50 protein-coding genes and 2 pseudogenes (2 of these 52 only partly in view) are annotated in these 57,671 nt (G+C 53.6%); 14 read left to right on the forward strand and 38 right to left on the reverse strand.

Going from position 1 to position 57,671, the window contains the following annotated elements; translation table 11 throughout:
• The 3 genes in view from putA to P0D43_RS01135 are tightly spaced (each overlapping or abutting the next) and all read right to left on the reverse strand, a layout consistent with a single transcriptional unit that may run on beyond the window.
• A protein-coding gene (gene putA, locus P0D43_RS01125) for a bifunctional proline dehydrogenase/L-glutamate gamma-semialdehyde dehydrogenase PutA (protein ID WP_394673036.1) crosses the window boundary here: on the reverse strand, positions 1 to 540 show its 5' end (the start). Its footprint begins 2,847 nt before the window's first position; only the first 540 of its 3,387 coding nucleotides appear in the window; it begins with the start codon at positions 538 to 540; its stop codon lies off the left edge, out of view.
• On the reverse strand, positions 500 to 1,438 hold the full coding sequence (gene rocF, locus P0D43_RS01130; RefSeq protein WP_394673037.1) for an arginase: 939 nt from the start codon (positions 1,436 to 1,438) through the stop codon (positions 500 to 502). Before rocF ends, putA begins: the two co-directional genes overlap by 41 nt.
• The gene (locus P0D43_RS01135; RefSeq protein WP_394673038.1) at positions 1,435 to 2,466 is read right to left on the reverse strand and encodes an ornithine cyclodeaminase; all 1,032 of its coding nucleotides are present in this window, start codon (positions 2,464 to 2,466) and stop codon (positions 1,435 to 1,437) included. The genes rocF and P0D43_RS01135 overlap by 4 nt, the downstream gene beginning before the upstream one ends.
• A 132-nt stretch (positions 2,467 to 2,598) precedes the next feature.
• On the opposite strand from P0D43_RS01135, the gene P0D43_RS01140 reads away from it, so the two are divergent.
• The 4 genes from P0D43_RS01140 (at position 2,599) to P0D43_RS01155 (ending at position 6,990) form a co-directional block, all read left to right on the forward strand.
• Positions 2,599 to 3,021 carry an Lrp/AsnC family transcriptional regulator gene (locus P0D43_RS01140; protein WP_159569690.1) on the forward strand — a complete coding sequence of 141 codons (423 nt, stop codon included), beginning with the start codon at positions 2,599 to 2,601 and terminating at the stop codon, positions 3,019 to 3,021.
• A 75-nt stretch (positions 3,022 to 3,096) separates the two neighbouring features.
• Entirely contained in the window at positions 3,097 to 4,233 is a 1,137-nt protein-coding gene (locus P0D43_RS01145) for a Fic family protein (protein ID WP_394673039.1), read from the forward strand.
• Positions 4,234 to 4,305: 72 nt separating this feature from the next.
• A complete protein-coding gene (locus tag P0D43_RS01150; RefSeq protein WP_394673040.1) occupies positions 4,306 to 6,087 on the forward strand; it encodes an acyclic terpene utilization AtuA family protein in 1,782 nt (593 codons plus the stop codon).
• A 141-nt stretch (positions 6,088 to 6,228) separates the two neighbouring features.
• On the forward strand, positions 6,229 to 6,990 hold the full coding sequence (locus P0D43_RS01155; protein WP_159568976.1) for a hypothetical protein: 762 nt from the start codon (positions 6,229 to 6,231) through the stop codon (positions 6,988 to 6,990).
• A 70-nt stretch (positions 6,991 to 7,060) separates the two neighbouring features.
• Here the strand turns inward: P0D43_RS01155 and P0D43_RS01160 are convergent, their stop codons facing one another.
• From P0D43_RS01160 to P0D43_RS01185, 6 genes are all read right to left on the reverse strand, one after another.
• Positions 7,061 to 7,654, reverse strand: a complete 594-nt coding sequence (locus P0D43_RS01160; protein ID WP_341236897.1) for a TetR/AcrR family transcriptional regulator — start codon at positions 7,652 to 7,654, stop codon at positions 7,061 to 7,063.
• A 14-nt stretch (positions 7,655 to 7,668) separates the two neighbouring features.
• Entirely contained in the window at positions 7,669 to 8,091 is a 423-nt protein-coding gene (locus tag P0D43_RS01165; protein ID WP_159568978.1) for a GNAT family N-acetyltransferase, read from the reverse strand.
• An 8-nt stretch (positions 8,092 to 8,099) separates the two neighbouring features.
• A complete protein-coding gene (locus tag P0D43_RS01170; protein WP_159568979.1) occupies positions 8,100 to 8,312 on the reverse strand; it encodes a hypothetical protein in 213 nt (70 codons plus the stop codon).
• A gap of 83 nt (positions 8,313 to 8,395) precedes the next feature.
• The gene (locus tag P0D43_RS01175; RefSeq protein ID WP_159568980.1) at positions 8,396 to 9,055 is read right to left on the reverse strand and encodes a carbonic anhydrase; all 660 of its coding nucleotides are present in this window, start codon (positions 9,053 to 9,055) and stop codon (positions 8,396 to 8,398) included.
• Positions 9,056 to 9,177: 122 nt separating this feature from the next.
• Positions 9,178 to 9,954, reverse strand: a complete 777-nt coding sequence (locus tag P0D43_RS01180; RefSeq protein ID WP_341236898.1) for a hypothetical protein — start codon at positions 9,952 to 9,954, stop codon at positions 9,178 to 9,180.
• A gap of 96 nt (positions 9,955 to 10,050) precedes the next feature.
• On the reverse strand, positions 10,051 to 10,554 hold the full coding sequence (locus P0D43_RS01185; protein ID WP_341236899.1) for a Spy/CpxP family protein refolding chaperone: 504 nt from the start codon (positions 10,552 to 10,554) through the stop codon (positions 10,051 to 10,053).
• A 135-nt stretch (positions 10,555 to 10,689) separates the two neighbouring features.
• Between P0D43_RS01185 and P0D43_RS01190 the strand changes: the two genes are divergently transcribed.
• Positions 10,690 to 11,376: a response regulator transcription factor gene (locus tag P0D43_RS01190; RefSeq protein ID WP_341236900.1), complete on the forward strand. Its 687-nt coding sequence runs from the start codon at positions 10,690 to 10,692 to the stop codon at positions 11,374 to 11,376.
• Between the two features lie 14 nt (positions 11,377 to 11,390).
• On the forward strand, positions 11,391 to 12,794 hold the full coding sequence (locus tag P0D43_RS01195; protein WP_394673041.1) for an ATP-binding protein: 1,404 nt from the start codon (positions 11,391 to 11,393) through the stop codon (positions 12,792 to 12,794).
• Positions 12,795 to 12,802: 8 nt separating this feature from the next.
• Here P0D43_RS01195 and P0D43_RS01200 read toward each other — a convergent pair whose 3' ends face one another.
• From P0D43_RS01200 to P0D43_RS01245, 10 genes are all read right to left on the reverse strand, one after another.
• Complete coding sequence (locus P0D43_RS01200; RefSeq protein WP_159568985.1) at positions 12,803 to 13,705, reverse strand: DUF429 domain-containing protein; 903 nt, start codon at positions 13,703 to 13,705, stop codon at positions 12,803 to 12,805.
• Positions 13,702 to 15,450 (reverse strand): cisplatin damage response ATP-dependent DNA ligase, encoded by a 1,749-nt coding sequence (locus P0D43_RS01205; protein ID WP_394673042.1) that lies wholly within the window; start codon positions 15,448 to 15,450, stop codon positions 13,702 to 13,704. Before P0D43_RS01205 ends, P0D43_RS01200 begins: the two co-directional genes overlap by 4 nt.
• A complete protein-coding gene (locus P0D43_RS01210; protein WP_394673043.1) occupies positions 15,447 to 16,454 on the reverse strand; it encodes a ligase-associated DNA damage response exonuclease in 1,008 nt (335 codons plus the stop codon). The genes P0D43_RS01205 and P0D43_RS01210 overlap by 4 nt, the downstream gene beginning before the upstream one ends.
• Before the next feature lie 25 nt (positions 16,455 to 16,479).
• Complete coding sequence (locus P0D43_RS01215; RefSeq protein WP_394673044.1) at positions 16,480 to 17,832, reverse strand: phosphatidylserine/phosphatidylglycerophosphate/cardiolipin synthase family protein; 1,353 nt, start codon at positions 17,830 to 17,832, stop codon at positions 16,480 to 16,482.
• Positions 17,823 to 18,617, reverse strand: a complete 795-nt coding sequence (locus P0D43_RS01220; protein ID WP_159568989.1) for an endonuclease/exonuclease/phosphatase family protein — start codon at positions 18,615 to 18,617, stop codon at positions 17,823 to 17,825. Before P0D43_RS01220 ends, P0D43_RS01215 begins: the two co-directional genes overlap by 10 nt.
• A gap of 204 nt (positions 18,618 to 18,821) precedes the next feature.
• Positions 18,822 to 19,331: a dihydroneopterin triphosphate diphosphatase gene (gene nudB / locus P0D43_RS01225; RefSeq protein ID WP_201301419.1), complete on the reverse strand. Its 510-nt coding sequence runs from the start codon at positions 19,329 to 19,331 to the stop codon at positions 18,822 to 18,824.
• Between the two features lie 19 nt (positions 19,332 to 19,350).
• A complete protein-coding gene (gene aspS / locus P0D43_RS01230; protein ID WP_394673045.1) occupies positions 19,351 to 21,156 on the reverse strand; it encodes an aspartate--tRNA ligase in 1,806 nt (601 codons plus the stop codon).
• Positions 21,157 to 21,161: 5 nt separating this feature from the next.
• Positions 21,162 to 21,854, reverse strand: coding sequence for a DUF502 domain-containing protein (locus tag P0D43_RS01235; RefSeq protein WP_394673046.1), 693 nt, complete (start codon positions 21,852 to 21,854; stop codon positions 21,162 to 21,164).
• Entirely contained in the window at positions 21,844 to 22,131 is a 288-nt protein-coding gene (locus tag P0D43_RS01240) for an FmdB family zinc ribbon protein (RefSeq protein WP_394673047.1), read from the reverse strand. Before P0D43_RS01240 ends, P0D43_RS01235 begins: the two co-directional genes overlap by 11 nt.
• 220 nt (positions 22,132 to 22,351) lie before the next feature.
• Positions 22,352 to 23,473 (reverse strand): fatty acid desaturase, encoded by a 1,122-nt coding sequence (locus P0D43_RS01245; RefSeq protein WP_394673048.1) that lies wholly within the window; start codon positions 23,471 to 23,473, stop codon positions 22,352 to 22,354.
• A gap of 114 nt (positions 23,474 to 23,587) precedes the next feature.
• Between P0D43_RS01245 and P0D43_RS01250 the strand changes: the two genes are divergently transcribed.
• Together P0D43_RS01250 and P0D43_RS01255 are read left to right on the forward strand one after the other, a co-directional pair.
• Positions 23,588 to 24,631, forward strand: a complete 1,044-nt coding sequence (locus P0D43_RS01250) for an AraC family transcriptional regulator (RefSeq protein ID WP_341236910.1) — start codon at positions 23,588 to 23,590, stop codon at positions 24,629 to 24,631.
• 124 nt (positions 24,632 to 24,755) lie between these two features.
• The gene (locus tag P0D43_RS01255; RefSeq protein WP_394673049.1) at positions 24,756 to 26,798 is read left to right on the forward strand and encodes a hypothetical protein; all 2,043 of its coding nucleotides are present in this window, start codon (positions 24,756 to 24,758) and stop codon (positions 26,796 to 26,798) included.
• On the opposite strand, the gene P0D43_RS01260 is transcribed toward P0D43_RS01255, so the two are convergent.
• The 4 genes from P0D43_RS01260 to P0D43_RS01275 all read right to left on the reverse strand — a co-directional run bounded on the left by P0D43_RS01260 (position 26,773) and on the right by P0D43_RS01275 (position 29,949).
• Positions 26,773 to 27,273 (reverse strand): DUF411 domain-containing protein, encoded by a 501-nt coding sequence (locus tag P0D43_RS01260; protein WP_341236912.1) that lies wholly within the window; start codon positions 27,271 to 27,273, stop codon positions 26,773 to 26,775. The genes P0D43_RS01255 and P0D43_RS01260 overlap by 26 nt on opposite strands.
• A 4-nt stretch (positions 27,274 to 27,277) precedes the next feature.
• Complete coding sequence (locus P0D43_RS01265) at positions 27,278 to 27,937, reverse strand: fumarylacetoacetate hydrolase family protein (RefSeq protein WP_394673050.1); 660 nt, start codon at positions 27,935 to 27,937, stop codon at positions 27,278 to 27,280.
• A gap of 157 nt (positions 27,938 to 28,094) precedes the next feature.
• On the reverse strand, positions 28,095 to 28,601 hold the full coding sequence (ssb, locus tag P0D43_RS01270; protein ID WP_341236914.1) for a single-stranded DNA-binding protein: 507 nt from the start codon (positions 28,599 to 28,601) through the stop codon (positions 28,095 to 28,097).
• 73 nt (positions 28,602 to 28,674) lie between these two features.
• Entirely contained in the window at positions 28,675 to 29,949 is a 1,275-nt protein-coding gene (locus P0D43_RS01275; RefSeq protein WP_159568996.1) for an MFS transporter, read from the reverse strand.
• A gap of 102 nt (positions 29,950 to 30,051) precedes the next feature.
• Here P0D43_RS01275 and uvrA point away from each other — a divergent pair, with 102 nt between their 5' ends.
• Both uvrA and P0D43_RS01285 read left to right on the forward strand, forming a co-directional pair.
• Positions 30,052 to 32,946, forward strand: coding sequence for an excinuclease ABC subunit UvrA (uvrA, locus tag P0D43_RS01280; RefSeq protein WP_394673051.1), 2,895 nt, complete (start codon positions 30,052 to 30,054; stop codon positions 32,944 to 32,946).
• A gap of 59 nt (positions 32,947 to 33,005) precedes the next feature.
• Entirely contained in the window at positions 33,006 to 33,908 is a 903-nt protein-coding gene (locus P0D43_RS01285) for a mechanosensitive ion channel family protein (protein ID WP_341236916.1), read from the forward strand.
• 90 nt (positions 33,909 to 33,998) lie between these two features.
• Here P0D43_RS01285 and P0D43_RS01290 read toward each other — a convergent pair whose 3' ends face one another.
• The 11 genes and pseudogenes from P0D43_RS01290 to P0D43_RS01340 all read right to left on the reverse strand — a co-directional run bounded on the left by P0D43_RS01290 (position 33,999) and on the right by P0D43_RS01340 (position 48,229).
• Positions 33,999 to 35,486, reverse strand: a complete 1,488-nt coding sequence (locus P0D43_RS01290; protein WP_394673052.1) for a glutamate synthase subunit beta — start codon at positions 35,484 to 35,486, stop codon at positions 33,999 to 34,001.
• Between the two features lie 30 nt (positions 35,487 to 35,516).
• Positions 35,517 to 39,760: pseudogene (locus P0D43_RS01295) on the reverse strand (glutamate synthase-related protein).
• Positions 39,761 to 39,916: 156 nt separating this feature from the next.
• On the reverse strand, positions 39,917 to 40,621 hold the full coding sequence (locus tag P0D43_RS01300; protein WP_394673053.1) for a hypothetical protein: 705 nt from the start codon (positions 40,619 to 40,621) through the stop codon (positions 39,917 to 39,919).
• Between the two features lie 9 nt (positions 40,622 to 40,630).
• Positions 40,631 to 41,764: a deoxyguanosinetriphosphate triphosphohydrolase gene (locus P0D43_RS01305; RefSeq protein ID WP_394673054.1), complete on the reverse strand. Its 1,134-nt coding sequence runs from the start codon at positions 41,762 to 41,764 to the stop codon at positions 40,631 to 40,633.
• Positions 41,765 to 41,766: 2 nt separating this feature from the next.
• Positions 41,767 to 42,861 (reverse strand): 3-dehydroquinate synthase, encoded by a 1,095-nt coding sequence (aroB, locus tag P0D43_RS01310; protein ID WP_394673055.1) that lies wholly within the window; start codon positions 42,859 to 42,861, stop codon positions 41,767 to 41,769.
• On the reverse strand, positions 42,858 to 43,418 hold the full coding sequence (locus P0D43_RS01315; RefSeq protein ID WP_236550812.1) for a shikimate kinase: 561 nt from the start codon (positions 43,416 to 43,418) through the stop codon (positions 42,858 to 42,860). The genes aroB and P0D43_RS01315 overlap by 4 nt, the downstream gene beginning before the upstream one ends.
• 49 nt (positions 43,419 to 43,467) lie before the next feature.
• Complete coding sequence (gene pilQ / locus P0D43_RS01320; RefSeq protein ID WP_394673056.1) at positions 43,468 to 45,549, reverse strand: type IV pilus secretin PilQ; 2,082 nt, start codon at positions 45,547 to 45,549, stop codon at positions 43,468 to 43,470.
• Complete coding sequence (locus P0D43_RS01325) at positions 45,546 to 46,064, reverse strand: hypothetical protein (RefSeq protein ID WP_394673057.1); 519 nt, start codon at positions 46,062 to 46,064, stop codon at positions 45,546 to 45,548. The genes pilQ and P0D43_RS01325 overlap by 4 nt, the downstream gene beginning before the upstream one ends.
• Positions 46,061 to 46,567, reverse strand: a complete 507-nt coding sequence (gene pilO, locus P0D43_RS01330; protein ID WP_394673058.1) for a type 4a pilus biogenesis protein PilO — start codon at positions 46,565 to 46,567, stop codon at positions 46,061 to 46,063. The genes P0D43_RS01325 and pilO overlap by 4 nt, the downstream gene beginning before the upstream one ends.
• 124 nt (positions 46,568 to 46,691) lie before the next feature.
• Complete coding sequence (locus P0D43_RS01335) at positions 46,692 to 47,270, reverse strand: PilN domain-containing protein (RefSeq protein WP_159569007.1); 579 nt, start codon at positions 47,268 to 47,270, stop codon at positions 46,692 to 46,694.
• Positions 47,261 to 48,229, reverse strand: a complete 969-nt coding sequence (locus P0D43_RS01340; protein ID WP_159569008.1) for a hypothetical protein — start codon at positions 48,227 to 48,229, stop codon at positions 47,261 to 47,263. The genes P0D43_RS01335 and P0D43_RS01340 overlap by 10 nt, the downstream gene beginning before the upstream one ends.
• 180 nt (positions 48,230 to 48,409) lie before the next feature.
• Here P0D43_RS01340 and P0D43_RS01345 point away from each other — a divergent pair, with 180 nt between their 5' ends.
• Complete coding sequence (locus P0D43_RS01345) at positions 48,410 to 50,890, forward strand: penicillin-binding protein 1A (RefSeq protein ID WP_394673059.1); 2,481 nt, start codon at positions 48,410 to 48,412, stop codon at positions 50,888 to 50,890.
• A 5-nt stretch (positions 50,891 to 50,895) separates the two neighbouring features.
• Here the strand turns inward: P0D43_RS01345 and cyaY are convergent, their stop codons facing one another.
• On the reverse strand, positions 50,896 to 51,222 hold the full coding sequence (gene cyaY / locus P0D43_RS01350) for an iron donor protein CyaY (RefSeq protein WP_394673060.1): 327 nt from the start codon (positions 51,220 to 51,222) through the stop codon (positions 50,896 to 50,898).
• On the opposite strand from cyaY, the pseudogene P0D43_RS01355 reads away from it, so the two are divergent.
• Together P0D43_RS01355 and lysA are read left to right on the forward strand one after the other, a co-directional pair.
• Positions 51,221 to 51,328 (forward strand): annotated as a pseudogene (locus P0D43_RS01355) (lipoprotein); the annotation flags it as partial. The gene cyaY and the pseudogene P0D43_RS01355 sit on opposite strands and share 2 nt — an antisense overlap.
• A 78-nt stretch (positions 51,329 to 51,406) precedes the next feature.
• Complete coding sequence (gene lysA / locus P0D43_RS01360; protein WP_159569012.1) at positions 51,407 to 52,714, forward strand: diaminopimelate decarboxylase; 1,308 nt, start codon at positions 51,407 to 51,409, stop codon at positions 52,712 to 52,714.
• Positions 52,715 to 52,798: 84 nt separating this feature from the next.
• Here lysA and ccsB read toward each other — a convergent pair whose 3' ends face one another.
• The 3 genes from ccsB to P0D43_RS01375 form a co-directional block, all read right to left on the reverse strand.
• Positions 52,799 to 54,139 carry a c-type cytochrome biogenesis protein CcsB gene (gene ccsB / locus P0D43_RS01365; RefSeq protein WP_394673061.1) on the reverse strand — a complete coding sequence of 447 codons (1,341 nt, stop codon included), beginning with the start codon at positions 54,137 to 54,139 and terminating at the stop codon, positions 52,799 to 52,801.
• Positions 54,136 to 56,313, reverse strand: coding sequence for a cytochrome c biogenesis protein ResB (locus P0D43_RS01370; protein ID WP_394673062.1), 2,178 nt, complete (start codon positions 56,311 to 56,313; stop codon positions 54,136 to 54,138). Before P0D43_RS01370 ends, ccsB begins: the two co-directional genes overlap by 4 nt.
• 105 nt (positions 56,314 to 56,418) lie before the next feature.
• Positions 56,419 to 57,096 (reverse strand): c-type cytochrome, encoded by a 678-nt coding sequence (locus P0D43_RS01375; protein ID WP_394673063.1) that lies wholly within the window; start codon positions 57,094 to 57,096, stop codon positions 56,419 to 56,421.
• A 151-nt stretch (positions 57,097 to 57,247) separates the two neighbouring features.
• On the opposite strand from P0D43_RS01375, the gene yihA reads away from it, so the two are divergent.
• Positions 57,248 to 57,671, forward strand: the 5' portion of a protein-coding gene (gene yihA / locus P0D43_RS01380; protein WP_394673064.1) for a ribosome biogenesis GTP-binding protein YihA/YsxC. 230 nt of this gene lie beyond the right edge of the window; the window shows 424 of its 654 coding nt (coding positions 1-424); its start codon is at positions 57,248 to 57,250; the stop codon falls past the right edge of the window.

Here is a 57,671-nt window from a genome sequence, read left to right on the forward strand (position 1 = left end):
CCCCATGAACCGCACAGCCAGCTCAACCGCCGTGCGAACAAGGCCCTCGCTGCTGCGCGCAATCAAACGCTGCAGGCTGGAATACAAGCTGTCATCGCCTGGCATTTGAACCCAGTGCCCAGCGATGAACAAACCCCAGGTGCTGGCATTCACAAACAGGGAAGAACTGTGCCCCAGGTGCGCCGCCCAATTGGCATGGCTTAATTTGTCACGGATCAGTTCATCGCGTGTTTGAGCGTCAGGAATTCGCAGCAAAGCTTCTGCCAGGCACATTAATGCCACGCCTTCCTGGGTAGACAAGCGATATTCAGACATCAACTGTTGAATGCCTGCGCTGTGCTTTTGCACCTTGCGCAAACGCGTGACGTGTTCGAGTGCCGTTTGTTCTACCGCCTCAAAATCGGCCTCCAGCCAAGTGCTTTGTTCAAGTAAAACACGCACCCTTTGCGCTTCATCCACCCGGGTCAGCGAATTAATTTCCGCGCGCAAACGGTCAAGTTCAACCGGCATGTTCAACCCAATCAAACGGGCGTTGCACATGCCTTTCCCAATCCGGATTCAACAGCACAGACAACAATTCCACAGCACGCTCAGCACTTTCGCCCGAGGGGTCGGCCAAAGGATTTAATTCAACCAGGTCCACTGAAGCCACACAACCCGTTTGCGCAATCCGCGCCAAGCAGTAATGCAAGGCATCCAGCTGCAGGCCACCTTCTTCCGGCGTGCTTACACCGGGCAACACAGATGGATCGATACAATCCACATCGAAACTGACATGCAAATGCGTACCCGGATCAATGTCGGCCAACGCTGCGTTCATGGCCTGAACAATTCCGCGGCCGTGAATGTTCCGCATGGTCACCATGGGCAGCGCGGCGCGGCGCACTGCACGATGTTCCTCGGGATCGATTGAGCGCACGCCCAACAAGCGAATTTGAGATGCTTGCAACGCCGGGCAGAACCCACCCAGTTGTGTCAGTTCTGGCGGCCCCTGCCCGCACAGCGCGGTCAAGGGCATGCCATGCATATTGCCTGTGGTTGACGTGCTGGCCGTGTTGAAATCGGCATGCGCGTCCAGCCACACCACACGCAACGCTTTGTGTACCCGGCGGCAGTGCGCCGAAACCGCACTGATTGAACCCATGGCCAGAGAGTGGTCTCCCCCCAGCAACACGGGAACATTTCCGTCTTTCAAGGCGCTCGCCACCGCCAAATGCACTGCACGATTCCAGGCCACCACTTCATGAAAATTCCGGTACCCCTGCACCACTGTGTCTTTTTCAGGCAGCTCAACTTGAAGGTCGCCCAAATCCTCAACCTTACAACCCGTTTTCTGCAAACTGTACTGAATACCCGCACGCCTTAATGCATCAGGACCCAGTGCAGATCCTGCCGTGTTTGCCCCGGCGTCGCAGGGCGCGCCGATCAGCGCAATCATGCGCACTCTGCCTTCGATATCAAACCATAAAGATTTTTCGGATTGCTCATGTGTGGAATCAATGACATGTACTCAAGCTCCCCTTTTTCCTCGGCCAGTTCATGCATGTAGCGCAAAGCAGAAAAATCTTCCAGCGCGAAACCCACAGAATCAAACACTGTGATTTGGTCTGCGTGGGTACGCCCCAGTGCAAAACCCGTGAGCACCTCCCACAACTGGATCACCGGGAAATCGGATGGCATTTGCTGAATGTCGCCTTCGATTCGGGTTTGCGGCTCATACTCAACAAACACACGGGCATTGCCAAGTACATCCGGGTGAAGTTCAGTTTTCCCGGGGCAATCACCCCCGATCGCATTGATGTGAACACCAGGCCTCAGCATGTCCCGGGTCAATACATGGGCCCGGGTTTTTGCCGCCGTGGCTGTGGTAATGACATCTGCCCGCGCAACAGCCTGAGCCACACTTTTGCACCGTGTGACATGAAACCCGAGTTCATTCAAATGGTGAGTCAATCTCTCGGTCGCAAAAAGATCTGTGTCGTAAAGGTAAAACCTGTCGATGCCCAAAGCCTCGTGAAAAGCAACGGCCTGAAATTCACTTTGCGCACCGTTGCCAATCAAGGCCATGCTGCGCGCCCCCGGCTTGGCGAGGTGACTGGCCGCCAACACGGAAGTGGCGGCAGTACGCAAAGCCGTGATCAAGGTTAGTTCGCTGATGAATTGAGGCAGACCGGTTTGTACGCTGGCCAATACACCAAACGCCATCACGGTTGGCAATTCATGCCGGTGGTTGTTCGGATGGCCGTTGACATACTTGAAACCGTAGGTTTGTCCATCGCTGATCGGCATGATTTCAATGACGCCCTCGGCAGAGTGGGTCGCAAGGCGCGCTGACTTCTCAAACTGTTCCCAACGTTTGAAGTCATGAGCAATTGCATCGTGCATGCCTCTAATACATCGAGAAAGGCCATGACGCGAAACAAGAATTGCAGCGCCCTGTGCGCTCAGGAATGGCGTGTTCATCATCACCCCCCCACCTGCTTAACTCAGTTAGACACACCATTTTGCTATGAAACACTGTCAAGCATAAGCACATAAAGTGCTTGCAAAATGCAATATTCCTAGCATATTGTCAGAAATAAACTTCAAAACGTCATGATGGATACACTAGATCGCCAACTCTTGGGTTTGTTGCGCACCAATGCGAGATTAAGCATTGCAACATTGGCTCACCACTTGAAAGTGTCCCGCGGCACAGTGAGCAATCGAATCAACAAACTTGAAAACTCAGGTGTTATCGTGGGTTACAGCGTGAAGTTGAGACCCGATGCCACGGCCAATCTGATTGTCGCCTGGATGAGTATTTTGATTGAAGGCAATGACAGCCGCACCGTGCTGGCAAATTTGCTGGGTGAACCTGGTGTTACGGCTATTCACAGCACAAATGGGCGCTGGGATTTGTTGGTCGAACTGCAGGCGGAAAACCTGAACGGACTTTCTGGAATACTTGAACGCATACGATTGATCAAGGGAATCAGCAACACGGAAACAAGCATCCATCTCTCAAGCTACAAAAACTAGGCTCTGATGAAGTAACAATGGAACCATGCCTGGATGTGGCTCACTCATAAAAATATCGTCTCCACCCTATGAGTCATGTTACGAAGAAGCGACGTTGCAAATCACCGCGCGGAATCACTTAACGATCCAAACCTGCCAGAAAAAGCAGTCGCGCGGCCCGACCCTGCCCTGCCCAATGCGGCGACCACAATTGCAAAGTTATCCCTTTCTGGATTACTGGCCCATCGGTTTGGATCAGCAATCATTCAAGAACTACCTGCATCACTTGCGGTGAAAACTGCCGAGGGAAAATGGTCCAAGGTAGAAACAGAAGAAAAACAGGGAGATCCGTTTACCCCATCAAGCCTGAAAACACGCTACACGACTGCACCTGCTGCCGACAGCAAACGATCAGGACTGGAGCAAATCCCTTTCCTTGACGCGCGCCTGCACCTCATTGCATCAGGACAAAACGACGAAGCCATGAAAAGCAATTTCGACTATATTTTTAATCAGCCTGTGAACAAGGCGGTGGTCAAGCTGGCACAACAAAAACTTGAACAATTCAAGAGTCAGATTCCCGTGGTGGAACCGGAACACCTTCAACTGCTTGAAGTACCGCGCCGGGGAGGATCAGAAACCCTAAAAGACGAAAACACGCACCACAAGCAGGCGATGCTCAACTGGCAGTGCGCAAACGATCTGATTTTTCAAGCCGCCAGAAACAGCGAATCCGTATCACCGCAAACAATTCATGATTTATTCATTGCCGTTCACAGTACCCTGATGCGGGGAGTGAACGAAACGGTCGGCGGCCTGGTTCGTCAATACGACAACGTCTGGATTGGCCTTTGTGACTCCCAGGGCAGCCGCGACCCGCACCCAAGCCGCCTGGCAGTGCCGGGTTCGATGGTACACGCCGAGTTGAACACGCTGTGTACCGAAGTGGCTGAGGAACTGAACAAGGGAAGCAGCAATCCGGTTTTGTTGGCCGCCCGAACTGCCATGAAGGGAGTTTCAATTCATCCTTTTGCAGACGGGAACGGTCGAACATGCCGCCTGATCGCTGATTTCGTTTTGCTGAAATCGGGTTTGCTGCCAGCCTGCTTTGACGATGAAACCAAGAATATGATGGTGTTTCCGCGCATAGCACCCGACATGAACCACAACACCACCACTGCAGCCAATCTAATGCTGGATGCACTGGAAAGAAGTTACAAACAAGTCGAATAATTCAAACGATCGTTTGATTTATTGCAAATGGCTTTGCTATGATGGGTCTCCCAAAACCATCAACAAGTGATCATGAGCATGCCCAATTCAAACACCATCAAGATCGGCGGCGCCTGCGGCTTTTGGGGCGACAGCAGCCTGGGCACAGAACAATTGATGAAGGTACCGGGCATTCAGTACATCACCTATGATTATCTGGCTGAACTAACACTGGCCATCATGGCAGGCATGCGCATGAAAAACCCGGAGCACGGGTATGCGCTTGATTTCATCGACCTGATGAAAAAGGCCCTGCCAGTCGCCAAAGCCAAAGGGATCAGGATTATCGCGAACGCGGGTGGACTAAACCCAGCTGGTTGCGCAGCCGCCTTGCAACAGGCCATGACAGAGGCCGGGCACACCATTCGAATTGGCGTGGTAAGCGGCGACGACGCCACCAGCACTTTGGGGCAGTTGAGAAAAAATGGTGTTGAATTAACAGACCAACATTCCGGCCAAACAGCCCCTCCTTTCTTCCTGACGGCCAACGCTTACCTGGGCGCATTCCCGATTGCGGCGGCACTCGATGCCGGAGCGGATATTGTCATCACCGGCCGCGTAGTAGACAGCGCCATGGTACTGGGTGCGCTGGTGCATGAATTCAAATGGCAAGCGAGCGATCTGGATCAACTGGCACAGGGCAGCCTGGCGGGCCACATTGTCGAATGTGGAGCGCAAGCCACGGGTGGACTTTTCACGGATTGGGAACAGGTGCCGGACTGGGCCAATATCGGCTACCCGGTGATCGAGGTGGCTGCCAACGGCAGCTTTGAATTGAGCAAACCTGAAGGTACAGGCGGCCTGGTGAATAAAGCAGTGGCCACCGAACAACTGCTGTATGAAATTCACGACCCCGCCAACTATGCACTGCCCGATGTGGTGTGCGATTTCACCACCGTGAACATCGAAGAAACAAGCCCGAATCGCGTAAAAATTTGGGGCGCCACCGGCAAGGCCCCAAGCGACTTGTACAAAGTATGCGCCACGTACCCAGAAGGGTTTCGCTGTATCGGCATGCTGTCGATTGTGGGGTTTGATGCACACGCCAAAGCCCGGCGCACTGGTGAAGCAATTCTGGAGCGAACGCGTGCCATGTTCAAACGACAAGGCCTGGCCGACTACACCCGCACCTCGATTGAAGTCATTGGTAGTGAGACCGATTTGGGCCCGCATGCCAAAGCGCAGTTGGGCCACGAAGCCATGTTGCGTATTGCAATTACCCACACAGACAAGAAAGCTGCCGCCATTTTTTCTCGCGAAATTGCCCCGGCGGGCACCAGCTATGCACCAGGCACCAGCGGTAACTTTGGCATGGGCCGCCCCAACGTAACCCCGCTGGTCAAAATGTTCAGTTGTTTCGTGCCCAAGCACCTGCACAGTGCTGTGGTTCAAGTAAGTGGCGAACAAATTCAGTACCTGGAACCGGAACACCCAAAAGTACCAACTGGCGACCAAGCCGCCACTGCGAAGGCAATTCAACCGGTGTCTGTTCCGCCTGAATTGATCGGCAAACCCTTGATTGAAATTGCACACGGCCGCAGCGGCGACAAAGGCAACACCAGCAATGTGGGCATCGTGGCAAGAAAGCCGGAGCACTGGCCCCTACTTCAGCATTTGCTGCGCCCAGAACAGGTAAAGGGCTACCTTGCACACTTGGTGAAAGGCGAGGTTCACACTTTCGAGCTACCTCAAGTTCAAGCATTTAATATCGTTATGCAAGAAGCCCTGGACGGCGGCGGAATGACTTCAATGCGAAATGATCCGCTGGGCAAGGGAATGGCTCAAGTGCTGCTGAACATGAAAATTACTGAATGATCTTCACCTGTTTGCAGGGGTACACCACGTTGGGCGTACCCCCTAGCTAGTTATCTTTTTCCTACACGGTGTCTCCGTTAGAGAAGATGTGAGGCGTGATCCAAAGAGCGCCTACTACATCCAACACACAGGAGAAACACCATGCAAGTTAAACAGATCGCAATCGTTGCAGCCATCGCTTCCTCTTTCGCAATGCCCATGACTGCCAAGGCATCCGACATCGCCACACTGAACGGCTGGGGCGCTTTGTTCGCTGCCGCGCATTCTGGCGAGCAAGCGGCTGCCCAAGGTCAGGCACAAGGTGAAATCAAAGTAAGCCTGTTCCAGCGCCAGCAGCCACCTGCTGCGCAACCTGCACCCGAAACTGCACCACAACCAACTCCTGTTGCAGAACCAACACCAACCAACGAACCAGCACCCACTGCAGAAGCACCTGCAATGGAACAGCCTGAAGCGGGTGACCAAACAGCCTCCACAGGTGACAGCGCGGGTGAATCTGCTGAAGCAGGCCAAGACAACGCAGGTCAGGCCACAGCATCAGCCAGCGCAAGCGCGAACGCCACGATCAAGCTTGGTGGTGGTCAAAGTGCTCAGATGATGAACAAAGTAGACAGCGCTTACCAAACAGCAGGCACTGTGGTTGAAGGTGTGACTGGTGGTGTATTGGGTACGGTACAAAATGTAGCCGACAAAACTTCGGGGGCATCGCTGGCCGCAGACATGTCCAGCACCGGCTCAATGGATGTCGCCGGCTTGGCCACAGCCACCATGGCAGGCAACATGAGCGCAACAGCAAGCATGATGAATGCAGGCCAGTTGGGCGCAATCACTGCAATGACTTCAAGCTTGATCCAGAACGTGATTGCGGCACGCCCCGCGTCACTGTCAGGCTTGCTGCGTTAATCGCAAATCGCCCACAAAAAAGCCCTTGCCGGTTACACGCCGGCAAGGGCTTTTTTCGTTTGAAACCGCTTCAGGCGTGCTGTGACAGGAAAAAGGCCACCACTCTGTCAGCCAGTGTGTCCAGATTGTCGCCCTTCTTGGGCTTGTACCAAGTCACCATAAAGTTCATGGCGCCCAATACCATCAAGCGGGCGAATTTCGTATCACCACCCAAAAAACCGGCCTTGTACAAACCATTCACCGCATCTTGCCAAATGGCATCGTATTCATCTTTGGTGGCAATCAGCCTGCGTTGGTGCACTTCATCCAGACAGCGCCAGTTGTATAGCATCACTGGAATAAAGTCGTTGCCATCTTCAAGAATAATGCTGAGATGCACTTTCACCAAAGCGCGAAACTGGGTATCTGCGGTCAGGTTAGGCTTCACCACTGCGCGTGTTTTTTCAAGCCCTTGTCGCAAGCCTTCTTCAACCACAGCCACCAAAATATCCTGCTTGCTGGCAAAGTGGTAAAACGGACTTCCGCATTGCATACCCACCGCATTGGCAATGGCCCGCATGCTGGCCCCGTCGTAACCTTTGTCACGAAACAACTTGGCAGCCGCGCGCACAATGTCGCCACGTCGGCCATCGTCGTGTTTTTGTTCTTTCAATACTCTAGCCACAACCCAGTCCTTTGTTATGTTGTCAGGTTCAACGCCATCCACTGGTGTGGTATTCCCACCTCCGTGTGGGCATCACCAAGCGGCGAAAAACCATGTCGACTGTAAAATTCAATCGCCTGCTGTTGCGCACTCAAGCGCACCTGCGGCAAGTTTTGTTCTTTGGCCACCGCCAGCAAAGCCTGCAACATGGCACTGCCAATTCCCCGGCTTCTGAATTCAGGGAGTACAGCCATGCGGCCAATTTTTCCTTCAGGCAACAACCTCGCCGTGCCCACCGGCTTGTTACTTATCCAGGCAAGCACGTGTATGGAAACCGAGTCGTGTTCGTCCCATTCCTCGGATTCATCAATGCCTTGTTCTTCGATAAAAACAGAACGGCGAATGGAACTGGCCCACTCGCCGTTGATCAACCAATTGGAACAATCAATTCGAATCAAAGAATCGATCAGCCCAATGCGGCGAATTCAGCGTCTACAGCTTCCAGCATTTCCTGGGTAATCAAACCACCGGAAAAATTGGCAACAACGGCCAAGGGAAAACCTTTGCCCATGCCAATTTGCGGGTGTGTAGAAATGCCGGGCATGTGTTTTTCCAAAATCGCTGCGGTATCTGGGTTGTCCAGCAAGTCGCCCAGTTTGGATTGGGTAGAAAAAGCCATGTAAATCGTCTCCTAGAATTTTAAATGAACCCACAATTCAAACAAACGCTTGAATTATTTTCTTATTCTAGACCAAGAATCGATCAGCTGTAACGCTTTTTCAATGCAGCCACTGCATTGGTGTAAATCTTGTCAATGTCCTTGGGGCCAGAAATGGAAATTTGCAGGTTTCGCACAATGCCGTCTTTCAGGCTGTACAACCAGCCATGCACAGTCAAATCTTGCCCGCGCTCCCAGGCATCTTCAATCAAGGTGCTTTCGCACAGGTGCTTCACCTGTTCAATCACATTAAGCTCACACAACTGGTCGTGACAGGCCTGCTGAAGATTTTCATCCGTGGTCACTAAACCATGCCTGCGTGCCAACTGGTGAATGGGGCGAACCCAGGCATCGGCCAAACCCACCCGATCGCCCCGCATGGCCATGCGCACGCCAGAGCAACCATAGTGACCGCACACGATTATGTGCTTCACCTTCAAAAACTCCACAGCAAACTGCGTGGCCGATTGCCCATTCAAATCACCGTGGAACACCTGGTTGGCCACATTGCGGTGTACAAACACCTCGCCGGGTTGCAAATTCACAATGGTGTTGGCGGGCACGCGACTATCCGAGCAACCGATCCAGAAATACTCCGGCGACTGCTGGTTTTCAAGGCGTTTGAAAAATTCGGGGTCTTTGTCCACCTGGGCTGCAGCCCAGGTTCGGTTGGCGTCAAGAAGGTGTGAAAGGTCTTTGGACACGGTGTTCGCCTGTTGAAGTCAAGACCTGTATTTTACTGCGACGCAGCATGTTATGGCACTGGGGAGAGCCCGAGGTGACACTTTTGCATCACCCCGGCTTCACAGAGGATTACTGAGCGGCTTTACTCGACCTGTGACACGTAACTGACAGAGAACACATCATCAGGGCTAGACGTGCTTCGGCCTTTGGTGAAGCCAAACTGCAAGGCCGACGTTGTGTCCAGCGCATACACGGCTGAAATTGCCCGCTCTTTGCGCTTCTCGGTACCCGCCAGCAATTCATCACGCTGGCTGGTGGTCAGGTTCACAAACAGCGACTGGCCCAGCGGAAAGTTCACACCCACGGTGCTGTAGTTGCCGTTGAGCAAGGGTAGCTCGGGGGTGTCGCCGTAGTACTGGCGCCCCAACACTGCGGTCAAACCAAAGCCATTGTTGAAACGGTAAGCCAGGTCAGCCTGAATACCATAGTCGGTTTTGCCGGTGCCCAGGCCACGGTCTTCATTACCCGTTGCGATTTTCACCAAACCTGTTGCCGACATGGCAAAGCCCTTGGTTTGTATGCCGCCAATGAGATCGGTGGTGTAAGTGGCCACCATGTCGCCCAAGCCTTGTTCGCTGCGACGCGCAGGGCCGTTGGTACCCGCAACAGTGCCGGCCACCAAGGTACCCGGGCCTTCCAGCGAAATGTAGGGTACGAACAGGGAAGCCCGATAACCTTCACCCACCAATGTTGCGCCCAAGGTGAATGACCTGGCCTTGACTTCCTGTGGTTGACCAAACTTGCCAGACAAGCTGTCGAAGCTGTAGGTCATCAGCAAACCCGGGGGGGCTGCCAATGCTGTGGTGCTGGCTGCGGTCAACGTGCAGGCCAATGCGAATCGAATAAAAGATTGCCCCATTAACTGTCTCCTTTTTTTGAGACAGTATAGGGGCAAAAGCGCTACTGCTGGGATACTTCAAAAGGTGGTTGGGAAAGTACCTACAAAATTCAGGTATTACATGGCATTGCCGGGGTTGTCCGCTTTGCGCTTGTTGTAGCGGTCCGTCATCTTTTCTTGCCATTCCGCACGAATCACTTTGGCTTTTTCACGCTGCTCCGGTGTTAACACTTTGTAAATCTCGTGCTGAGTGCGCAGCATGCTCAGCTTGGTCGCACGCTCCTGTTTTTGCTGCTGGGCAATCAGGCGTTCCGCCTTGGTGGCATCGAACGTGTCTTGCTCCACAATCGACTTCATTTCATCGCGGTGTGCGCGGCGGTCTTTCATGGCTGCTTTCATTTCAGTCCTTTGTTTCTGCACGATCTGATCCACCTGCGCTTGTTGCTCCGCTGTCAGGTCCAGTTGCTTCAACATGCCCCCATGCTTGTGGTGGTGGCGCATTTCAGAATGCTGCTTTTTGCTCCCTTCGTCATGGTGGCCCGCATAGGCACTCATGGGAATCGCCATGGCCATTGCAGTGACAGCAATCATTTTCTGGATGGTCATTTTCGATACATTCATTTGCCTGCTCCTTGTGTAAAGACAACTGCATTGTGCAAAACGGGCCTGTAAACGAGGATGCAGGCTATGTAAAGATGGGTAAAGCGATTGCAAACAATTGCGCATCAAGCCTGGCTGCCTAGTAATATTGAAGCCATGACAAAAATACTTCACATTGACGACGACATTGAGCTGGGCGAAATGCTGTGCGAATACCTGCGCGGCGAAGGCTTCGAAGCCGAGCACTGTGCCAACCCGATCAATGGCTTGAAAATGCTGGCAGACGAGCAATACCAACTGGTTGTGCTTGATGTCATGATGCCGCAGCAAAGCGGCCTTGAAACCCTGAAACAGATTCGCCAGAAGTACAACACCCCCGTGCTGATGCTAACGGCACGCGGCGACAACATTGACCGCATTGTAGGGCTGGAGTTGGGTGCCGATGACTATGTACCCAAACCCTGCCTGCCCCGCGAAATTGTGGCCCGTGTGCGTGCAATTTTACGACGCGCCAACGACTCCAGCAGTGCCCCCAAACAGGCCCTTCAATTGGGTCCGCTCGAAGTACAGCCGGCCAAGCGCAAAGTGTTGTTGAACGGAAGTGAAATAGAACTGACCAGTGCCGAATTCAATTTGCTGGAAGTGTTGGCCAGCCATGCCGGCCAGGTGGTCAGTAAAGCCACCCTGAGCGAGCAGGGCCTGGGGCGCCCCCTTGAGCGTTTTGACCGCAGCATTGATGTGCACCTGAGCAGCCTGCGCAACAAATTAAACCTGAACGACGAGCGCTTGCCACTGACCCTGCACACCATTCGCGGGCAGGGCTATCAGCTCAGCCTTGATTAAACGGAGTTGCGTGTATGGGCAAGCTGTTCTGGAAATTTTTCTTTGGTTTTTGGTTGTGCCTGATTGCTGCGGCCGTGGCCACAGGCACCGCCCTTTACCTGATGCGGGAAAAGCCAGCCAGCAGTGATATAGCAGAAGGCCCACGCGCGCAATTCATGCTGGAAACCATTCAAGAAGTGCTGGAAGGCAAAGGGCCAGATGCCTTGCGCAATTTGCTGGACCGCAACCGCCAGCGAACAGGCAACGCAATTCCGGTGTTTGCAGTGTCCAGCCAAGGCGAGGAAATTTTGCATCGGGAAGTACCCGACAACATTCAACAACGAATCACCGCCCTGTTCAATGGCGAGGAACAAGCCGAGCAAGGTACGTTGCAGGTGACCGCGCAAGACCAGTCGAAATGGATTCTGTTTATTCCACGCAATCGCCGCCACCCGGAACCTTCAACCAACACCAGCACCGGCGAGCCCACACCACCACATGAAGACAAACGCAAGCAACGTGAGGCACTTGAACCACCGCTTCCACCCGTACCAGGGGCCGGCATTTTTGCTGCGTTTCTGGCCAGCCTTTTGTTTGCAGGTGTGTTGGCCTACACATTCAGCCGCCCCTTGAACACCTTGAAAAATGCATTTCGGGAAGCAGGCAAAGGTCGCTTGGGTGTTCGCATTTCCAACAACAAAACCGGCAAAAAACGCAGCGATGAAATTGGCGAATTGCTCAGCGGCTTTGACCACATGGCTGAAGAAATTGAAACCCGCATTGAGCAACAAAAAGTGTTGTTGCACGACGTATCGCATGAACTGCGCTCTCCATTGGCACGCCTGAACCTGGCGGTGGGCCTGGCACGCCAGAACCCGGCACATTTGGACACGAGCTTGAGCCGCATTGAAACCGAAGCAGAAAGGCTGGACAACCTGATTGGCCAACTGCTGAATTTATCGCGACTGGATGCAAACCAGAATGCGGAAATTCTGAGAGAACACAATGTGATTGAGTTGTTGCTTGCTGTGGTAGAAGACGCTCAGTTTGAAGCGGAGCAACAGAGCAAGCTTGTTGAATTCACCGACGATGTAAGGCAGTGGAATTTGCGATGCCATGCTGAAAGCCTGCAAGGCGCATTTGACAACATTATTCGCAATGCAATTAAACACACCCCCGAAAATACTGCTATAAAAATTCGCTGTCGCGTACAAAACAAACAGTTGTGCATTGACATTGAAGACCAAGGCCCGGGCATTCCTTCCGCCCTTTTGCCCAAGCTGTTCACACCCTTTTTCAAACACGGCGAACACTCTGGCCATGGCCTGGGTTTGGCGATTGCCAAAAAATCGATTCAACGTGTAAACGGCGAACTCAGTGCCCGCAATGGCACACCGCATGGTTTATTGATCACCATCGAACTGCCTGGCAGCCGTTAAGCCACCCATTAAACCGTTGGCGGAACCCCGGCAATCCAACCCTCTACGGGATCGATCAATTTGGGCAAACCAAAACTGGATTCAGCCCGCTTGGCTGCCCAACCCGCCACCAGGCAACACAGCACCGCATCCAGGTGATCGGCTTTGACATCATCGAGCAACTTAGCACGCAAATAGGGGCGCACCTGTACCTTGATGCCAAACAACATGCCTTCTTCCAATGCACACAACAATTCGGAACGGGCCATGCGGCGATCCGCAGTGTCTTTCTTGGGGTCGTCGCTTTTGTAGCTGGCTCGGTTCAACACCTTGCGGGCCAAATAGCCGGGGTAGGCCTCCAGGGCCACGCGGGTTTTGTCGCCCCGTTGCATGCCAGGTATGTGAACACCGGTTTTCATCAACAACGGTGCACCGGCGTGCAGCATGTAAGCCACCGGTGGGTTTACCCATTTCATGGAAGGCGAAGATCCTGCCGGGGCATCGCATTCCCGGTGTGCAAACTTGTGCCCGGCGGGGCGTGCATCGCACCACGCCTTGAAAGTGGCGCGAATTTGCTCGCGACTCAAAGCACTGTAGTAATTGATCAGTTTTTCCCAAGCCAAAAAGTCAGTACGCCCAGCGCCTGGCCACTTTAAACCCTCCACCAATTTGCGCGACAAACCAAAAGGCATGTCAATGGCAGCCACAAAACCCAACTGCTCCAAGGGTCCTGCTGCGCGCTCCAGTTTTCCGAACGCCTGCGGTCCTTCTTTCAACAAGGTTTCGAACTCGCCCAGTGTGGTCAGCGACATGAGTTCATCGACCGCCAACACCGCACCCTGCCACTGGCCCACAGCCACTGCAATCGGTTTTTTCTTGGTGGGACTGCTGGAAAAATCGATACCCAGCAGGCGACTGTTTTCGGGATTCAAACTACATTCTCCGGGGGCAACAAAGCCTCGAGCACTGCAAGGTGATCGGCTTCATGCAAAGGTTTGTCATGGCGAATGCGAAGCATACGTGGAAAACGAACAGCCACGCCACTTTTGTGACGAGTGGAACGGGAAATGGCTTCAAAGCCCAGCTCAAAAACAAGCACTGGGGCCACAGTGCGAACCGGGCCAAACTTGTCCACGGTGTGCTTTCGAATCACGCGATCTACTTCTTTGAATTCTTCATCGGTCAGGCCCGAATACGCCTTTGCGAACGGCACCAAACGGGGCAAACCACGCGCCACCGTGTCTTCAACTTTTTCACCGTTTGCAATCGCCTGCGCCACTTCTTGCGCCTGCGCTGCACTGGCAGGCGGTGTTTCCCACACAGCAAAGGTGTAATCGGTGTACAGGCTTGCGCGGCGGCCGTGGCCTCGCTGCGCATACACCAACACACAGTCTACGGTCATGGGGTCGATTTTCCATTTCCACCACAGGCCGTCTGCTTTGGTGCGGCCAACCCCATAGCGGGAATCACAGTGCTTCAACATAAAGCCTTCCACACCCCTGGCGCGGCTTTCTTCCCGAAGCAATTTCAGTTCTTGCCAACTTGCAGCGCACACGCGTTGCGACAACAACAAACGCGGCATGAAATTCACAGTGCTTTGTTCATGATGCAAGGCATAAAATTCCTCCAACGCAGTTCTGCGTTGCAGCTGGGTTTGGTTCACTGTGTTCATTGCGTTCAAGCGAAGCAGGTCGTAAGCCAAAAAAACCACGGGTGAATCTGCCATCAATTTTTTACTGACCACTTTGCGATTCAAGCGCCCCTGCAAGGCATTGAAGCCTGCGGGCGAACCACCTTGCCACACCAGTATTTCACCGTCCAGAATACAAGCGTCGGGCCAATGTGCGAAGGCTTCCTGCAACTCCGGAAACTGCTCGCTGACCAACTCCTCGCCGCGCGACCACACCCACACCTGCCCACCCTCTTTCACCACTTGGGCGCGAATTCCGTCGTATTTCCATTCCACCAACCAGTCCGCAAGCGCTCCCAAATTTTCAGGTTCTTCCTGCAAGGGGTGCGCCAGAAAAAAAGGCAAGGGTTGGCCCAATCGACCAGAATCCTGCCCGGTGCTGCTTTCACTGGGCGAAGCCAACAAGGCGCTGAACTGCTCGGCCGTGGGCTGGTTGCTGGCATCGGCAAACCCCATCATGCGGGTGGCCACCAGCTTGGCATCCAACCCTGCACATTCGGCCAGTGCGCGGGTCACCAACAACTTGGAAACACCCACACGAAAACCACCGCCCACCAGCTTCACGAACAGAAACCGTTCATTGGCTGCCAGCTCATTCCAGCAGGCTTGCACGGCAACAATGCGTTCTTCATCGGGCAAGGTGCGCAAGGGTAAAATTCGGTTTTGCATCCACCAGGCCAAGCCTTGCGACTGGCCAGCCAGTGTCGGTGCAATTGGCAACACATGGGCAATCGTTTCGGCCAAATCGCCCACCGCCTGGTAACTTTCTTCAAACAACCAGTCGGGCAAACCACTGACCTGCAAAGCCACCTCACGCAAGGTGCGGGTGGGCACGGTGCGCTTGGGTTTGCCGCCCGACAAAAAATACACAGCCCATGCAGCATCCTCGGCGGGTGCGTGTTCAAAGTAACGGCGCAAAGCCTGCACCTTGTGCAAGGTTGAGGTGGAGCCATCCAGTTCGGCAAACAATTCCGCAAACTGCTTCATGCGGTGGGCACCTCGCCTTCACCCTCACCACCATATTCAGTGGCAAACGCGCGGGCATTCAATCCCTGTTCCTGCAGCCAGCGCACCATCACCTGCACGTAGCCGTGAGTCACAATCACCTGCTCCGCACCAGTGGCACCAATGGCACGCATCAGGCCAGGCCAGTCCGCGTGGTCAGACATCACAAACCCCCGATCCACATTGCTGCGTCTGCGCCCGCCACGCAACTGCATCCAGCCCGATGCAAATGCATCGGAATACGCATTGCCAAACCGCTTCATCCAGGCGGCACCTTGGGCTGCGGGTGGGGCAATGGCAAGGCAGGTTTTGTAAATGGATTTGTCAAGCACTTCGCTCACGGTGAAAGTATCGGGCAGCTTCACACCTGCATCCCGATAGGCTTTGTTCAAGCCCTCGCAAGCGCTGTGGCACACAATGGGACCAATGCTTGAATCCACACCCGCCAGTATTCGCTGCGCCTTGCCAAACGAATAGCCGTACAACACGCTGGCCTTGCCCTGTGCGGCATTGGCAGCCCACCATGCGTTTATCTCGGCATAAATTTCAGCATCGCTGCGCCAACGGTAAATGGGCAAACCAAAGGTGGATTCCGTAATGAAAGTGTTGCACTTCACGGGTTCGAATGCGTCGCAGGTTAAATCAGGGGCTACCTTGTAATCGCCACTGGCCACCCACACTTCGCCCTGGTATTCCAAACGGATTTGACACGAACCCAACACATGCCCGGCCGGGTGCAATGAAATTTTGACACCGTTGTGCAGGGTGCCGGCACCGTAGGGAAGCGTGTCGAGTGAAATGTTGCCCAAGCGGGTGCGCAGCACACCCTCGCCAGGCGCCGCGCACAGGTAGTGGTTGTGCCCCACACGGGCATGGTCTGCATGCGCATGGGTAATGATTGCACGGTCTACCTTGCGCCAGGGGTCGATGTAAAAATCGCCTTGGGGGCAATACAAACCTTCGGGGCGACTCACCACCAAATCCATGCTGCACAACCTTCAAAATCAACAACTAATACCGGCTGCCAAAATCACCCAGGAAAACAGCCAAGAGCATTAATTTATAACACAGCCAACTGAACACCCTTTCTTTCAAGGGGCGCTGTGCGTGTTCATGGGCTTGAATTTCCCGGCTGTCATTTTGAATGGATTTCAGTAATTCTTCGCGCAGCGCGCTTGCAAATTCCCGGTTATAAACAATCACGTTCGCTTCACGGGCAAACAAACAACTCAAAGGGTCCAGGTTGGACGAACCCACTGTGGCCCAGTTTGAATCCATCACCGCCACTTTTGCATGCAAAAAACCGGGCAGGTATTCATAAATGTCCACGCCAGCGGCCAACAAACTGGAATACAAACTTTGCGTGGCGTAATGCTGAAAGCGATACTCCACACGCCCTTGCAGCAACAACTGAACATGCACGCCCCGCGCACGCGCTGCGAGCAAGGCCTTGCGCATTTTACGACCAGGTAAAAAGTAAGCATTGCTGAGAATGACCGAACGTTGCGCATTGCCAATGGCTTGAACATAGGCGCGTTCGATTCGCCTGCGCAAACGGAAATTGTCGCGCACGGCCAGTTGGGCTTTCACTTTGCCAAACGGTTTGGGTTTGGGCGTTGAGCGCTGGCGCGCCATGGTCTCTTGCAACTGCTCCACCCGGTCTTTCCACCAGCTTGACCTAAAGGTATCTGTTACCCGCCCACCCGGACCAATTTGCAGCCACAACCACTCCATGTTGTGCCAAACGTCTTGCACCACAGGGCCTTGCAACTGCACGGCAAAGTCATAGCGTGGCCCCAGTGTTTCTTGATCCAGCAAATCAGTGTTTACCACCATGGCCTGTTCTCGCATTCCACCCGATGCGCCCCAAATCGGCTTTCTTTTCTGTTGCGCCCGCTCTGTGGCTCTTAACAGTTCGTCGCGTTCCCCTTCGTGGTTCAAGTCATCAATCAGATTGATGCCGCCAACAAAAGCGATTTCGCTGTCAACCGCAATTATTTTTCGATGCATGCGGCGAAGCCGTTTCGGATTGAGCCTGAACGACATGCTTTCAGGCCGAAAAACGCGAACATGCACACCGTGCCGCTGTAAGTTGGGCACCCAGGTGCGTACGCCCTCTTGCCCACCAAAACCATCAAGCACCAAACGCACTTCGACGCCACGCGCTACGGCCCGGCACATGGCCTGGCAAAAAGCCTCGCCAATTGAATCGTTCGCAAAAATATAGGTTTCAATGCGCACAGAATATTTGGCACGCTCAATCGCATCAAGCGCACGCGGAAACAGCTGTTCCCCCCCCACCAGCAATTCAACCGCATTGCCCTCCCGCTCGGGTGCGGCTGCTGGCAACAGGTTCAACACCATGCGCACTCCAGATCGACCACAAAAGGTGCATGGTCAGACAACTTGGCCCAAGCTGGCCCATGAAGCACCGTGGCCTCGTGCACGTTGAAGCCACGGGCAAATACACGGTCTAGCCCCAACACGGGGAAGCGACTGGGAAAACTGCCCACCCGGGCCAAGCGATTGTTTTTGTCCAAGGGCATGACTTCCTCGGCCTTCAAACCTTGCTGCAAAATTGGACCCAGGCGGCGCTGCCAGTCATTGAAGTCGCCTGCCACCACCAAGGGCATGCCCGCAGGTACATGGGTGCCCACATGTTCAATCAGCTTGCTCGCCTGCCGCACGCGGCTGCGGTACAACAACCCAAAATGCGCCACCATGGCGTGAATGGGGCCTGCGGGCGTTTTAACGCAGCAATGCAACAAACCGCGTTGCTCCAAACGATGATCGGACACATCCTGATTCAGCATCCACTCAATTTCGTATCGAGACAACAAAGCGTTGCCATGATGCCCGTGCGAATACACGGCATTCATGCCGTAGGCAGTGAAATATTGCTGACTTGCATGGCCCAGCAAATCATCGATGGCTGAAGGCGACTGGGCAAGAAACTCGTGCTGCCCACCCTCGGGCCAGTGTTCAAACTTGCCCGCATGCCGGTCGTGCCGACCTTGAACCTCTTGCAAAAACACCAGGTCGGCATCCATGGCATGGATTTGTTCACGCAAGGCATGAATGGTCAGGGCAGGTTTTCGCAGGCCCATGACCCCCTTGTGAATGTTGTAGGTCGCAATTCGAAGTCGCATTACATGCAATACCTAGAAAATAAATCAGTAAATTACCAAGTCAATTCAAGTCATGTCACAAACACAGGGTATTGCCCCCCAATTAGGGTTACCCCTAAACTCAGTGCGTAAATATTGAAACTCTTAAAGCAGTTTAAAACCGTTTCTTGCAGCAGCTATATACCGTATATGAAAAAAGGGGCCCTTCGCGGCCCCTTTGTATTTTCAGCTTCGCTTGCCTTGAAGCTTCTGGTTCAACTCGAGAATGGCTTGTGCATTGTTGGGTGAAAAGCACCGCTCTGCGGCCTCGTTTGCATTCAACCACGCATACCCCACATGTTCGTTTGCGGCCAACCGGGGGGTGAAACCATCGGGCACACAGGCCACAAACCAATGCTCAGTGTTGTGGGTCACACCTGCTGGGTAGCGGTGTCGCCAGTGCTCAAAAATTTCATACTGCAGGCTGTAAGGCCAAGGCCTGAGCAAACCAGGCTTGAGCAACTCGCCCGCATCAGCATCCAGCACCGTGGGAATTGCCGTGGGCGTGGCCTCAAAGCCGGTTTCTTCTGCCAGTTCACGCACTGCGGCTTGCAGCGGTGATTCATCCGGAAAATCCAGACTGCCGGTCACTGATTGCCAGTACCCGGCTTTGTCAGCCCGTTCAATCAATAAAAAATCCCCGCGAGGGCTGACCATCACGACCAGCACCGACACAGGGATTTTTTGACCGCTCAAAGTGCGCTGCCCTTGGTGATCAAGCCACGTTTTTGGGTTCGGCCTGACGCAGGCGAATGTGCAATTCACGCAACTGCTTTTCGTCCACAGGGCTTGGTGCCTGGGTCAACAAACACTGCGCGCGCTGCGTTTTCGGGAACGCGATTACGTCACGAATGCTTTCTGCGCCACTCATCATGGTCACAATGCGATCCAGGCCAAAAGCCAAACCACCGTGAGGTGGCGCACCGTATTGCAAGGCATCCAGCAAGAAACCAAACTTGGCTGCCGCTTCTTCTTCGGAAATATTCAAAGCACGGAACACCTTGCTTTGTACTTTTTCCTTGTGAATACGTACCGAGCCACCGCCCAATTCCCAACCGTTCAGCACCATGTCATAGGCCTTGGCAATGCACTTGCCGGGGTCAGTGGTCAGGTAGTCCTCGTGGCCGTCTTTCGGGCTGGTAAAGGGGTGGTGACAAGCCACCCAGCGGCCTGCTTCCTCATCCAGTTCAAACATGGGGAAGTCGATCACCCACAGTGGTTCCCACCGGCCTTGTACCAAACCTGCTTTCTGGCCAAATTCGCTGTGACCAATCTTCAAGCGAAGCGCACCGATTGCGTCGTTCACCACTTTGGTTTTGTCGGCACCGAAGAACAGAATGTCGCCATCGGCGGCACCACTGCGCTTGAGCAATTCATTCAAGGCTGTGTCGTGAATGTTTTTCACGATGGGCGATTGCAGGCCGTCACGGCCCTTGGCCAATTCGTTCACCTTGATCCAGGCCAAGCCCTTGGCACCATAAATGCCCACAAACTTGGTGTAGTTGTCGATTTCAGAGCGAGGAATTTCAGCACCACCTGGCACACGCAAGGCCACCACGCGGCCATTGTCCATGTTGGCCGGGCCAGAGAACACCTTGAAGTCGACATCTTTCATGATGTCGGTGAGTTCAGTGAATTCCATTTTCACGCGCAGGTCAGGTTTGTCTGAACCAAAACGCGCCATCGCTTCGCTGTAGGGCATCACGGGGAAGGGGTTTTGCAATTCCACATCCATGGTTTGCTTGAACACCTTGCGGATCATGTCCTCGAACAGGTCACGAATTTCCTGCTCACCAAGGAATGAAGTTTCGATGTCCACCTGGGTGAATTCAGGCTGACGATCGGCGCGCAAATCTTCGTCACGGAAGCACTTGGTGATTTGGTAGTAACGGTCGTAACCCGCCACCATCAACATTTGCTTGAACAGCTGGGGCGACTGCGGCAAGGCAAAAAACTCGCCAGCGTGCACGCGTGAAGGCACCAGGTAATCGCGCGCGCCTTCAGGCGTGCTCTTGGTCAGCATGGGGGTTTCAATGTCTACAAAACCCTGTGCGTCAAGGTGGTTGCGAATGGCCATGGCCACTTTGTAACGCAGCATCAGGTTTTTCTGCATTTGCGGGCGACGCAAATCGAGAACACGGTGCGTAAGGCGCGTGGTCTCTGAAAGATTTTCGTCGTCGAGCTGGAAAGGAGGAGTCACTGATGCATTCAGAATTTCCAGTCCCTTGCACAACAGTTCCACAGCGCCGCTTTTCAGGTTGCTGTTCTCAGTGCCTTCAGGGCGTGCGCGCACCAAACCTTCCACACGCACACAAAATTCGTTGCGCAGGGTTTCTGCGGTCGCAAATACCTCAGCCAGGTCGGGATCGCACACCACCTGCACCAAACCCTCACGGTCACGCAGATCAATAAAAATAACACCGCCGTGGTCACGACGACGTTGCACCCAGCCACACAGGGCAATGGTTTGGCCCAAGTAGGCCTGTGACACATTGCCACAATAGTCAGTACGCATTTTCATGAATGTCAGTCTTGTTTAATGGGTTGATCCAACACGTCGTCCGAAGGTGTTACCACCCCCAGCGACACAATGTACTTCAAGGCCTCGTCCACGGACATGCCAGACGGGCGCAATAGTTTTTCGGGCACCATGATCACGTATCCCGAGGCGGGGCTGGGCGATGTGGGCACATAAACCGACACCAGCGGGCATTGATCATTCAGGTTTTCAAGCAGGCTGGGTGGCGGTGTTCCGGTCACGAACCCCAACGCCCAAATGCCCGGGTGCGGGTACGGCACCAGCACCGAACGGGTAAATGCCTTGCCAGACGAGCTTAACAGCGTATCGGACACCTGTTTCACGCTGTTGTACACGATTTTGAACAAGGGAATGCGCGACAACACCCAATCCCCTGCCTTGAATAACCAAGCGCCAAAATAATTGGCCGCCAGCACGCCTGTACCCAACAACACAGCCAGGGTCAGAATGACACCCAAACCCGGAATGTGCACACCCAGCCAAACCCTGGGGTGCAGCGCATCGGGCAACAGCATCAGGGTTTGATCCATTAAACCCACCACCAGGGCCAACACCCACAGGGTGATGCCCAAGGGCACCCAGATCAACAAACCTGTCAGCAGGTATTTTTTGATGATGTCCGAGTTCAAGACCCGTTCGGGCAACTTGGCTTGTGACTTGGCCGGTGACTTAGCTGGCATCGGTACTGGGCGCCGTGGTTGAAGGCGTGCTGGTGCTTGCAGCCGCCCCAGTTGTAGACGCTGCCGGCGATGCCGCAGCCGAGGAACTTGCGCTGCCACCCCTGAAATCAGTCACATACCAGCCCGAGCCTTTCAATTGAAAGCCTGCTGCAGTCACCTGCTTTGCAAAACTGGCCTGACCGCAACTTGGACACTGGGTCAAAGGTGCATCGCTCAGTTTTTGCAACACGTCTTTTTCGAAGCCACACGCTTCACAGCGATACGCATAAATTGGCATTTCTGCTACACCCGCAAATACAAACGAAAAACCCCCCATTATAAGATGGAAGGCCGAAGAACTCCAACACCCTGAATTTCAAAGACAAAAAAAGAGCGCTTTCCTTTCGAAAAGCGCCCTTCGTGTCGACGGAGTAGGCTGCCCCAATAAGAATTCAGCCAATGACACTAGAACTACGCCGCCCCCCTCTAGCAAAGGGCGGTTTTGGATCAACAGGCTCTTAGGCGGCCTGGTATCCTGCCTCTTGTTGACCCTGCTCATTGACGGACCAGCGATTGGCCCGTTTAAAGGTGCCCAGGTCGTTGAATCGAACGCCGTTTTCACGCATGACTTCATGACCCTTCTTGGCGGTCATTTGACGGATGTAGAAGGGATCTCGCACTACAAAGTGGTGAATGCCGTGAGTCGAGCCAAAGTTGAAACAGAACAGGTGGGGAATAATGAACCACTTGCTGTTCAGCACCTGGCACTGCTGTACGAAGTTGCCGTCTTCAATGTCACCGAAATAGTGCATGTTCGAGCTGATGAAGTTGATCGAGAACGAACGCAACAGGTTGGGGGCGAAAATCAGCACAGCAACCGTATTCGCTGTGGCCACCAGTTCAGGCGTTACAAACGCGGGCCAAGGTACGCTGTAACCAACCGCCCAGGCCGCCGCTTCCACTGCCCAGTAAGCCACGTAGGCGTGCCAGCCAATGTAAAAAATCGAAGCCAACGGGAAGTTACCAATCGCACCGCGCATCAATGCCTTCAAACGCAAGTGCTTGGGCACCTTCATGATGCGCAACACCACGCTCAGCTCCAAATCCAGCATCATCAACAAACGCAGGGGGGTGAAACGCTCGCCGTTGGTAATGGCACGCTCTTCCAGATCGGTTTCTGTGCCGGAATGTTTGTGGTGGTGCAGGTGCAAGTGGCGGCGCAACCAGGGGTTGATGGTGCTGGGGCGGCAAATCCACACCAGGCTCATCATCAGGTTGTGCATGAACTTGTTCTTGCGGAAATACATGTAGTGGATCAGGTCATGTTCCAATTCATGCGTGAAGCTCAGGAAAATCGCAATCACGGGAATGGTCACATACCAAGCCAGCATGCCCTCCAGGTACGCCCAGCCTGTCAGCACGGCACCGCCCATGGAGAACAACAAAATGGCCATGCCAATGGCATCTTGATGTCGCAAAATCGGGTACTTGGCGCGAATTCGATCGCCTTCCGCAAGCACCGCGGTCTTGATTGCGGCAATGCGCTTTTGATCTTGCGCATTGATGTTGTTCTGCTTGATTCGTGAACCACCTTCGGCTTTCGCCGGCTGGCTCATCAGCTTTTCACTCAAACTTGACATACTCTTGCCTCTTTCTGTTTTGGCTTTTCGTGATTGAAGTATGCTTGGAGTTGTGCAGTAAAGCTTGTTCTGAAACGCCAAGCCCATGACTTTCGACGCCAAAATAAGCACTCAATGACCAACAAAGTGACCAGTAAAGCGTCCAACCTACCCGGCAACACGCCAACGGCCCTAGCCAGTTGGATGCGCGGCCTTGCCCGCGAAATTGAACATCAAGGCTGCGATGCGCATGCCCTGTTTAGCGAGGCTGGGTTGGACTTTGATCTGTTGGACTCGCCTGAGGCCCGCTACCCCGTGCCCCAAACCACCCTGCTTTGGCAAAAAGCAGTGGCCCTTACTGGCGACGAAACACTGGGCATCAAGGCCATTCGACACATTACCCCGGCCACGTTTCATGCCGTGGGCTTGAGTGTCATGGCCAGCGAAACCCTGGAACAGGCTTTTGGTCGCATGCGCCGATTTGTCGACCTGGTCACTGATGCCAGCGAAATTGAGCTGCTCAGCACTGAACGCGAATTTGTTGTCGAATTGAAACTTAAAGATGATACACAACCCGCGCACCAATCGACCGATGGGTTTTTGTGCCTGCTGGCCAATGCAGGCAAAGGATTGGGCGACGCAAGCCTGGTACCGCTGCGTGTTGAACTAAGCCGCCCCGCACCCCAAGCGGGCAACCTGGACTTTTTTGAGAAAAGCTTTGCAGCACCACTGACGTTTGGCTGCAACACCATGCGGATTGTGTATGAACTCACCATGGTGCGTACCCGGCTTAAAGGCGCCAACACCTTGATTGCAGAACACCTGGACCAAGCCAGCCAAGCCGCAATCGACAGACTGAAACCCGCAAACAGTGTGAGCAGAAAATTACGTGACTGGGTCGCTAACCACCTGCCCCAAGGTGCACCCAGTATTGAAGACGCAGCCACCTACATGAACATGAGTGCCCGGAACCTGCAACGCAAGCTGGCGGACGAAGGCACCAACCTGGCGGGGATTGTGGATGAAATCAGGCAAAGCGAAGCCACGCGCCGCCTGAAACAAAGCGGGGATTCTTTGACCGCCATCGCGCTGGACCTTGGCTTTTCCGATGCGTCTGCGTTCAGCCGGGCCTGCAAACGCTGGTTTGGCAAAAGCCCCAGCGATATGCGCGAGAGATAGTTAATATTCTTAGAGTCTCGCACCTACAAGCAAGGCACAGGTTTTGCACCGCAACAAAAGTAAATCTGATGAATGCCAAGTCTTACCGACGGCAACTTGATTACTTTTGATTGGAGTTGGTGCAATGCTAAGTAATAAACCCACACGATTCTCTATTTCCTGCGCACTTGTTGTGCCCCTTGCACTGAGTGGGCTGATTGCATTTGGTGCAGCAAGCAGCAATTTACAACAGCAGGATATTGCACCCAGTGTACGCGAACAAGCCGGGGCCTCACGTGTGTCTGAACCCCTGGATTATCGATCCTCACAGATCATCGTTACAGATCCCGAAGGCATTGCCTACAACGCAGACGTGAATGCACTGGTGCGCTACCCACTGGACGGAGATGGGCCCTTTCCAGTGGTGCTTTATTTGCATGGCCGCCACGTAACCTGCAGCTATTTGGGTAACGAGTTTTTAAGTACTGGCGAATGCGATCTTGAATTACCCAGAGTGCTGGGCCAGCCAGTAAACGTGATCAAGTCGGTGGACAGCTACAAGGGATATGACTACATGGCCAGAAATTTGGCTGCACATGGCTATGTAGTGGTGTCGATTAACGCCAACGATGTAAATGACAAAGATTTGGCAGGTGATGCCGGAGTTCAAGCTCGGTCTGAATTGATTCTGCATCACCTCGACATACTCCGAGAAATCAATGAAACCGGTTTTTACAGCAAGTTGGATCAACCTTACTTGTTTGCCAGTCTTCGTGGAAAAATTGACATGACCAAAGTGGGCTTAATGGGCCACTCTCGAGGTGGTCAAGGTGTAACCCATGTGCTAAGCGTCAATCAAGCGCGAGGACCGACGATTGAAGTGGGTGAATTAAGGCCCGCTGGTAGTACATTTAATCAACCACACAACATTCGTGCCGTTTTTGCTTTGGCTCCCACGAATTTTGACTTCATCAATGCGCCAAATACAACTTTCGCAGTGTTGCTACCTTATTGCGACGGTGACGTATCCAACCTTCAAGGTGCATTCATGTATGACGAAAGTCGCAACCTGGAAGAGACAACTCCCAGCAGAAAGTTCCAGCTTGTAGCCATGGGTGCAAACCACAATTTTTACAACACCACGTGGTCTGGAGACGATTATTCCAATCAAGACCCCTTGTGTAGCAGCAACGCTGAAAATAGCGGCCGTGACGATCCCATTGATCAGCGCCGCCATGGTGAATTTTTGATGTCCTCCTTCTTTCGTCATTTTCTCGGAAACGAGACAATCTTCTCGTCATACTGGTCGGGTATGGCCAGTCTTCCGGCCGATGCATGCCCAGTGCAGTCGACAAACTCAGGGCAACGCTGCGACGATCGAGTTCATCTAAGCATTCAAACCCCGAAACAACAACGCTTGGAAATAGACAACACCAGCACATCCCTATCACTGACAATGAATCAGTTGGGTGGCGCGAACAGCACAAGCGACGCAGACCGTTTTGAATTTTGTTCAACAAGAAATGACTCGGGCAGTGTGAATTCCACGGGCTGTCCAAGTGTTCGCACCTGGGCAACCAGTGGGCAACTGTATCTAGAGTCAGACAACAGTGAATCGCAGTTCAAAACGATCCTTAATGATTTGGATGTAACTGCTTACGATAGTCTTACTTTTCGGGTTGGCATACCGGTAAAAACCTCCGAGAACAACCCATTGACCTCTGCACCCGAGATGCACGCAATCCTGACCGACACTTTTGGGCAAAGTGCGGCAATCGAAATTTCCAGTTATTCGAACGCCTTGTATCTTCCACCTGGCGACCCACTGAATACTGAAGGCGCCAAAACATTGTTGAACATGGTTCGTTTACCACTGGCCAGCTTTCAAGGTGTGAACTTTGAACATTTGGCATCTCTGGAATTGGTTCACATCGGCCCCACCCAATTACAACTGACAGATTTTCAATTCCAGGCATTGGCCGGCGAGCTGAAGCTTGCCAACACAGACACGGAAAACCCAACCGACTTGGAACCGAGCGAAAACAATATGGCAGAAACGGCCTCTTTCCTCGATGGTCAATCAGGTGGTGGCGGTTCAACTACGCTGCCTGGTCTGGCAGTCTTGGCATTGATGTTGAGTGCATTCAAACGCAAAAGAACGGTTAATTGCGTGCGCTGTAATGATTGAATGAACGGACTTCGCCTTGATTACTCACCAGCAACACGTCGTATTCGGCGCGTTTGCTGGGGTAATCTGGGTGTTCCATGCCGGGCGAACCTATGGGCATGGCGGGCACCGACAACCCCACCACATTGGCAGGCTTCTCGACCAACAGTTTTTTGATGTCATCTGCTGGCACATGGCCCTCGATGGCGTAGCCCGCAATTTTGGCGCTGTGGCAACTGCCGTATTGCTGCGGCATGCCCAAAGCTGCCCGGAAAGAATCCGTGTTTTGTACATCATTCACCTTCACGGTAAAGCCATTTTCTTCCAGGTGCTCAACCCACTCCGAGCAGCAACCACAGGTGGGTGTTTTCCACACCTCGACAAAGTTATCGCCTTGCTGGGCAACCTCAGCAGGCTTGTCGCTGCATGCCGCAATGACGACGGAACAACTCACCAGCAGTGCGCCCAACAAATAATTGGTTCGAAATTTTTGCATTGAATCAGTCCACGTTAAATTCTGTATCTATAAGACCCGGCAGCACCAATCGAGCCAAATCGCCGGTTTTTAGAGCCCCAACGCCCTCAGGAGTTCCGGTAAAAATCAGATCCCCCTCCTGCAAGGTAAACACCTGGCTTAAATAACGCACAATGAATGGAATCGGAAACAACATTTTTCGCACATCGCCGTGCTGCCGAATTTGCCCATTCAAATGCATTTGAAACTCAATATTATGGGGATGCTCAATGTGCTCGGCAGGAACAAACTGGGTCACCGTGGCCGCACAATGAAAACCCTTGGCGACCGCCCAAGGTAACCCACCTTGCTTGGCTTTGCTCTGCAAATCACGGGCAGTCAAATCCAGCCCCAGACCATAGCCCGCAATGTGTTTCAAGGCTTTGTCCTCTGCAATGTTTTTTCCGCCTTGCCCCACCAGCAAAACCAATTCTGCCTCGTAGTGAACATCGCTGGAATGCGCAGGCAACACGATCGGCGTACCGGGCGGGTGCAGGGCCGAGGTGGGCTTGATAAACACCACCGGGTCTTCTTCAGGGCGATTGCCCAGTTCTGCAATGTGTGCCGCGTAATTGCGACCAATACAAAAAATATTGCGAACCTGGACGGCTTTGGCTTGCTGGGCAAGCAGGGTAATGTGGGGCATCAGGTGTCCTTAAAACGAAATCGATGAGTTTGATATTGCCCTAAGCTGACACAATGTGCACTTCGGTTAAATACCTGCTTCTTTCAGGGAAGGCCTGAAACGAAAAAAGCCTGTAACTATTAAAGTCACAGGCTTTTCTCGCGTGCCGGGTATTCAGTTAAAACGGAATATCGTCATCCAGATCAGCAACACTTTGTGGGGCTGAGCGCTGAGGCGCTGGCGCGGAAGAGCGCATGCTGCTGCCACCCGAGCTGCGGCTTGGTGCGGGCGACTGATCAAAGTCATCCCCACCACTCATGGACGAACCACCGCCGCCACCACCGCCGCTTTCACGGCCGCCGAGCAATTGCATTTGGTCTGCAATAATTTCAGTGGTGTATTTGTCCACACCCGACTGATCTTGCCACTTGCGGGTTTTCAAACGACCCTCGATGTACACAGAACGGCCTTTCTTGCAGTATTCGCCGGCAATTTCAGCCAAGCGACCATAAATGACCACGCGGTGCCATTCAGTTTCTTCGCGCTTTTCGCCCGTATTTTTGTCTTTCCAATTGCTGGAAGTGGCCAATGCAAGATTCACAACGGCGCCGCCGTCGGGCAAATAGCGCACGTCGGGATCTTTACCCAAATTACCGACCAGAATTACCTTGTTTACTGAGGCCATGGAATGAATTGCTCCTTAGATTCTTGAAATATGTCTTGAAATGCGCCCCGAAGGGACTGCAGTAATTGGGCTATTAGTGGCTTGCCGGGTTGCCCACCGGCTCACTGACTGGTGCAACACTTGCTGAGCGTGGCGGCAAGGCTTTGATACCCATCGCCAATAAGAACCACACCACGACCAACAGCAACACACCCTCGAATACGCCCTGTGCACCCAAGTGACGAAATACCAAACCACCCAGTGCGCCACCGGCGAAAAGCCCAAGCGCTTGAGAAGTATTATATACACCCAATGCCAAACCCCGGTGACTGAGGGGTGCCACTCGTGACACCCACGAGGGAAGGGTAGCCTCGAGCAAATTGAAACCCACAAAGTAGGCCAACAACAGCAAAACCACCACCCAGCCTTGCTGTGCAAATAGCACGAGGCCAAGTAGCACCAAGCCCATCAGCCCGATTGAACCCAGTTTGACCTGCTTGGTTTTGGCTTTTTTTTCTGACCAAACCATCAATGGCACCATCAGCACGAACGAGCCCAGCACCACGGGCAGGTAAACCTTCCAGTGTTCAGCCAAAGGCAAACCCAAACCGCTGAGCAGCAAACTGGGCACCACGACAAACAGGGACATTTGGGTCAAGTGCAGGGTAAAAATACCCAGGTTCAAACGCAACAGGTCGGGTTTGGTCAGTACCGCCCAACCGTCAGCAAAACTGCCCTTGAGTTTCGCTTCCTGGTCGGCCAAATTCGGCGTGGGCAGCAGCCAAATCACAACGGCAATTCCAAAAATACTGAGCACGCCCGTGATGGCAAAAAGACCGCTCAATCCAAAAAACTTGTACAACACCGGTGAGAACACCAATGACAAGGCAAATGTAACGCCAATTGATGCGCCGATCATGGCCATGCCTTTGGAGCGCACTTCGTCACGGGTCACGTCGGCCAACAAAGCCGACAAGGCCGCTGAAATGGCGCCAGCCCCTTGCAGGGCCCTTGCCCACACCAGTTGCTCGACCGTTTCGGCCACATAACCCAGCCAGCAACCCGCCGCAAACAGCAACAAGCCACCGATGATAATCGGCTTTCTGCCCAGTTTGTCTGAGGCCCAACCCAGCGGAATTTGCATACAGGCCTGCGCCAGGCCGTAAATACCCATGGCAAAACCCACCAGGCTTAAATTGTCACCACCGGGCATGCCTGCCGCGTGCAGGGAAAAAACCGGCAAAATCATGAACATGCCAAACATGCGCAAGGCATAAATGCTGGCCAGCCACCCAGCGGCTTTTCGCTCGGCAGGCAACATTTTGAATGCGTCGGGGGCTGCGGTACGGCTCACGGTCTTGCGGCTCATGTGTGATTGAAATTCAAGGGCTTGAACTACCCGTGCGGATGTGTTGATCCAGGAAACCGTCTATAGTATCAGGTTGGCCGCTGATTCCATTTGTTGTACCGCATGAACTCCATTCGCATTCGTGGCGCTAGAACCCACAACCTGAAAAACATTTCGCTCGACCTGCCCCGCGATTCGCTCGTGGTGCTGACCGGGCTGTCCGGCTCGGGCAAATCCAGCCTGGCTTTCGACACCCTGTATGCCGAAGGCCAACGCCGTTACGTCGAAAGTTTGTCGGCCTATGCACGCCAGTTCTTGCAGCTAATGGAAAAACCCGATGTGGACTTGATCGAAGGGCTGTCACCTGCCATTTCCATCGAGCAAAAGGCCACCAGCCACAATCCGCGTTCCACTGTGGGCACGGTGACTGAAATTCACGATTACCTGCGCCTGTTGTTTGCCCGTGCGGGCACGCCGCGTTGCCCCGAGCACGACATGGAACTGAGCGTGCAAACTGTGTCGGAAATGGTCGACACGGTATTGGGCTGGCCCGAAGAAGCACGCATCATGATTTTGGCGCCCGTGTTGAACCAGCGCAAAGGCGAGCATGTCGATTTGCTCAACGACCTGCGCGCACAAGGCTTTGTGCGTATTCGGCTGAAGAAAGGCCCCCAGGACGCACCGGAAATTCTGGAACTGGACAAGCTGCCCCCGCTGGACAAGCACCACAAACACAACCTGGATGTGGTGGTCGACCGTTTGAAAGTGCGCGTGGACGCCCGCCAGCGTTTGGCAGAAAGTTTTGAAACAGCACTGCGCCTAAGCGACGGCAAGACCGTGGCCGTGAACCTGGACACCAACACCGAAACCGTGTTTTCCAGCAAGTTTGCCTGCCCGGTGTGCGACTACAGCTTGACCGAGCTTGAACCCCGTTTGTTCTCGTTCAACAACCCGGCAGGTGCCTGCCCCGTTTGCGATGGCTTGGGTCACGAAACTTTTTTCGATCCGCTGCGTGTGGTGGCTCACCCCGATATTTCACTGGCTGCTGGCGCGATCAGCGGCTGGGATCGCCGCAATGCACTTTACTACCAGATGATTCAAAGCCTGGCGGCGCATTACGGCTTTGACCCGGAATCGGCCTGGAATGAATTGCCTGACGATGTTCAACAGGTGGTGTTGTATGGTTCGGGCAGTGAACAAATTACGTTTACTTACTTAAGCGAACGCAGCAAACCAGTTGCAAAAACCCATGCCTTCGAAGGCATATTGCCGAACCTGACCCGCCGCCACCGCGACACCGATTCCTCCGCTGTGCGAGATGAACTCGGTAAATTAATGGCCGTGCGCAGTTGCCAAGCCTGCCAGGGTTCGCGCCTGAAAACCGGTGCACGCCATGTGTTCATTGGCGAGCATGATCACCGCAAGGCCTTGCACCAGGTCACTGAATTGCCCATTCACAAGGCACTCAGCTATTTCGAGTCCATGCAAATGCATGGTGCAAAAGGACAAATCGCCGAAAAAATTGTGGTGGAAATCAAGGCACGCTTGCAGTTCCTGAATGATGTCGGACTGAACTACCTCACGCTGAACCGCAGTGCGGATACGCTGAGCGGCGGAGAAAGCCAACGCATTCGATTGGCCAGTCAAATTGGTTCTGGCCTTACCGGCGTGATGTATGTGCTGGACGAGCCTTCCATTGGCTTGCATCAGCGCGACAATGACCGTCTGATTCAAACCCTGTTGCGCCTTAAAAATTTGGGCAACACCGTGCTGGTCGTAGAACACGACGAGGACGCAATTCGCTGTGCCGATTACGTGGTCGACATGGGCCCGGGTGCCGGTGAGCATGGCGGGCAAGTGGTTGCACAAGGCACACCTGCTGAAATTTTGGCAAGCCCGGAATCGCTGACCGGCCAGTATTTAAATGGTAAACGAAAAATTGAACGCTTAAGCCCACTACGCAAGCCCGACCCAGCGCGCGCACTGACCATTCACAACGCCACTGGCAACAATTTGAAAGACGTCACTGCCAATATTCCGGTGGGTTTGTTTGTGTGTGTCACTGGTGTTTCAGGTTCGGGCAAGTCAACGCTGATCAACGACACCTTGCTGGCTGAGGCTGCGCACCAGCTAAACCGTGCGCACAGGGAAGGCGCACCGCACAGCCACATCAGCGGGCTTGAGCATTTCGACAAAGTCATTGCCGTGGACCAAAGCCCGATTGGCCGCACACCACGCAGCAACCCAGCTACCTACACGGGTTTGTTCACACCGATTCGTGAGTTGTTCGCCGGCGTGCCCGCATCGCGTGAGCGCGGATACGACGTGGGCCGCTTTTCATTCAATGTGAAAGGTGGTCGCTGTGAGGCCTGTCAGGGCGACGGCGTGGTGAAAGTGGAAATGCACTTTCTACCCGACCTGTACGTGCCTTGCGACGTGTGCCACGGCAAACGCTATAACCGCGAAACACTTGAAATTTTGTACCGCGGAAAAAGTATTGCCGAGGTGCTGGAACTGACCGTTGAACAGGCACTGGAAGTATTTTCTGCTGTGCCCAATATTGCACGCAAACTGCAAACCCTGATTGATGTGGGCTTGGGTTATATACGCCTTGGGCAATCTGCCACCACACTTTCCGGCGGTGAAGCACAGCGTGTGAAGTTGTCGCTTGAATTGTCGAAACGAGACACAGGCAAAACGCTTTACATTCTCGATGAGCCAACCACCGGCCTGCACTTTCACGACATTGCCATGCTGCTGAAAGTATTGAACCCACTGGTGGAACAGGGCAACACTGTGCTGGTGATCGAACACAACCTGGATGTGATCAAGTGTGCCGATTGGGTACTGGACATGGGGCCGGAAGGTGGTGACAACGGTGGCATGTTAATCGCCGAGGGCACGCCCATGGACATTGCGAAGAATACAAACAGTCACACCGGGAAATTTTTGGCACGCTTTTACAACGACGAAGCCGAACCCACCAAGCCCACTCGAAAGACCACGCGGAGCGCCTGAAGAAAACCGAAAAAGCAAGTCATGTACAATAGGGAGTTCTTTCAAGCAGTGGGAGCACCATGAACGAACAACTCGAAACCCTATTCAAATACATCGAACCAGCCAAACTGCTGGACCTCGGACTTCAAGCCACCAAATTCATTCTGGTCATCATCGTTGCACTAATCGTGCTGCGATTGGTTAAAGCCGCCATTGACCGGGTGGGCAAACGCATGCAAAACCGTAGCTCCACACTAGATGATCAAAAACGAGTTGAAACCCTGACACGCGTTTTGAAGTACGTGTCCAATGTGGTCATCTTGCTCTTGGGCTCACTGATTGCGCTGGGCACCATCGGCATTTCAATTGCCCCAGTGCTGGCCGCAGCGGGTGTGGTGGGCTTGGCCGTTGGTTTTGGTGCACAAAGTTTGGTGAAAGATTATTTCACGGGTGTTGTGCTGTTGATCGAGAACCAGATTCGCGCAGGCGACTTCATTGAGGTCGGCGGGAAAAGCGGCACCGTGGAAAACGTGACCTTGCGCTACGTTCGCATGCGCGATGCACACGGCAATGTGCACTTTGTGCCCAATGGTCAAATTGATTCAGTCACCAACTCCACCATGGACTTTGCCTATGCTGTTGTTGATATTGGAATCGCCTACAAGGAAGATGTGGAAGGTGCCATTCAAGTGATGCAGAAAGTGGGCACTGAATTGGCTGAAGACAAAGAATGGGGCGTCAAAATTACCGAACCCATGGCAACTTTCGGCGTTCAGGAGTTAGCTGATTCTGCGGTAATTGTTCGCGTTCGGTTCAAAACCACACCGGGCGATCAATGGGGCGTGCGCCGCGAATACAACAAACGCATCAAAGCGGCGTTTGACAATGTGGGCATTGAAATTCCATTTCCACATGTCACGATGTACCCTGGTGCAGGCGTGGAAATTGGTGGTTCAACAACCCCCCAGATTTCATCGAACTAAGAAAATCGTCAGGACTCAATACGGTCCAGAAAACAAAAAGCCGCTGATCGAAATCAGCGGCTTTTTTTTGGCCTTCCAACAAACAGCAAATTAACGTGGAAGTACGGTGGCGCCCATCAGGAACTCGTCCACTTCACGTGCAGCCTGACGGCCTTCGCGAATTGCCCAGACCACAAGGGACTGACCGCGGCGGATGTCACCAGCAGCGTAAACTTTGTCAACATTGGTGCGGTAGCAGCCTTCACCATCGGTGGTGGCTTTGGCGTTACCACGGTTGTCTTTCTCAACACCGAAAGCATCAAGAATACTTTTCGCGGGGTTGGTAAAGCCCATGGCAAACAACACCAAATCGGCCTCGACCATGAACTCTGAACCTGCAATTTCCTGCATCTTCATTTGGCCGGTGGCCTCGTCTTTCACCCATTCAACCTTGGCACACTTGGCTGCTTTCACATTGCCTTTGCCATCGTCGATGAATTCTTTGGTGGTCACCGCCCAGTCACGTGCCACACCTTCTTCGTGTGAAGACGATGTGCGCATTTTCATGGGCCAGTAAGGCCAAACCAAAGGCTTGTTTTCTTCTTCGGGTGGCTGGGGCATCAATTCAATTTGGGTAACCTGCTTGGCACCGTGGCGGTTGGATGTACCCACGCAATCGGAACCCGTATCGCCACCACCAATCACGAGCACGCTTTTCTTCGTGGCCATGATTTGGTCTTTCAATTTGTCACCGGCATTGACACGGTTTTGCAGTGGCAAAAATTCCATTGCAAAGTGAACGCCGTTCAACTGACGACCCGGAATTGGCAAGTCGCGGGGCACCTCTGAACCACCAGTCAAAATCACGGCGTCAAACTGTGCCATCAATTCTTTCGGGGTAATGGTTTCGCGGGCCAGGTTGGTGATGCCACCCTCTGCCAGTTTTTCGCCCACAAACACACCCGTTTTGAACGCAACGCCTTCGGCCTGCATTTGCTCAACGCGACGATCAATGTGGAATTTTTCCATTTTGAAGTCAGGGATGCCATAACGCAGCAAACCACCAATGCGGTCGTTCTTTTCGAACACGGTGACATCGTGGCCGACACGTGCCAGCTGCTGCGCAGCCGCCATGCCTGCGGGGCCTGAACCCACTACCGCCACTTTCTTGCCGGTTTTTTGGGCGGGTGCTTGTGGCACAACCCAGTTGTTTTCCCAGCCCTTGTCGATAATGGCGTGCTCAATACTTTTGATACCCACCGGTTCTTCGTGAATACCCAGTGTGCAAGCCGCTTCACAGGGAGCCGGGCAAATGCGGCCCGTGAACTCGGGGAAGTTGTTGGTGCTGTGCAGGGTGTGCAACGCCGCTTTCCAGTCTTGCTTGTAAACAAGATCGTTGAAGTCGGGAATGATGTTGTTCACTGGGCAGCCGTTGTTACAAAACGGAATGCCGCAATCCATACAACGCGCGCCTTGAATTTTGGCTTCGTCGTCGTTCAGCGTAATAACAAATTCTTTGTAGTGTTTGACGCGTTTTTCAGGGGCCTCACTGGCTTCCTTCAAACGCTCAAATTCCATAAATCCTGTGACCTTTCCCATTTTTCTAAATCCTCGTTAACAGGTTGGTTCTCAAGCAGCCACTGCAGGTTTTTCCTGCGCTACCACATACAGTTCTTTCAAGGCGCGACGGTATTCGGTCGGGAACACTTTCACAAACTTCTTGCGCTCTGTGCCCCAGTTTTCCAGAATTTCCTTGGCGCGTTCGCTGCCGGTGTAACGGGCGTGGCGTTCAATCAGTCCTTTCAGAATCACTTCGTCTGGCTGACGGTCTGCGCCCCGTGCCGGGCTGTGCCAAATTTCACGGTTGCTCAAGGCTTCCTGCTCAGTCGCGGACACCACCTCTTCCAGCTCAACCTGTGCCATGTTGCAGCGCTTGGAGAACAGGCCATCGATGTCGTACACGTAGGCCATGCCACCACTCATGCCAGCGGCAAAGTTGCGGCCGGTTTCACCCAGCACAACCACAGTACCGCCTGTCATGTATTCGCAACCATGGTCACCAGTGCCCTCAATCACGGCAGCTGCGCCTGAATTGCGAACCGCGAAACGCTCGCCGGCCACGCCGCTCAGGAATGCTTCACCTGCAATGGCGCCGTACAACACGGTGTTACCCACGATCATGTTTTCTTCAGACAGGCCGCGGAAATCGTTGGTGGGGCGCACAATAATGCGACCACCGCTCAGGCCCTTGCCCACATAGTCGTTGCCTTCACCCACCAGGTCAGCCGTTACGCCATGTGCCAAAAAAGCACCGAAGGATTGACCAGCCGTGCCAGTGAACTGAATGTGGATGGTGTCGTCGGGCAAACCAGCGTGGCCGTACTTCTTGGCCACTTCGCCTGACAACATGGCACCGGCTGTGCGGTTCACGTTCTTGATCGGTGTAATGAAGGAAACGCGCTCGCCTTTGTCCAAAGCTGGCTTGGCCAACTGAATCAGTTTCTGGTCCAGTGCCTTGTCCAAACCGTGGTCTTGGCCGCCAGTGTGCAACAGGGGCTCTGTGGTGCCTTCCGGTACCCACAGCAAGCGGCTGAAGTCCAGACCCTTGGCTTTCCAGTGTGAAATTCCTTTTTTCATGTCGAGCAAGTTGGCGCGACCAATCAGGTCGTCGAACTTGCGAATGCCCAACTGCGCCATGATTTCGCGCACTTCATTGGCCACGAAGAAGAAATAGTTCACCACGTGCTCGGGCTTGCCAGTGAACTTCTTGCGAAGTTCGGGGTTTTGAGTGGCAACACCCACGGGGCAGGTGTTCAAGTGGCATTTGCGCATCATGATGCAGCCTTCAACCGCCAGCGGTGCGGTGGCAAAGCCGAATTCATCTGCACCCAACATGGCACCAATCACCACGTCGCGGCCGGTTTTCATCTGGCCATCGACCTGCACGCGAATACGACCACGCAAGCCGTTCAACACCAATGTTTGCTGTGTTTCAGCCAAGCCCAGTTCCCAGTTGGTACCTGCATGCTTGATTGAAGACACGGGCGATGCACCTGTGCCGCCGTCTTGACCGGCAATTACCAGGTGGTCGGCCTTGGCCTTGGACACACCGGCAGCAATGGTACCCACACCCACTTCAGACACCAGCTTCACCGAGATAGAGGCTTGTGCATTCACGTTTTTCAGGTCGTGAATCAGCTGGGCCAAATCTTCAATGGAATAAATGTCGTGGTGCGGGGGCGGCGAAATCAAGCCAACGCCAGGCACGGAATAACGCAACTTGCCGATGTAATCGGACACCTTGCCGCCAGGCAGTTGACCGCCCTCACCGGGCTTGGCACCTTGGGCCATCTTGATCTGGATTTGATCAGCAGAAGTCAGATATTCAGCGGTGACGCCAAAACGACCAGAAGCCACCTGCTTAATGCGTGAGCGCAGTGAATCGCCTTTCTTCAAGGGGAAGTCAGCAACCACTACATCACCCAACTCGCTTTTCAGTGTTGCGCCCTCAGCAATCGGACCGGTGCCTGGGCCAAACTTGTCCAGGCCAGCACGCAGTTCGGCACTGTAACGCTTCTCGTCTTCACCACCTTCACCGGTGTTGCTCTTGCCGCCGATGCGGTTCATGGCAACAGCCAGTGTGGAGTGGGCTTCAGTCGAGATGGAACCCAGTGACATGGCGCCGGTTGCAAAGCGCTTGACGATTTCCTCAACCGCTTCCACTTCTTCAATTGGAATGGCTTTTGAAGGGTCGATCTTGAATTCAAACAACCCGCGCAAAGTCATATGACGCTTGCTTTGGTCGTTGATGATCTGCGCGTACTCTTTGTAAGTGTTGTAGGTGCCGCTGCGTGTGGCGTGCTGCAATTTTGCAATTGCGTCGGGTGTCCACATGTGCTCTTCACCGCGGGTACGCCAGGCGTATTCACCACCTGCATCCAAAGCGCCAGCCAACACGGGGTCAGGGCTGAATGCGGACTGGTGAACGCGAATGGCTTCTTCCGCCACTTCAAATACGCCAATGCCTTCCACCTTGGTGGGAGTACCTGCAAAGTAAGCATCAATAAAGGTTTGGTTCAAACCCACCGCTTCAAAAATTTGCGCGCCGGTATAACTCATGTAAGTGGAAATGCCCATTTTGGACATCACTTTCATCAACCCCTTGCCCACCGCCTTGATGTAGTTGTATTCCGCCTTTTCGGGGCTCAGGTCACCGGGCAAGCCCAGACTCATCTCGGCAATGGTTTCCATCGCTCGCGGATCGGGTCGATCGGCGGGTTGGTGACCTGTGCGAACAGCTGCTTGAAGTAGTCGTAGAGTGGCTTGAGCTTGTTGGACATCACGGCCAATGGGCTGTCGTTGCCCATGGAACCGGTGGCTTCTTCGCCGTTTTGCAGCATGGGCGCCATCAGGAATTTCAGGTCTTCCTGGGTGTAACCAAAAGCCTGTTGGCGATCCAGCAAGGTTTCAAGCGGCTCGATTGGCTCAGGTTGACCTTCCACTTCATCGAGCTTCACACGGATGGTGTCGATCCACTGCTTGTAAGGCTTGGCTGCGCTGAGCTGGTTCTTCAACTCGTCGTCGTCAATAATGCGACCGGCTTCCATGTCGATCAGGAACATCTTGCCGGGCTGCAGGCGCCACTTCTTCACGATCTTGCTTTCTGGAATGGGCAATGTGCCTGATTCAGAAGCCATCACCACCAAGTCGTCTTCAGTCACGATGTAGCGGGCCGGGCGCAAGCCATTGCGGTCAAGCGTGGCTCCGATCTGCTTGCCATCGGTGAAAGCCATGGCGGCGGGGCCGTCCCAGGGTTCCATCATGGCTGCATGGTATTCGTAGAAGGCACGACGGTTGTCGTCCATCAAAGTGTGCTGCTCCCACGCCTCGGGCACCATCATCATCATGGCTTGGGCAATGGTGTAGCCGGCCATCACCAGCAGTTCCAGACAGTTGTCGAAACAGGCGGTGTCAGACTGGCCTTCGAAAATCAGCGGGTAGAGTTTTTGCAGGTCGTCGCCCAACACAGCGCTTTTCATCACGCCTTCGCGTGCACGCATCCAGTTGAAGTTGCCCTTCACGGTGTTAATTTCACCGTTGTGGGCCAACATGCGGTAAGGGTGAGCCAACGGCCACTCGGGGAATGTGTTGGTGGAGAAGCGCTGGTGAACCAGTGCCAATGCAGACACGCAACGTGGGTCTTTCAAGTCAAGATAATACTCACCAACCTGGTTGGCCAGCAGCAAGCCTTTGTACACAATGGTACGGGCGCTCATGGAAGGGCTGAAGTATTCAGTGCCGTGCGCCAGGTTCAGATTCTTGATGGCGTGCACAGCGCGCTTGCGAATCACATACAGTTTGCGTTCCAGCGCGTCGGTCACCATGATGTCGCGGCCACGGCCTACAAACACCTGGCGAATCACGGGTTCTTTCAAACGCACGGTGGGGCTCATGGGCATGTCGGCATTAATTGGCACATCGCGCCAACCCAGCAACACCTGACCTTCGGCTTTCACGGCACGCTCAATTTCCTGTTCGCAGGCAATGCGTGAAGCGGTTTCTTTGGGGAGGAACAACATGCCCACGCCATATTCACCAGCGGGTGGCAGGGTCACACCTTGCTTGGCCATTTCTTCGCGGAAGAAGGCATCGGGAATTTGAATCAGGATACCGGCACCATCGCCCATCAAGGGGTCGGCACCTACGGCGCCACGGTGGTCCAGGTTTTCCAGAATCTTCAAGCCGCCCGCAATAATGTCGTGCGTGCGCTTGCCTTTGATGTGCGCCACAAAACCAACGCCACAGGCGTCGTGTTCATTGCTGGCGGAGTACATGCCTTTTTCTTCGGCAATCTTTCGGATGTCTTGTTGCATGGAAAAGCCCCTGATTTCGGTACGTGGGACACTTTACTGCAGCGCGGCAAGATTCTCAAGAAAAATAAAAGGGGTCTGACCCCATTTTAAGCACCCCATCAAAATTAGGACCTAAGAATTAGGGACATACCAATTAAATTCATGTGTTTCGTGCACCTAGTCGGTGCTCTTCTTTTTTAAAACTGGGCGACCGCGAGGCCGAGGTCGAACCGAACGATTCGCAAGCTCTTGAATTTGCACACAGAAAGCATCATCGCTCCAAAGCCAACCTTTTTGCAAGCAGTGGGACAACTCCTGGCAATCGCGCTCACTCAAGCCCTGCTCACTGAACTGTCGGTATCGACTTTGGCGCTCAAATGGCGTGTTGCCCAGCTGCCAGTACACGGGCAAATCGATCAACCAGGCCTCATTCACCACCCCAGCGTGGGCTGCAAAACTACTCCAGGGGTAAGTGGCCAAATCGGGAGCACCCGCCGCACGGGCTGCCAACTGCTCAACAAACAGGCACGCTTTCAGGCTGTGCAAACCGGGTTGCACCACCGTGGACTTGAAACGAGGCTCCCACAACGCACTGGAATGTACGGTTTGCACCTGACGCACGGCCGGCGAGAAATGACGATTCAGATTTTGGACAAACCGCCCCGCCCTGGGGGCCTCCGACGTGCTGATCATGATCAGCGCACCGGCAGGCACCATGCAATAGGCATGAATGGCCACCTCTTCCTCAGCCGCACTCAATGGCAACTGGGTATAAAACAGCGAAAAAGCCTCGCGGGTATTGAATACTTCCTGGTCTGCAATGCCCTGCAACTCCAGCACCATGGGGCAGTCAGGAATGAACAGGCGGGCTTGTCGAGCCATCGTGATGAATTACTGAACACCAGGCACGGTGAGGCGCTGGTGCTCTTTCATGGCATAGCGGTCGGTCATGCCAGCAATGTAATCGGCAATGGCGCGGGGAATGTCGTCCTCAGAGCGGCGATAAAACTGAGGTGGCAACAAGCGCGGATCGCCCATGAAAATCTGGAACAGCTCCTCCACCACGCGCCGCGCTTTCAATGTGGCCCGTAATACTTGGTAGTGCTGGTAAAGTGCCTTGCGCAAGAACACTTTCAGCTCATGATTGAGTTCAGCCATTTCGCTGCTAAAACCAATCAGCTTGTCCGCCAGTTGCACGTCAGCCACACAGGTGGGTTTCATGGTTTCAATTCGACGTTCGGATTCATGCAACAGGTCTTGAACCAGTGCATTGATAATGCCCCGCACGGTTTCATGAATCAGCCTGCGCCCTTCCAGGTTGGGGTGCCGGGCCTTAACCCGGTCCAGGTGTATTTTAAACAGGCGCACTTCGGCTGTTTGTTCCAGCGTGATCAAGCCTGAACGCAAGCCATCGTCAATGTCGTGGTTGTTGTAGGCAATTTCATCGGCCAGGTTGGTCACTTGTGCTTCAAGCACGGGGCGGCGATTGCTTAAAAAACGATCGGCCACCTCGCCCAGCTTTTCAGCGTTGGGCCTTGAGCAGTGCTTCAAAATACTTTCGCGGGTTTCAAAGCACAAATTCAAGCCAGTGAAACTTGCGTACTTTTCTTCCAGCTCATCCACAACCCGCAGGCTTTGCAGGTTGTGCTCGAAACCACCATGCGTGGCCATGCATTCATTGAGCGCATCCTGACCCGCATGACCAAACGGTGTGTGGCCCAAATCATGGGCCAGCGCCACCGCCTCGGTCAGCTCTTCATTCAAACCAAGATTTCGGGAAATGCTGCGCGCAATTTGCGCCACTTCCAGGCTATGTGTAAGGCGGGTTCGGTACAGATCACCTTCGGTATTCACAAACACCTGGGTTTTGTACTCCAGGCGGCGAAAAGCAGCACTGTGAATAATTCGGTCACGGTCGCGTTCGAACTCGGTGCGTCCTTCCGGGCTTTTTTCGGGATGCAATCGGCCACGGGTGTTTGTGGAGCTGACGGCATAAGGGGCCAGGCTGAGTTCGAAGTTGCGCACGTTTAGTCCCCCGCCCCCATTTCCTGCAAGGTTTGCCGCACCAGCGCCTCATCGGCTGGTGACGTGGAGGCTCCACCCAAACCATTGAGCAACACATATTTGATGGAACCTGAATCGGCTTTTTTGTCGTGCGCCATCAGTTCCATGAACCTGTCCACACCCAAACGTGGCGGAATGGCAGGTAGCCGGGCTTCAATCACCACTTTCGTCAAGCGCGCAGCTTCTTCAGCACTTAAGCGGCCCATGCGGCGGCACAGGTCGGCAGCAATTACCATGCCGCAACCCACCGCCTCGCCGTGGTACCACTGCCCATAACCCATACCTGCCTCAATGGCATGGCCAAAGGTGTGGCCAAAATTCAAAATGGCGCGAATCCCGCCCTCACGTTCGTCCTTGGACACCACATCGGCCTTGATCTCGCAAGAACGTTTCACCACCAAGGCCAGCAACTCGGGGGCGCGGTTCAGCAAGGCGGGCATGTTGGTCTCGACCAGGTCCAGGTAATCCGTGTCAGCGATTGCCCCGTGTTTGATGATTTCAGCAAGACCGCAACTCAGTTCACGATCAGGCAATGTGTTTAGCGTAGAAATGTCGGTGACCACCATTTGCGGCTGGTAAAATGCACCGATCATGTTCTTGCCCAAGGGGTGATTGATGCCGGTTTTTCCGCCAACCGAGCTGTCCACCTGGCTAAGCAGGGTGGTGGGCACCTGAATGAAGGGAATACCGCGCATGAAGGCCGAAGCGGCAAATCCACCCATGTCGCCTATCACGCCGCCGCCCAATGCCACCAACACGGTTTTCCGGTCGCAATGATTTTGCAGCAAGGCGTCGAAAACACGCTGCAAGGTGGGCCAGTCTTTGTATTCCTCGCCATCGGGCAAGCTCACCATGTGCATCTGCTTGGCGCCGGCTTGCTGCAAAGTAGATTTCAAGCGATCTGCATACAGGGGGCCCACGGTGGTGTTGGTACAAATCATCACGGTTTTGCCCGCCACATGGGGCTCGAACAACTCCGGGCGACCTAGCAAGCCCGCTCCGATGTGAATCGGATAGCTGCGGTCTCCCAAATCTACTTGAAGGGTGTATTGACTCATTCTGTTCCGGTGGCCTTCTGTTCTGTGCCTGCGGGGGTTTTTTGTCCCAGGTTCAAGGCGTGGCTGATTTTATTAACGATTTGATAAACAGGTTGACGGCCGGTCTCAACGACCACATCCGCAACCTCTTTGTACAGGGGCAGGCGCGCAGCCAACAACTCTTCGATTTTTCGGCGAGGATTGGGGCCTTGAAGCAAAGGACGATTTTTGTCCAGGCGAGTGCGTTGATAAAGTTCGCCAGCAGCAGCGCTGAGATAAACCACCGCACCAATTTGCTTGAGAATTTCACGATTTTCTGCGGCCAGCACAATGCCACCGCCGGTTGCAATCACCTGCCTTTCCCTGCCGACAAAGCTGGCCAGTGCAGTCGACTCTCGCCGACGAAAACCCGCTTCGCCTTCAATCTCGAAGATAACAGGAATGCTGACACCCGTTTGATGCTCGATCAGGTGATCGGTGTCAGTGAATTCCCAGGACAGATGCTTGGCCAAGGCCTTGCCGACTGTGCTTTTGCCGGCGCCCATCATGCCCACCAGCACAATGCATTGATTAGACACTTCGTTGAATCTTTGTGAACAATCAAATCATTGTACGGTAAAGCTTGTGTTATTGGCTTGTGAGCACAACCGGCGTTAAAAAGATTAGCAATTCGGCACGACGCTTGGATTCATTTTTGCCGCGAAACAACACACCCAGGCCCGGGATATCTCCAAGAAACGGAGTTTTGTCATTCAACACATTGTCGTCCTCTTCAAAAATACCGCCCAAAACCACTGTACCCCCATCGCTGACCAATACTTTGGTTTTCACGCGGCGGGTGTCAATCGCGGGCCCATTGGAGGTCTCGATGCCGATAGAGTCTTTCGCAACATCCACGTCCAGCAACACAGTGCCATCAGGCGCAATTTGCGGGGTTACCGCCAGCTTCAAATTGGCCTCCTTGAATTCGGTGGCCGTTGCCCCACTGCTGGTTGCAATTTGGTATGGAATTTCCGTACCCTGCTCAATCAAGGCAGGTTCTTTGTTAGAGGTAATCACACGTGGATTTGACACCGTGCGCACCTTGTTCTCAAGCTCAAGCGCCCTGAGCTGCAAATTAATCAATCGGGTGGAATTGGCATTGAACAGTGTGTAGCCCAGGTTGGCTCCATTCTCAACACCCGTATTCAGAAAATTACCGCTACCAAACTGGTCACCAACATCTTTGAAACCAGGATCAGCTCGCGAGGACAAAGCCCTTAACCGGATGCCCAAAACTCTGGACACCGAAGTGTCTGCCAAAACCACCCGGGCTTCAATCATCACTTGCTTCACGGGTTTGTCCAGTCCATTGACGATCATGCTGATACGTTCCAGCCTAGTGGGGGTATCCTGCACAAAAATCTGGCTGGTGCGTTCATCAGAAATCAAGGTGCCCCGGGCGGACAACAACTTGGAATCTTCAGACTTGATCAATGCCACCAAATCGGCTGTTTTCTGATAACTGACCTGGAACACCTTCGACACCAACGGCTCCATTTCGTCCTGTGCACGACGGTTTGCCGATTGAAACTGATCATTGTTCACATCGGTGGGCGTGGACACCAACAACACATTGCCCGACTGGCTCGATACCAAACCCTTGGAACGCATCACAATGTCCAAAGCCTGATTCCAGGGCACATCTTTCAAAAATACCGTCACCTTGCCCTGCACGGAATCACTCAACACAAGGTTCATCTTGGTGAAGTCGGCAAATACCTGCATTACGGTGCGGATGTCCGCATCCTTGAAATCAAGCGTAATTGGGCGACCAATGTAGCGTGCCACCAGACTTTGATCTGAACTCGCAAGCTTGATCTCAATTGCCTTGCCAGAGACAACACTTGATGACACCCGATTCACCTCCACTTCCACAACAGGTCCACTTTGACGTATCAGGTGAGTGGCTCCATCGAGCTGCATTTGAACTGTCAGGGCCAGATCACCCGGTTTCAACTCAAGCTGCCTGATCGGTGAATCCTCACCAGTTTGCAGTTGCTGTTTTACACCGGCAGCAAGTCGCACATTCGCAAATCGAACCTTCAATTGATTATTGAGAAGTACTGCGTCCGCAACAATATCAGGCTGGTCAAACTCCAGCCTTAATATATGTCTGTTGGCAGATTTCTCCAACTTCCATGCTTTCAAGATCGGGCCTTCCGCAATCACGGCTGGCCTGCCCATTGCCTTCGCAACCGTGTCTTTCAATGCACTATGCTCGGATAAAATCGCTGCCTGCCCACCATCGGGTCGGAAGGGCTTAGGCCCCGAAAATATCAATTCAACGGATCGATCTTTCTGGTTAAGCCGCACTTCATAATTTTGAGCCAACTCCAACACCAGGCGGGTTTTACCGCCAGCGGCAATCAGCTGCGTCTTTTTGATTCTTCCACCCGGAGGCAAATCGATTGGCAAAGTGCTGTTGCCAAGCTCGACGGGGAAATCGACCACTTGCCGTGCCGGATTCGAAATGCGAAACAATCCAAGCTTGCCATCAAAATTCTGGTCAAATGTCAGCGTGATTCGAGCCTGGTCGGCAAGCTCCTCAAGGCTGCCGTCGACAATGCTTAAAGCATGAACCTGAGCATGAATAAGAAAGGTAAACACGAGTGCAGCCAGTTTAAAAACCTTCGGTGCAAACCCGAGTGTGGGCAATTGATTGTTCATTGAGCGTCCCCGAATGTATTCACTGGCATCAAATTCAATTCAAGGCGTTTGTCTCCCGCCCTGGCGTCTATTCTTGACAGCACAACCCGCCCCGGTCCAAACGAGGTCACTTTGTAAAGGCCCAGTACGTAGCTGCCCACCCCAACAACATGGTCCATTTGTCCATCATTGAGTATGGCGACCTGATGACCCGCAGATTCGATCAAACCAGTGAGGCGCAACGACTCCGCCGACAAATCAATGGCGGCCCGTCGGTTGGCCTCATCGCCCCATTGACTGCTGGACCACTGAAACAAACGACCTGTAATCGGAGGTAACTCGGCTGATTCAATACTCAAGGTGCTGCCCTTGGACTTCAGGTGGTCTTGGCTGGGTTCCGCTTCCCCCACCGCCTGTTTTTGGCCCGCGCTCAGGCGCTGCTCAAACTCAGTGATAGCCCCGGCATGATTTCGTCTGGGATCATCCAATTCCGGGAAAAATGGCACCAACAATATCGAGAAAAGAAAGTCCATCATGGGTTTGGGCTCTCCACGGTCTGGTCCGGAGCAGGTTCGTCCGCAACCACCCTCGGTGCATTCTTGGGCAACTGTGCAAAAGCATTCAGCTCCCCGGTCATCTGCCACCCGCCGCCATCGGGCAGATAGGCCATGTCAAACTCGCTCAAACTGACTTGCCGGCTCAACGCAGCAATGTAATTGGGCAAACGGGAAATCGCCTCGCCACTGCCGCGCACGCTCACTTTCACGGGGACCACACGCATCACCTCGCGATTCAAAGACGCCTTGGGTGTGAACTCCGCCAGCTTTAACTCATGGTCTAAAATCACATCATTGATGCGCTCCAAAAGGGAAGCCAACTCTCGCTCAGAGGGAAGCGCCATTTTCAACAAAGGCAACTGCACCTCCAACTGAGCCAGCTCCGCTTCGATCACAGGTTGGTCCAGCAACAATTGCGATTGGGTATCCAAACGTGCCAAGGATTCCTGAATGCTGACCTCAAGTTGCGTGCTCGTATCCAAACTGTTTTTCCAAACCAGAATGAACCCCAACACCAAAACAAGCAGCCAGATTCCCGCGATCAGCAAAAGCCTTTTTTGAAAAGGCAGAAGAAGCAATTCTTCAATTAAATCCCGTAGACTCAGCTCATCCAGGCGCATGATTGGTACCTCGCAAAATTGCCCGGATTTCAAACAAATGCCGGTTATCAATCGCCCCATCCACCGTCTTTTTCGGTTCGGTTACCGACACAAGATCAACCGACTCAAATAAACCGTTGCCCGCCTCCATTTGGTCAACCCACTGAGCCAGGCTCGACACGGCTTCTGTAAATCCATTGAGAATCAATACCTCTTTGCTGACAAACAACCGTGTCATGGACACGTTGGAGGGCACGGTGCCATCCAGATAAGAAACCCACCTGCTCGCTAGAATCGACTCTTTCTCCACAGCCTCCAAAGCACTGACCTGACGATTCAGCACAGCAACCCTGTCCTTCATGGCCTGAACCTCAATCACCCGGGCTGCCATCTCAGACTCCATCGCACTTAACTGCCCAAGAAATATCTCCTGCCTGTCTACCCGTGCTTCAAATTCAGTTCCAATCGCGTAACAAACGCCAAGTCCAAGCAGAGAACCCACGGCCAGCTCAGCAATCAAGCGGCGCTTCTTGCGACTTTCACGCAACGCACGATAGGGATACAGATTGAACAGAATCACTCGCATGGCATGGCCTCCAGCGCACCAAAAGGCACCACATCATCGTGCCAGCGTCCCTGTAATTCCTTCCGGGGTGCAATATCGATCAAACGAGGCGAGAGGGTCTGACTGCGCTTGGCAGTTGATTCGCAGCCTTTCGCATACATCAACTCGCCGCCCAGAATCAATCGAACCGAGGCCACTTCCTCGGGCGCGCCATCGCGGGTCCAGGTTGACACCAAACGCTCCAGTGCAGACACCGCTTGCACCACCGAGAATCCTTCCTCGCTGTGTTCCCAACTTTCATTGAACAACACGCCCTGCGAGAAAACAGCCAAGCGAACATGATTGCGAGACAACTCACCGTGCAGCAAAAAACGGATGTCAGCGGACTTCAGCGCCGCAGGTGCCATCTGCAAGTACCCGTTCATGGCGGCAACGGTGTCCAGCGTAATGCCCAGGCAAGTCAGCCCACACGCCTGACAAGCGCGCAATATTTCATCCACCTGTTTTTGATCAATTCCTGCCACAGCCAAACTGACGCTGCCATCCGACAACTCAGCCTTGACCTGCCAATCAAAAGCCGCCTCGCGTTCAGATTCCCCCGCAGCAGCCTCCATCAGTTCCTGAATCTGGAACCGGATCAAGTTCTCGCGTTCATCCTTGGCAACACCAATCTCACCCAAATAAGCATGTTTGGACGGCACGGAGACCACCACATACTGCGGTCTGGGCAAAGCAGGCGGCAATTCCCGAATTACCAGGGCAATCGCCCGCTCAAGCGACACTGCGCTCAACAGGGCATCATCCTTCGGGACGACCTCCAAAGTACCGCCACCCGAAGCCCTGATCGATTTGAAGGACAAAATCTGTTGACGCTCTATTTCTCCATAAACCCACCGCCACCGTCCTCCGCTGAAAGAGATGGACAAAGCGTGGGCCGCGCCCGCGTGCAAGCTGAAAAACCAATGTCGAGCTGATTTCATGAGTAAACCCTGAGCAAGGTAGAGCTTCAGGGTAGAGAATTCAGCGCAAGCAGCTAACCCTCATTGGAGGGGGACAACCACTAGGGGGAGACCATGAATTCATCACTAGAGTCAACGATCGGAAATTCCCGTGCGTTGGCAGATACAATGTAGCCACTAACACCAATCCTGCACCGACCTGTGAATTCAAACAAAATCCGCCTCAAGCACCACTCCGATGGCTTTATCGCAACCACCCTCGCCGTACTTATTGGTTTGGGTGTGTCAGGCGCACTCTTGGTTGGCGTCGCCCTGGCGCTAATTTTTCCAAAGCTGCCCGACCTGGACACGCTGACCGATTACCGACCCAAAGTGCCGTTGCGCGTGTTGACCACAGACGGGGTGCTGATCGGTGAATTCGGGGAAGAACGTCGCCGCCCGGTGGACATCACTGAAGTGCCCCTCGTCATGCAACAGGCCATTCTGGCAGCAGAAGATGACCGGTTTTACCAGCACGGCGGCATTGACTTCATGGGCGTTGCACGCGCCTTGGTCACCAACGTCACCTCGGGTGGGCGCACGCAAGGTGCCAGTACCATCACCATGCAGGTGGCACGGAATTTTTTCCTGACTCGCGACAAAACCTGGACACGCAAGCTTTACGAAGTATTGTTGGCCTATAAAATCGAAGACAGCCTGAGCAAAGACGAAATTCTGGAGCTGTACATCAACCAGATTTACCTGGGCCAACGTGCCTATGGATTTCAGTCCGCTTCACAGGTTTATTTTGGCAAACCCCTGCGCGATATCAATGCCGCCGAAGCAGCCATGCTGGCGGGCTTGCCCAAAGCCCCCTCTGCCTACAATCCAATTGTGAACCCCAGCCGTGCCCGTGTTCGCCAGGAATATGTACTGCGCCGCATGAACAACCTGGAATATATCGACGATACGCAATTCGAAGAGGCACTGAAAACCGAGCTGGTGTACCGCAACCGAAAAGTCAACGGCGACGATATCGAAGCCACAACGGGCCTGACCATCAAGGCAGACTACGCCGCTGAAATGGCCCGCCAGGCTGTGGTTGAAATGTATGGCGAAGAAGCCTATACCTCGGGCATCACCGTCACCACCACACTGATCGCCAAAGAACAACGCGCGGCCGAGCGCGCATTGCGCAACAGCGTGATGGACTACGAACTGCGACAGTACTTTCGCGGCCCAGAAGGTTACATTGAGTTACCCAACGACCCCAAAGAAGCTGAAGAAGTCATTGGTGACAACATCAGCGATTACTCCGACTACGGCTTTTTGCAAAGCGCGGTTGTGCTGTCTGCCAGCCCCACTGAAGTTGTTGTATCACAGGGTGCAGGCGAACCCTTGAAACTCACTGGCGCAAGCCTGAAGCCTGCGGAAAGCTGGCTCAATGAGCGCGCGCCTGCCAACAAACGACTGAAGCGTGGCGCTGTCGTGCGCATTTTAAAGCGCAAAGACCAGCCTCCGATGCTCACGCAACTGCCTGAAGTAGAAGCGGCATTTATCGCCATCAACACCAAAGACGGCGCCATTCGCGCGCTGTCAGGCGGCTTTGAATTCTCGCGCAACAAATTCAACCATGTCACGCAAGCCACTCGCCAACCTGGCTCGGCGTTCAAGCCTTTTGTGTATTCCGCGGCGCTTGAGAAAGGCATTACGCCCACCACACTGGTAGCAGACGAGCCCATTTTCGTACCTGCGGACACACCAGGTGGAAAAGACTGGAGCCCGAAAAACTACGACGGCAAGTACGATGGGCCCATGCTGCTCAAAGAAGGCTTGGCCAAGTCCAAAAACATGGTGTCCATTCGCGTGTTGCAAGAAATCACCCCGCAATACGGTCAGCGCTGGGCCACCCAATTTGGCTTTCCCGCGGCCAACGTACCGCCCTATCTAACCATGGCACTGGGTGCGGTCACCACCAACCCGCTACAAATGGCCAGCGCATTTGCCGTGTTTGCAAATTCGGGCTATCGCGTAAAGCCCTACCTGATTGAAAAAATTACCGATGGCACAGGCCGCATTGTTGCGCGTGCGCGACCAGCGGTGGCGGGCGAAGAGGCCAACCGGGTCATCGACGCCAGAAATGCATTCCTGACCACACGCCTGTTGCGCGAGGTTGTTGAACGCGGCACCGCAACACGGGCTAAAGTGCTGAACCGTGGCGACATTGTTGGCAAAACAGGTACCACCAACGACAGCCACGACGCCTGGTTTGCCGGGTACAACAGGGATATTTCAGCGGTTGCCTGGGTGGGCTACGACCAACCCAGAAACCTGGGGGCCCGCGAAACGGGTGGCGGCTTGGCCCTGCCAATCTGGATTGATTACATGAAAGTGGCGTTGGCCGACCTGCCTGAGAAACCCCAAGTGGTGCCTCCTGGTATCGAATACATTGACGGAAATTATTACTACTCCGAATACACGCCCGGCAACGGTGTAGCCCGCATTGATGTAAACGGTGGCAGTGATGACATTCCAAGCCTGTTCAACTTCTTGAAAGGATTGGGCGGCATGCTGGAAGGCAGTGGGGAAAAGCCAATCAACAGCAACCCGACCGGCGGGGGCGATGGCACCAGTCATGCTGCACCAGCCCGCTCGCGCGATCAGCCTCGGGACGAGATTGAGCGACTTTTTGGCAACAACTGAACCGATTAAAACTTGGGGCAGGCCTGCCCCAATTGACCAATCAGCAGTTCCACAAAGTGGGTTTTAAAAGGGACTTTACTGCGGGTGTCAAACCAGTCGCCATTGGAATATTGATAATGAAACCCGCCTGATTTCGCAGCCAGCCACAGCTCGTGGTTGGCCACCTGGCTGTTCAATATCATCTTGCCTTTGTCTTCAAAATCAAGGGTTAATACATTGCCCGAGCGCATTGAATCTGCATCAAGGTCAAGCGTATCGACCAAGGATTCAATATACTCTTCTACTTGAACCAAGGTGGCATCCACCACGGCCTGGAATTCTGTATCTGTCATGAAAAAATCACCTCTAAGAACATTGGCTATTGTCACCCTGTTTGCGCTGGGCTTGAATGCGTGTGGCCAACGCGGGCCACTTTATTTGCCCGAGCCACCGGCCCCCTTGCCAAAGCCTGCTGGCTACGACAAACCTGAACAAGAACAAAACCGCTAAACCTTCAATTTTCGAGCAAATTTTACCGTGCAAAACAATTCAGTGAAGCCCAGCGACCTCAACCCTCACTTGCAGTTTGACGCAGCCAGTGGCGAACTTCAATTCGAAAGCACAGAGCTTTCAGGCTTGGCGCAGGAATTTGGTACTCCTTTGTATGTGTACTCCGCCACCTCCATCAAATCCGCTTATCGCGCCTATGCCAGCGCCTGCCAGGGTTTGGCCCAGGTCACGATTTGCTACGCGGTCAAAGCGAACTCGAATATCCACATTCTGAAATTGCTGGCCCAAGAAGGCGCCGGATTCGACATCGTGTCTGCCGGTGAGTTGGCGCGTGTCATTGCGGCCGGTGGTGCCCCCGAAAAAGCAGTGTTTGCGGGCGTAGGCAAATCCACCCAAGAGATCGAATACGCACTCGAGCAAGGTGTGGGGTGCTTCAACGTCGAATCTGAAGCGGAAATGCAACGTGTGGCTCAAGTGGCAGAAAAAATGCAACGCATCGCCAACGTATCGCTGCGGGTCAACCCAGACGTGGATGCAAAAACCCACCCCTACATTTCCACAGGCCTGAAAGAGAACAAATTCGGCGTCTCCATGAATGCAGCCAAACGGGTATACCAGTTTGCCAATGCGCACCCTTGGTTGAACGTTCATGGCATTGATTGTCATATTGGCTCGCAGCTGACCGACGCCAGCCCTTACTTTGATGCGCTTGACCGGGTGCTGGCACTGCTAGACCAGCTGGCGCTGGAGAGCATCGAAATACACCACCTCGACTTGGGCGGCGGTATCGGCATTCGTTATCTTGATGAAACACCACCCACACCGGCTGAAGTACTGCCAAAACTGATTGCCAAAGTGAAAAGCTGGGCCCAATCCAAGGGTCGTAGCATGCCAACCTTGTCATTCGAACCAGGCCGCTCCATTGTAGGCAATGCGGGTGTGCTGCTCACCCAGGTGGAATTCCTGAAAGAAAACGAGGGCAAGCACTTCGCAATTGTCGATGCCGCCATGAATGACCTGATGCGCCCCGCCATGTACAAGGCTTTTCACGGCGTGGTGGCTGTGCAGAACAACCCCCATGCCGCGGCACAAGAATATGATGTAGTGGGCCCGGTTTGCGAATCGGGCGACTGGCTGGCCAAAAACCGTACCCTGGCCATTGAACAAGGCGACTACCTGGCCATTCTGTCAGCAGGTGCCTATGGTCAGACCATGGCATCGAACTACAACAGTCGCGGCCGTGCTGCCGAAGTCCTCGTGGAAAACGGGAAGGTCACATTGATTCGTCGCCGCGAAACCATCGAAGATCAGCTGCGCCCTGAACTCGACGTTTAACCGCGCTCAATGCCTGGTTTTTCAGTGCATAAAAAAAGCCCCGATTCAAAAGAACCGGGGCTTTTTTGCAACAGGAAACAGTGATTACAGCTCGCCGTAGGAGTGCAAACCAGACAAGAACATATTCACACCCAGGAAAGCAAAGCCTGTCACCAGCAAGCCCACCAAAGCCCAATACGAGGCAACCACACCACGCAAGCCCTTCACCAAACGCATGTGCAACCAGGCTGCATAGTTCAACCACACCACCAGCGCCCAGGTTTCCTTGGGGTCCCACTGCCAGTACGCACCCCAGGCTTCAGCCGCCCACAGCGCGCCCAAAATGGTTGCCACGGTAAAGAATGCAAAGCCCACAGCAATGGACTTGTACATCACATCATCCAGCACTTCCAGTGAAGGCAGGGCATCCGCAATTCGCCGGCGGGCCAACAAAATAGCCCCCACCACCGCACAACCAATACCCAAGTACAAGGCCCAGTAAATTGAAATACCCTCAGTGCGAAATACCATGGGCTCCAGGAACATCAACACACCCAGAATACCGGTGGGAATCAGCGCCTTGATGCTCGGGGCATGCGCATACACTTTCAACAGGTAAGCAAACGCAACCATGGTTGCGATCGAGAAGGTGCCATAACCGATGAAATTGGCTGGCACATGAATCTTCATCCACCAGCTTTGCAGTGCCGGCACCAAAGGCTGAATCGCGTAAGCCTGACGCTCAACACCGTACCAGGCCAAAAAGCCCACGGCTGCAACCACCACCAGCATCACAAAAGCACCCAACTGGCGTGTTTTGTAAACTTGCTCGTAGAACAGGTAATACATCGCTGTAATCAAGGAAAACAGCACAAAAACTTCGTACAGGTTTGACACCGGAATATGACCGACATCTGGTCCAATCAAGTAGCTTTCATACCAGCGAATAAACATGCCGGCAAAGCCCATTACCACGGCACCCCAAGTCAGGGCAGTGCCTACGAAACTGGCTGTTGGCGAACGGCCCACCAGGCCTATCCAATAGGCCACGGTAGCCACCACAAACATCACGCCCATCCACAAGATTGCAGACTGGCTAGACAGCAGGTATTTCAGGAAAAACTTTTGTTCGGCCGCTGCCAAATCACCGCCATAGCTTGAAATCGCCAACAGGCTTAAACCCGCAACGGTCAAAATCAACCACTTGAGCGAACCCCAACGGTAAGCCATGTAAGCAACCACCGGCACACAACTCCACAATATGCTGATTTCATAGACATCCATGAAACTGTGGTACTGCTGCGAGGCATAACCCGCTGCGGCCATCAACAAGGCTGCAAACGCAAAATCGCTCCAATGAAATGATTTCGAAAACCAACCTGCTTTCTTGGTGGGCAAGCTTGGCTTCTCACCTGCAGGCGTTTGGTTAATCCAGGTCGAACTCATACTGCATCTCCTGCCGGGGCTGTTTTAGGCGCAGCCCTGCTGTTCAATTCATTTACAAACTGCTCGTACTCTTTCTCAAAATCCATGGTCTTTCGAGTTGTGGACATGCCCATCATGACTCTTGAGCCCACCTCATCCTGGGTCACCCAGAAAAATGCCCGGCGCTCTCGAATGTAGAACATCGAAAATACCCCGATGCACAAAAACAAACAACCCAAATAAACAATCCATTGCCCCGGCGCCTTGGCCAACTGAAACACGCTGGCTTTCACCTCATCAAACTGATCCAGCTGAAACATCACTGGCGCGCCATACAGCGACAAGTCGGACAGGGCGATTTGCGCATCTTGTACAAAACGACCATGCACTTCATCGGGCACTGCGGGTGGCAAGCTGGCTGTAGTACGGGAAAGCTGATAAACCTCCCACATTGCACCCTGCAACAGGCGAATAATTACATCACTGGCCTTTTCCCGCTCACCTTCGGGCACCGTGCTTTCAATAAACTGGGCAATGGCAGGCAAACCCGACAACGCATTGTTCAAGCCAGCAAACCGCTCCAAGGCACGTTGAGCACTATCGGCCACACTGGCCACCAGTGGGGCGGAGTCGGGTCGATCACCAAATGCCTGTTGTGCAAACCGCTGTGCAGCCGTTCTTCGAATCTCATCGCTCTGAAGCGCAGCACGGAAACGCATAAACCCTTCTAACTGACCGTTGTCGTCTACCGGAATCCGAAGGTATTTGAACCCATCTGCGGGGGTTTCACGTACCCCTGCCAAGTAGTAACGGCCACCATCCAGATTAATCGGCAACATGTAGTTGTGAAACTCGCGCGCTTGCCCAGCCTGATCACGCAACTTGTAGGTAATGCTGGGACCGATGTTCGTAAACTTGGTTTTGGCGTCTTCTTTCATGCCAGGACCCAACACACTGGCCAGGTTCGTCTCGAATGGTGACAATGCATCGGCATTGCCCAGTGCCAAATCATCCACGCTCACTTGGTCGGCGTTGTCGACAGGCAAAGCCTCTACGTTAATGGATTTGAACGCAGTGAACTCCACTTTCAAATCCCGGCTCGGCTCGCCCTGCAGCTGGCTCAAGTCTCGGCCTCCGCCTACCACTCCGTCCAGATCAAAGCGGTAATCACGCTCGCCAGTCAGCGGAATGCCTTTCAATTGAACCTTGGTGCCGCCGTCGTCAAAACTCGACTGGTAAACCGTTACGCCTTTGTAAATCAACGGTTTATTCACTTCAATGGTGGCTTCGAAACGTTCTTGGGTGTCAGGATCAAAAACCTCCACATCGCTGGCAAACAACTTGGGCATGCCTGTGCTGTAAAAATCGATTCGAAACTCTTTCAAGGTTAATTCGAAGGGCAGGTCTTGCACCAACAAACCATCATCGGTGTTCAGCACGGCAACCCGGCTGGTTTCACCTTCTGGCAGCAGCAAGTTGGCTCGATAACTGGGGTTCGATTCCGCCAGGCGCGCCTTGTCCGGAATACCCGATGCAATCTCCGACCCTGTCACCGGGGTTTTTCCCGTTGCCCATACAGCCACCTGCAAAGGAACTCCGCTGTCGAGCAAACCACCAATACAAATCACAATGATTGACAAATGGGCCGCAATGTAACCAAACCGGTTCGCGCTGCCTGCTTTGGCGGCAACCATGGTGCCGTTATCGCGCACAGACTGCTTCACTTTGAAGCCCTTGTGTTCCAGCCACTCCGTGATAACGCCCGGCAGAGTATCCGGCTTTTCGTGAAAACGGCCTTCCCAACGATGTGCAAATGCTTTCAGGCTGTTCTCGCGAATATTCTCACGATAAACCCGCATTTCCTTGATCATTTTTGGCGTGTTGCGGTACACGCACAAGGAAGTGGACGTCACCAAAAACGCCATCACGGCGATGAACCAAGGCGCATTGTAAATGCGGAACAAACCCATGGGCTCGAAAAACGAGGCCCAGAAAGGTCCAAACTGGTTAACGTAATTCACCCAGGGATCAGCCTGCCCCACCACCGTACCAATCGCTGAAGCGATACATATCAGGGTCAGCAGGCTGATGGCAAAGCGCATGGAACCAAACAGCTCCATCACACTGACCCAAAACGACTGCTTACCCATTTTTGGTGGGTTCAAATTGTTTGCAATGTCCCCTGAACTACTCACACGATTCCCCGTTATTGACTCTCTGCACTTCTTTGACTCTTGCCCATGTCGAAAAAAAAGGGGCTACCTTTAGCCCCTTTTTTGACCGACGATTGCATCAAATGTTCAACGCAAACCTGCAATATAGTCAGACACGGCTTTCATTTCTTTACCTGACATTTTGGTTGCAATTGCACTCATTTGCTCGCTGTTGTTGCGTACACCATCACGGAAAGCCACCAACTGGCTCTCGGTGTATTGCGCATGCTGGCCGCCCAAGCGAGGATACTGCGCAGGAATACCAGCACCGTTGGGGCTGTGACATCCCGCACAAGCAGGAATCTTTTTCTCGGCAATTCCGCCACGGTAAATCTGTTCACCCAAGGCCAAGGTGTCTTTGTTCTTTGCTGAACCCAGAGTCTGCTTTTGCGCCTCCAGGTACGCGGACACGTTTTTCATGTCGTCATCGGACAAGCCTGCAGCGAAGCCAGCCATGATCGCGTTTTCGCGCAAGGGCTTCTCGCCATCCTTGCCAGATTTAAAGTTCACAAGTTGCTTGTACAGGTACTCCGCATGCTGACCGGCAATTTTGGGATAGATCGGCGCGGAAGCGTTGCCGTCAGCACCGTGGCAGGCCACGCACTGTTGCATGATTTCCTTGCCTTTGGCCAAGTCGGGCTTGAACACTTTTACAGGGCCGGCAGCCTGGGTCACAGACATTGAAAACATCAAAGCGGCAAACAGAGAACTCAGTTTAAGCGTCGTCAGCTTGTTCAGCATGGTCAAACCCATCAAAAAGTGCATCAAAAAATAGTGCGGTGATCTCAAAAACTTCGCTCGGCGCAAGTCAACAAAAGCATTGCCCCAACAAACAAAGGCGCGCAACCACAGCAAAGTTTTCACAAACCCTAGATTATAACCACTCAAGCGGCTGTCTTGCATCTAAAATGTGCGCATGACAATCAATTTCCACAACACGCATTTCGAGATCTCCGCATCTCGCATGGTCGAATGCCCGGGCGCCAGCGTCCCCGAGATCGTATTTGCAGGGCGTTCCAACGCCGGCAAGTCCACGGCCATCAATACTCTGTGCAAGCAACGTCAACTGGCCTATGCCAGTAAAATGCCCGGCCGCACGCAGCTTCTCAACTTTTTCCATGTTATCGAGCAGGCGGAACCCATCGCCAGGCTGGTTGACCTACCGGGCTATGGCTTTGCCCAACTGGCACAAACAAGTCAAAGCGTGTGGGACAAAGAACTGGGTAGCTACCTGGCTGACCGGCCAAGTTTGGTGGGCACGGTACTGATCGTAGACTGCCGTCGCGGCCTGCTTGAGCTTGACTATGCGCTAATCAAATGGGTAGGACATCGCCAGTTAC

It is taken from the genome of Limnobacter sp. (assembly GCF_043511195.1).
GTDB lineage: Bacteria > Pseudomonadota > Gammaproteobacteria > Burkholderiales > Burkholderiaceae_B > Limnobacter.

Bases quoted from the DNA above. Each gene is read 5' to 3' on its own strand.
- P0D43_RS01195 (WP_394673041.1), top strand. From the start codon at position 11,391: ATGGGCAAGCTGTTCTGGAAATTTTTCTTTGGTTTTTGGTTGTGCCTG.
- P0D43_RS01155 (WP_159568976.1), top strand. From the start codon at position 6,229: ATGCAAGTTAAACAGATCGCAATCGTTGCAGCCATCGCTTCCTCTTTC.
- P0D43_RS01240 (WP_394673047.1), bottom strand. From the start codon at position 22,131: ATGCCAATTTATGCGTATCGCTGTGAAGCGTGTGGCTTCGAAAAAGAC.
- uvrA (WP_394673051.1), top strand. From the start codon at position 30,052: ATGAACTCCATTCGCATTCGTGGCGCTAGAACCCACAACCTGAAAAAC.
- rocF (WP_394673037.1), bottom strand. From the start codon at position 1,438: ATGATTGCGCTGATCGGCGCGCCCTGCGACGCCGGGGCAAACACGGCA.
- P0D43_RS01285 (WP_341236916.1), top strand. From the start codon at position 33,006: ATGAACGAACAACTCGAAACCCTATTCAAATACATCGAACCAGCCAAA.
- P0D43_RS01325 (WP_394673057.1), bottom strand. From the start codon at position 46,064: ATGATGGACTTTCTTTTCTCGATATTGTTGGTGCCATTTTTCCCGGAA.
- P0D43_RS01220 (WP_159568989.1), bottom strand. From the start codon at position 18,617: ATGCGACTTCGAATTGCGACCTACAACATTCACAAGGGGGTCATGGGC.
- P0D43_RS01250 (WP_341236910.1), top strand. From the start codon at position 23,588: ATGACCAACAAAGTGACCAGTAAAGCGTCCAACCTACCCGGCAACACG.
- P0D43_RS01210 (WP_394673043.1), bottom strand. From the start codon at position 16,454: ATGGATTTGGTGGTGAGTCGCCCCGAAGGTTTGTATTGCCCCCAAGGC.
- P0D43_RS01205 (WP_394673042.1), bottom strand. From the start codon at position 15,450: ATGAAGCAGTTTGCGGAATTGTTTGCCGAACTGGATGGCTCCACCTCA.
- P0D43_RS01275 (WP_159568996.1), bottom strand. From the start codon at position 29,949: ATGAGCCGCAAGACCGTGAGCCGTACCGCAGCCCCCGACGCATTCAAA.
- ssb (WP_341236914.1), bottom strand. From the start codon at position 28,601: ATGGCCTCAGTAAACAAGGTAATTCTGGTCGGTAATTTGGGTAAAGAT.
- aspS (WP_394673045.1), bottom strand. From the start codon at position 21,156: ATGAAAATGCGTACTGACTATTGTGGCAATGTGTCACAGGCCTACTTG.
- P0D43_RS01335 (WP_159569007.1), bottom strand. From the start codon at position 47,270: ATGCGAGTGATTCTGTTCAATCTGTATCCCTATCGTGCGTTGCGTGAA.
- P0D43_RS01180 (WP_341236898.1), bottom strand. From the start codon at position 9,954: ATGGGGCAATCTTTTATTCGATTCGCATTGGCCTGCACGTTGACCGCA.
- P0D43_RS01150 (WP_394673040.1), top strand. From the start codon at position 4,306: ATGAGCATGCCCAATTCAAACACCATCAAGATCGGCGGCGCCTGCGGC.
- P0D43_RS01255 (WP_394673049.1), top strand. From the start codon at position 24,756: ATGCTAAGTAATAAACCCACACGATTCTCTATTTCCTGCGCACTTGTT.
- P0D43_RS01235 (WP_394673046.1), bottom strand. From the start codon at position 21,854: ATGCCAGCTAAGTCACCGGCCAAGTCACAAGCCAAGTTGCCCGAACGG.
- P0D43_RS01300 (WP_394673053.1), bottom strand. From the start codon at position 40,621: ATGGCTCGACAAGCCCGCCTGTTCATTCCTGACTGCCCCATGGTGCTG.
- aroB (WP_394673055.1), bottom strand. From the start codon at position 42,861: ATGAGTCAATACACCCTTCAAGTAGATTTGGGAGACCGCAGCTATCCG.
- P0D43_RS01190 (WP_341236900.1), top strand. From the start codon at position 10,690: ATGACAAAAATACTTCACATTGACGACGACATTGAGCTGGGCGAAATG.
- P0D43_RS01185 (WP_341236899.1), bottom strand. From the start codon at position 10,554: ATGAATGTATCGAAAATGACCATCCAGAAAATGATTGCTGTCACTGCA.
- P0D43_RS01145 (WP_394673039.1), top strand. From the start codon at position 3,097: ATGTTACGAAGAAGCGACGTTGCAAATCACCGCGCGGAATCACTTAAC.
- P0D43_RS01260 (WP_341236912.1), bottom strand. From the start codon at position 27,273: ATGCAAAAATTTCGAACCAATTATTTGTTGGGCGCACTGCTGGTGAGT.
- P0D43_RS01265 (WP_394673050.1), bottom strand. From the start codon at position 27,937: ATGCCCCACATTACCCTGCTTGCCCAGCAAGCCAAAGCCGTCCAGGTT.
- P0D43_RS01215 (WP_394673044.1), bottom strand. From the start codon at position 17,832: ATGGTGTTGAACCTGTTGCCAGCAGCCGCACCCGAGCGGGAGGGCAAT.
- P0D43_RS01375 (WP_394673063.1), bottom strand. From the start codon at position 57,096: ATGCACTTTTTGATGGGTTTGACCATGCTGAACAAGCTGACGACGCTT.
- ccsB (WP_394673061.1), bottom strand. From the start codon at position 54,139: ATGAGTTCGACCTGGATTAACCAAACGCCTGCAGGTGAGAAGCCAAGC.
- P0D43_RS01135 (WP_394673038.1), bottom strand. From the start codon at position 2,466: ATGATGAACACGCCATTCCTGAGCGCACAGGGCGCTGCAATTCTTGTT.
- P0D43_RS01170 (WP_159568979.1), bottom strand. From the start codon at position 8,312: ATGGCTTTTTCTACCCAATCCAAACTGGGCGACTTGCTGGACAACCCA.
- P0D43_RS01140 (WP_159569690.1), top strand. From the start codon at position 2,599: ATGGATACACTAGATCGCCAACTCTTGGGTTTGTTGCGCACCAATGCG.
- P0D43_RS01340 (WP_159569008.1), bottom strand. From the start codon at position 48,229: ATGAAATCAGCTCGACATTGGTTTTTCAGCTTGCACGCGGGCGCGGCC.
- pilQ (WP_394673056.1), bottom strand. From the start codon at position 45,549: ATGAACAATCAATTGCCCACACTCGGGTTTGCACCGAAGGTTTTTAAA.
- cyaY (WP_394673060.1), bottom strand. From the start codon at position 51,222: ATGACAGATACAGAATTCCAGGCCGTGGTGGATGCCACCTTGGTTCAA.
- P0D43_RS01290 (WP_394673052.1), bottom strand. From the start codon at position 35,486: ATGGGAAAGGTCACAGGATTTATGGAATTTGAGCGTTTGAAGGAAGCC.
- P0D43_RS01245 (WP_394673048.1), bottom strand. From the start codon at position 23,473: ATGTCAAGTTTGAGTGAAAAGCTGATGAGCCAGCCGGCGAAAGCCGAA.